Below are 57,671 nucleotides of genomic sequence, written 5' to 3' on the forward strand. Positions count from 1 at the left end.
TTGGGATATCGCCAAGCGGTAAGGCACCAGGTTTTGATCCTGGCATTCCCAGGTTCAAATCCTGGTATCCCAGCCAATTTTCTAACCGTTCTCCTTTGTACCATCTAAAATAAATTCTATTATTCAATAGATCATCTTCTATAAAATCTATCCAACTAATTCAATATTTTAAGATCAGTCGCTAAACACCTCGTGATATAAATGTACTGAAGCTGATTGAAAAAATAATACGTTTAATAATTTAATTCTGTAAATAAAAACACTGCTGATTCATAGTGAAAATTGAGTTACTTAGTCGTTTTATTAAAAATCTCAATACTACTAACATCAAGTTTAGTCTCATAAATTTTATTACGCATTGCTATTACTACATAATACTTTAGCTGCCTTTATTTAAGTATTTCTCTATAAAGCGCTCTAAAGGTAGTGGCTTGCTAAAATAATAGCCTTGAAGGAATTCACAATTCATTGATTTAAGTACTTCTTGTAGCTCCTTCGTTTCGATTCCTTCTGCAACCACATTACAATTGAGCCGATGTGCTAAAAATAACGTCGATTCTACAATTGCATAATCAGCTATCTTAGTAAGCATATTATTAATGAAAGACCGATCTATTTTAATTTGATTTATAGGTAGCTCTCGCAGTAAAGATAAGGAAGAAAACCCGGTACCAAAGTCATCTACACTAAATTCAAATCCACGACTGTTAAGTTTATACATCATTGCTCGAGCAGCCTCCAAATCAGTCATCATTGCACCTTCTGTAATTTCAAAAACAATGTAGTTACTTAACGTAGGGTCCTCTTTAAGGAGCTCTTCTATAAACTCCACAAAACTCTCACTTTCAAGGTCTCGTGTTGATAAGTTTACGTGCATGGTGCCAGTAAAACCTAACGATTTTAGACGCTGTAAATTTTTTATTGTTTCAATTACAACCCATTGAGTGATATTAAGAATCATCCCCGTACGCTCAGCCACTTTGATAAATTGATCAGGAGTAATAAACGAACCGTCCTTCTGCGGCCACCTAATTAATACTTCTGCACCATGTATTTCGTCAAAACGAGTGCAAAATATTGGCTGAAAATAAAGCTCAAACTCATGTTTTATAAGGGCGTTTTTTATTTTTGTAGTCATATCAAGAAAGTTATCAGCCCTTTCACTCAACCCTTCAAAATAATTAACAAATAATTGCTGTGTGCTTTTAGCTTCAAGTAAAGCTAAATCTGCATTTTTAAATAGCTCATTGGCATAAAACGCATCTTGAGGATATGAGCTAACGCCGACTTTTAGCTTTAACCATACTTTTTGCGCACTAATGAAAAAAGGCTCTTCAACAGAGCCCTTTATAACTTCAATACAATCATAAATATCTTGCTCATTTGCTGAATCTAAAATTAACGCAAATTCATCACCGCCAATTCGGTGCAGTTCACCTATGTTTAATAAATTTAGATTTAACGTTTTGGAGAATATGCACAACAATTCATCTCCTAAGCTATTACCGTAGAGCTCATTTACACGTTTAAAATTACTTAAATCAAATAAAAATAAACTAAATGGTTGCTCATTATTAATATGCTGAATCAATAGATTAAAAAAACACTTGCGATTAGGGAGGCTTGTTAAGCTGTCATGCTCTGCTAGGAATCGTTGATGATTTTCAGACTTTTCTATTTCTAAAATACTTTTTAAGCTGAGGCGCATTATTAGAAATACAAAAATACCCCCTCCTAATAAAATGAGTGAGATACTAATTAAGACCAAGTTATCTAAAGTGTTATTTGCAAAATAATGTAATATCCAACAATACCCAAAAATAAATAAAACAACTAAAGCAAGAAGTAAACTCCATGCCATATTTTTAGTCTTTTTGCATATTGTTATTATTGGCTGAATGCTAAAACCTAAAAGCAAAATACCTAATAAGATTACAATTAATAAACTTTCCATAGCCCCTCAAACTAAAGACTTCTTATTGCTTGAGTATGGCAAATATACGTAAAAGGGAAATAAAATTAGGATTAAGAGCTTTAAAATAACTTTTAAGCTCTCATTTTAAGAGCTGAATAGTCAAATGATTACAAATTGGTTTAATGAGTAAAATACATATCTTAAATGTAAACGCATATTCTTAGCTAAATTCACCGCTAATTGCGTACTTTAATACCCAGTTTTTTACCACCCCAGTATTGTTAGCCATTTTTAGAAATTGGCTACGCGCCCATTTTAGTGGGGCTATTTGGTTTGAAAAACCAAAATAGCAGGCATCCATCATACTCATCATTAATAAGTTAGCTTTTCGGCGAGTGCGTTCGTACTCTTGCAGCTTTAACGCGCATCCGACGTCGGTTGCATCATTTAATAGAGTGGCTAAAGCGACCACATCCTGGAAACCCAAGTTAACGCCCTGCCCAGCCAATGGATTAATAGTGTGCGCAGCATCGCCTACTAACACCAAACGACCATAAGAATAATTATTAGCATGTTGACGAGTAATTGGAAACACAGCATGACTTTGCACTTCAAAATCGCCTACAAGGCCAGGGAACTTAGCCAAAATATGACTTTTTAATTGTGCTCCATCTAATCCTTTAAATGTGTTTAATGTGTTGGCATCGTCGTACCAAATTAAATTAGCGTAAGGTGCTTGCATAGGTAAAAAAGCCAATGGGCCTGATGGCGTAAATTGCTGCCATGTCTTTATTTGTTGAGGTGCGTCCAATTTAATAAGTACGCCCATACATTGCTGCTGGTACTGCCAACCGGTTACACCAATATTTGCTTTAGTTCGTAATTGTGATTGTCCGCCATCGGCTGCAACCACTAAGCTGGCGGTATAACGTTGCTCGCCATATATCAAGGTAATCGAGTCGGCATTTTGTTCAATTTTACTAACAACCTGTTTTTGCTCGATGACTTCAATATCGTATTGCTCAAACTGCATCCATAAACTGGCTTGTATTAAACTGTTTTCGATTAAGTGGCCCAAATGCGTGGTATTAATGTCGGCGCAATCAAATAACAATTTATCGTTGCCGCGTTCAAAAGCTTCTAACTGTTGGTATGGCGCAATCCGGCCTTTTCTTAAAATGGGCATAGCCCCTAAACCATCGAGTAACTTTTCAGAAAAACGATTAATAGCCGATACTCTTATATCAACGTTGTCATTACTCAAAACATGAGACGGATCGATTAGGTGTTTTTCGATAATGCGCACTGACTTACCCTGTTGTGCTAATTTTATTGCCATTGCCGCACCAACCATGCCGCCGCCAACCACTATCACATTATTTTGAGTCATGTTTTTCATCATTTTGTTAATACGTTAATCTATTTTAATTGTACCGTAACTCACCGCTATAGTGCGAGAGTATATAACTATCAAGCTATTAAACTCGTCTGAGTTTGATTTGAGATCACAAACATGAAAACTATACTTGGATCTGGGCGGGTATCCAGCTAAAATACGCGTCCTTTAAGTGAGCAAGCTTGCTCCTTAATTCTGTTTCAAGCACATATTTGTGCCATTATCGAATTGAACACGAGGCTAAATTTCAATGAGCAAAAAGCTGCATATCAAAACCTGGGGTTGTCAGATGAACGAATACGACTCTCAGAAAATGGCTGAACTTTTAGATGCCACCAATGGCTACCAGCTAACTGAAGATGCAACAGATGCCGACGTAATCTTACTTAACACCTGTTCAATTCGTGAAAAAGCACAAGAAAAAGTATTTCACCAATTAGGCCGTTGGAAGTTGTTAAAAGACGACAAGCCAGAGCTAATTATTGGTGTAGGCGGTTGTGTTGCCTCTCAAGAAGGTGATTCTATTCGCCAGCGAGCTCCATTTGTAGATGTTATTTTTGGCCCACAAACACTGCACCGTTTACCTGAAATGATTAAACAAGTGCAAGGTAATAAAGGTTCGTCTGTTGTTGATATTTCGTTCCCAGAAATTGAAAAGTTTGACCGCCTACCTGAGCCAAAAGCTGAGGGCCCTTCTGCGTTTGTATCAATAATGGAAGGGTGTTCTAAGTATTGTACCTTTTGTGTTGTACCTTATACTCGTGGCGAAGAAGTTAGCCGCCCAGTTGATGACGTGCTCCTTGAAGTGGCACAACTTGCAGAGCAAGGTGTGCGTGAAGTAAATCTATTGGGGCAAAATGTAAACGCATACCGTGGTGATACTCACGATGGCGACATTTGCTACTTCTCAGATTTAATTCGATTAATTGCTGCAATTGATGGTATTGACCGTATTCGTTATACAACATCGCACCCAGTAGAATTTACACCAGATATTATTGATGCATATGCTGACGTACCAGAGCTGGTAGATCACCTACATTTACCAGTACAAAGTGGCTCTGACCGTATACTAAACCTAATGAAACGCGGCCATACAGCACTTGAATACAAATCAACAATTAGAAAGTTGCGTAAAATTCGCCCTAACTTAAGCATGTCTTCAGATTTCATCATCGGTTTCCCAGGTGAGAGTAAAGCTGATTTTGAAGCCACTATGAACCTTATCAACGATATTGGGTTTGATATGAGCTTTAGCTTTATTTATAGCGCACGCCCTGGTACCCCTGCGGCGGATTTACCAGACGACGTAACTGAGCAAGAGAAAAAAGAACGCTTATACCTGTTACAGAACCGTATTACACAAATGGCACAGCACATTAGCCGCCAAATGTTCGATACAGAACAACGTATTTTGGTTGAAGGTCCATCGAAAAAGAATCCAATGGAATTACGCGGTCGTACCGAAAATAACCGTGTTGTTAACTTTGTTGGTCCACATTCGGTGATCGGCCAGTTCGTTGACGTACGTATTACTGAAGCGCTGCCTAACTCTTTACGTGGTGACTTAATTCGTACAGAATCAGAAATGAACTTACGACGCGATATCGCTCCATCAGCTATTTTAACCAAAGCAGCAAGCAGTGAGCCAAAACCAGAGACTGTTAACGAAATTGGCGTAGCTACTTTCGTTCCTTAGTCAATATACCTAGCGCCAGTAAACACTGGCGCCGTTCTATAGGAAGCAATTTTGAGTAATCAGTTAAAAACATTAGAGATTTATTTAGAACCTGCCGATAACAAACGCCTTTCTTCTTTATGTGGCCCGTTTGACGAAAACATCAAACAAATTGAACGCCGCCTAGCTGTTGAAATTATTCACCGTGACAACTTTTTTAAAGTAACGGGAAAACTACTCAATAGTGCCTCTGCGGTCGAAATCTTAAAAAATCTATATGTTGATACTCAACCTGTGCGCGGTGTTATTGGTGAAATAGAACCTGATAATGTTCACTTGGCAATTACAGAATCTAAAGCCCTAGAGCAAGATGCTTCAAGCAGTGCATACGGCAAAGAAATGGTTATAAAAACGCGCCGTGGTGTTATTAAGCCGCGAAACGACAACCAAGGCCTTTACGTTGCCAACATATTAAATCACGACATTACTTTTGGTATAGGCCCTGCTGGTACAGGTAAAACCTATCTAGCAGTAGCAGCCGCTGTAGATGCCCTTGAGCGACAAGAAATTCGTCGTATTTTGTTAACGCGCCCCGCTGTAGAAGCTGGTGAAAAGCTCGGGTTTTTACCTGGTGATTTAAGCCAAAAAATTGACCCATACTTGCGCCCGCTTTACGATGCGCTATTCGAAATGCTCGGTTTTGAAAAAGTCGAAAAGCTAATAGAAAAAAATATCATTGAAGTTGCACCCCTTGCCTATATGCGTGGTCGTACATTAAACGATGCGTTTATTATTTTAGATGAAAGTCAAAATACCACAGCAGAACAAATGAAAATGTTTTTAACCCGTATAGGGTTTAATTCAAAAGCGGTGATCACTGGTGATATAACCCAAGTTGATTTACCGCGCGGCACACGTTCTGGCCTACGCCATGCTATTGAAGTGCTCGATAGCGTAGATGAAATTAGTTTTAATTACTTCAAAGCACACGATGTAGTGCGCCACCCTGTTGTTGCGCGTATTGTTGAAGCCTACGAGCGTAACGATGAGAGCGAGCGTTTGAAGCGAATTGAAAAGCAAAAAGCAAAAGACGAGCTAGCTGCTCAACTTAACTCTACTACTAAAGAGTAATACTTTGACAACCGAACTTGATTTACAAATAGCCTGTGAGTTTGACAACCTCCCTAGTGAGGCCCAATTTGCATTATGGGCTGATAAAGCATTAAGCCAATATCGTGATGAGTCAGAACTCACCATAGTAATTAGCGACGAAGCGCAATCACAACAGCTTAATAACGACTACCGGGGTAAAAACAAACCCACTAACGTATTGTCGTTTGAATTTGAAGCGCCACCAGGAATAGAGCTTCCCCTTGTTGGTGACTTAGTTATTTGCCCAGCCATTGTATTGGCTGAAGCAGTGGAGCAAGAGAAGTCATTTCATGACCACTTTGCCCACATGGTCATTCATGGGTGCTTGCATTTACTTGGATTTGACCATATAAAGAGTGAAGACGCTTTGCAAATGGAAAGCATAGAAAAGCAATTACTTGCAGAGCTAAATATAGCAGACCCATACCGGGACGAAATTTAAATTAACGGAGCAATTAGACGCAATGAGCGACGGTAACTCGCAATCTAGCCAGGGTTCTTCTGGCAAAACGTGGTTGGGTAGAATAACCCAAATGCTGCAAGGGGAACCCCAGAATAGAGAAGAGCTGGTCGAAGTGATTGCCGATGCGCAAGAACGAGACGTAATCGATCCAGAAACAAAAGAAATGATTGAAGGTGTGCTTAGTGTATCTGAGCTTAAAGTGCGAGACATAATGATCCCGCGCTCACAAATGGTCACTCTTGAGATCGACAGCCCGCTTGAAGAGCTAATACCCATGATGGTTGACTCAACTCACTCACGCTTCCCAGTGGTGATTGAAGACAAAGATCACGTAGAAGGTTTTTTACTTGCTAAAGATTTGCTGCCGCTTATCTTAAATAAAGACGAGCATTTACCTTCAATACGCGATTACTTACGCCCTGCCATGGTCGTACCTGAGAGCAAACGTGTTGACACTCTGCTTAATGAATTTCGTCAGCAACGCTATCATATGGCTGTCGTTATTGATGAATACGGCGGTGTATCGGGACTCGTTACAATTGAAGATATTCTTGAAACCATTGTTGGGGAAATAGAAGACGAGCACGACGAAGAAGAAGAACAACAAGATATTCGTCAACTTGCAAAACACGTTCATGTTGTTCAGGCCTTAACGCCAGTAGATGACTTTAACGAGCACTTCAGTACAGGGTATAGCACAGAAGAAGCCGACACTATTGGTGGCACCGTTTTACATGCATTTGGCCATATGCCTAGCCGTGGTGAAACAATAGACATAGATGGTTACCAATTTAAAGTAACCAATGCCGACAATCGTCGTATCTTGCAACTGCAAGTCACCGTTCCTAAGGCTGATGACACCGACAGTGAAGAAACTGCTAACTAGACTGACCCTATTAGCAAAAGATATAAAATCATGGCTCGCATTTATTGCGGGCCTTATTTTAACTTTTAGCTACTCCCCTTTTGAAATTTGGCCAATTGCATTTATTAGTATTGCAGCTGTCATTTTTTGTATTAATCCAAACAATACCGGAAAAGCCCATGCGAAGAGTGCCGCTAAATATGGTTTTATATTTGGTTTAGGCTGGTTTGGTGCAGGTATTAGTTGGGTACACGTGTCTATAGCTACCTTTGGCGGTATGCCGCTTGTAGCCTCTTTTTCGTTAATGGCACTATTGTGCGGCTACTTAGCGCTTTATCCCGCCTTAGCGCTCTACTTAACAACTCGTTTTGCCACCAGCCCAAATAGCTTTGGTTTGCTGCTTATTAGCTTTTTTGCTCTTAGTGAATACTTACGGGGAGTGGTCCTTACCGGATTTCCGTGGTTAAGCTTTGGGTATACTCAAACCGATGGACCATTAAATATACTGGCCCCATACATTGGTGAATTTGGACTGACCTTAGTATGTATTGCCATTGGCTTTGCACTGTACCGATTAACACAAAAAGACATAAAGACCCCGCTGGTTACGCTCACTGTATTTACTGTTTTATGCATTGGTTCGCGTGCAACAAACACCGTAGAGTACTCAGGTAAGTCAATGTCGACTTTACTAGTACAAGGCAATATAAAGCAGCACCTTCGCTTTGAGCCTAGCGAGTTTTGGACCACCATGAGCAAATACCAAGACATGACTCGCCCACATTGGGATGCTGATTTAATTGTTTGGCCTGAAGCCGCAGTTCCTGAAATAGAAGCCCTTGCCGACAGCTACTTAGCTGGGCTAGATAGCGCAGCCTCATTTAATGAAACCGCCCTTATAACGGGCATTGTCGACTACCAAATCGATACTAAAACCATATTTAATACACTTATAGTGCTGGGTAACAAAGAGCGCGGCGACGAGCACGGCCATTATGAATACCTCGGTAAAAATCGCTATCAAAAACACCAGTTACTACCGATTGGAGAATTTGTACCGTTTCAAGATATTCTGCGCCCAATCGCGCCTTTGTTTGATTTACCTATGTCGTCGTTTACGCGTGGCGACAGAATACAAAACAACTTGCGCGCCAATGGCTTTAATCTGCTCCCTGCTATTTGCTTCGAAATAGTATTTGCCGATTTAGTACGTGGCAATTATAAAACTAACTCAGATATATTATTTACTGTCAGTAACGACGCGTGGTTTGGTCAATCAATTGGGCCATTGCAACACATGCAAATTGCCCGCATGCGTGCGCTTGAGTTACAACGCCCGCTGGTACGTGTTACCAACAACGGTGTAAGCGCCGTATACGACCCGCTAAGCAATACACAACAAACCATGCCACAGTTTGAAGCCGCTGTATTAAAAGCCGATGTAAAACTGATACAAGGTAATAGTGTGTATAGCCAATATGGCAATGTGTTTGTATGGGGAGTTGTGGCGTTATTGGGGATTGGTGGGACTCTAATGCGATTTAAAAACTAAAAGGTACTCAATATTTATGGGTCAAATTAGAGAATAAGCTTGTGTGAACAATTCATATTTAATTTTATTTACATTGAGTTACATATTATAAATTTATGTGTTTCAGTCTTATTTCATATTAGTTAGTATCAATATACTAATAATAATTAAAATATTTATGAAAAAAGTAATAAGCATAGCAACCTTAGTCATATTATTGTTTGGCTGCGCTAATTCAGCTAAAAGTGACCTATCAAGACTAAAAAGTAATCCCGCCTGCTGTGCCAACTTAAGCGATATTGCATTTGCAACACAGCAAATAAACAAGCTGACCTCTTTTGATTTGAAAAACCAGCCTATTAGAATTTTTAATGAAGCCAAAAGCCCATTCATTGCAATTGAAAAACCAAATAATAGCCGCTTCGCTCAAATTTTTAGTTACGCCAATGGCGCATTTGTTCAAACAGCAACGCTTGTTTACCCTGAGTTAATACTGTTAGATAAATCAAAGCAGGTTATAAAACACCTTAAACCTTATGAGGCGTGGGAAAATGGCTTACCAACAACATTAGATTTAGCTGGTAACCTATATTACAAAACTCAATTTACTCTACCAGAGGAAGCCAAATACTTAATTTTTTATACTGATAGCAGTTTGAATAATAAAAAAACAACAATCAATTGGCGCTCACAAGTTGGTGGAAGTGAATATAGGCAACTTACCCTTACATCGTTCGCTAAAATTGGTATCAAATTACTTTAATTTTCAGGAGTTTTTATGAGATATATTTTTACCATTATTATCCTTGTCATATTAAGTGGATGTAAATCCTCACCAAACTACATGAATACGGGACAACTAAAAGCAAATTATCAGGTACTTGGATTTGGCGGTTTTTATGTTGAAGAAGATCTCACTTATTTTGAAAAACAATTAAAAAACCATTATAAAGCGCCAATAAAAAAAGCACTTGAAGCGCGTGGTTTTAAAGTAGTAGACGCCAGCGAAGTTTATACGGTATTTAATCAATTATTAGATAACGCTGAGAACTTATACGACCCGCTTACAGGACAAGCAAATGAAAACCTACGTAATGAACTCTGGAAAGAAGCACTTGCCACTACAAAAACAAACCTCGGTGTAAATGCTTTTGTGTTTGCAGGTGTTGATACTGTTCGCGCACATTTTACAAACAGTATTTTATTAGGCCACGTAGCCAAGTGGTATGGCCAAGAAGAGTCTTACCTTGAAGGTGGTGCCGATGGGGGTGATATATTCGTATCGTTATTTCAAAACGAACAAGGTTATGTGCCAGGAAGCAGAGTGTATATCAGAATTAGAGATGAGAAAGACACACTCTTAACTATGGGCTCTGGAGGTATTGAGTTAGTGGCACAATTTAACAGTGATGAAGAAATTATTGTGAAAGATGCCGATAAATTATTTAAAGACCCTGCAAAATTGGATAGTGCATTACAGTTCGCATTAAAAACAATCGACACTTGGAAGACGAAAAAATGATTAAACACATGGTTGTCATCATCGTTTTACTCAATTTAGTCGGTTGCAAACTATTTCAATACAATAGCGACCCTAAAGTGATAGCGAATGGAATTACAATCGCTAAACCGGCAACACATAGTAACCTAGCCTATATATGGTTACCAACAGCCAATACCGGTAACAAAGCACTCTATAGAGAAGCATTTGATAATAACGTAATTAACTTTTCAAAAAAATATAACTTAACTAACCTAAACCCTAAAGTTCAACCCATGTTTGATAACTTTATTATTGAACAAGGCGGTGCTTTTAACACAAAAACAGGCAAACTCGAATCAGAACGAGTGCAAGCAGCTATACAATTTACGTTTAACAGCATTAAGCAAACGTATCCAAATATTGGCAATTTGCTGGTTATCCACCCAAAAGAAAATTCAATTAAAATAGTAGATGGCACTGCAACTTGGAATGGTGTTGAGCAGCACGTATTGACAAGGTCAAGAGAATCAGTCGAATTCAGGCCTGTAATTAGTATCGCCTTACAATATTATAATGACGTTGAAAAAAATAATTTTCATGAGGTTGGCCTAGATCTACATGCCCCTGACTTAACTGATAACGATAAATATGAGCAAATACTTAAGCATATTTTAACTCCTATTGTCTTGTTAAATACAAAAGTAAAATAGTCTTCGATCGTCCAATAATTAACTAAAACTTTAGCTAGTTATTGGACTTTAATTTATAGTTTTTATTGATTCTCAATTACAACTGATTGTTAAAGTAATTTTCTCAATCCATAATACCAGCTAAGTGCAGCAACGGTACCGTGTGTTTCGTTTTCAAAGTAACGCTGTTTTACTGTTAATTTTTTACTTGGGTGATTCCTTAATTTATCTGCAAACGTCAATCCCCACTGATAATTTGTTTTACCTATATCACCAAATGCTGTTGCGTTATTCGCAAAGGTAAAATACACATCTCCTGACATCTGTTTGTTTTCAAGTTGGTTATTTTTAAAATAACGGTTTAAATAGTTATTATCCCAAATGTAGGTAGCATCAATTATTAAGTAATCTGTAAATAATGTGTGATTAGTCAACAGTACGTAACTTGCAAACAAGCCACCAAAAGACTCACCAATTAATACCCGTTTAGTTGATGTGCGATAATTTTGATTAATCAGTGGAATAAGTTCTTTTTCAAAAAATGCACTGTAGTTTGCGGCATTGCCGATATTTTCAAACCTTTCTAATAATTTTCCGTTAAACGTCCAGTCAACATTGGTTGGGGTAAAGTCGCGCTCTCTTATTGCGTTTTGGCTGTTAGGAATAGCTACAATAATTGCTTGCTGTATTTGCTGCTCTAAACGCTCTGTACTTAACGCTTCCACCAGCCCTGCAACTGCTTTTAAATGTGTGCTATCACCATCAAGTAAGTAAACTACAGGGTATGTTTTATCAGTATTTTGGCTATAACTAGGTGGTAAGTAAACGCTATAAAATCGCCTCTCTTTTAAAATTCGAGACTCAATATGGTTATTCTTTGCTAACACAACCGACTCATTGCAAAAAATAAAGTGATAATCGTCAACATTAAAAACTTCACTAGCGTACCTATTACCTATAACTATTAATTATTTAGCTTTTACGGTTTCTTCTACTGTTTCTATATTCACAATTTGCTTTACGCTACCTTGAATAACCACAGTCGCTGATATTTTATCTTGAATGGCTTGCCTGTTTGGGTCCCAATACACTTGTAAAAAGCCTAGCAACCCAGTGGCAAAACCCGCGCCATAACCACCGTAGCGGCCAAAGCAATCAAGCAAACCAAGTGGTTCGCCATTTAAGGCAACAACACGTATATTACACACCTTCTTACCGGGAGTTTGGCCACGCCAAAGTAATGAAAATAGCGTAAAGTAAACAGCAGCCCACCCAAAACCTAAGCCTAAGTCTTGAATAATACCTTTGCCCCACTGCAAAATACTGTTTGTAGTTGTTTGCGCAGGTTTTTCTTCTATTAACTGTGGAGGCTTTATTTCGTTATTTTCACTGAGCACTAATAATTGTAAAAGTGCTCTAGCAAGCTGTGGGCTTTGAAGGTCGTCCATTTCTGCTAACTTGGGTACTTGTCCTATCAAATTATCAAGCGCATTTTGTTGGCAAGACTGCTCACAGCTCTCGTCTACTACTTCAATTAAATAGGCATTTACACTGTGTTTTTCTAACTCAGTAAGCTGTATTTCGTCTTCTATTTTTACACCTTGAATAACTGAGGCGATTTCACTGTTATCGTCTTCTAAGTAGTCTATGCCAATTGAAAGCACTGCAAGAGCGCTTACAAATAAAATACTCGCCGCCATTATTTTTAATATTCTTCGCCATACACTCGACATTTTAGGAAGATATTGCTGCGCAGTGCCTTTATAAAAAGCCATAGCAGCAACAAACGCAATTAAGGTGGCGCTAAGCTTTGCAGCTACAAATATTAGGGCAACATCTATTACTATTGCTAAAGCTCGTTTAAGAGGTTTTGCTAGAGGTATGCCTAACAGAGCGTTATCAACCTTAAATGCATAAGGGGTAATGACTTCTCTAGTTTCGGTTTTAGATAATTCTAATTGTTCTATTTCTTTTGCTTTCATTTTAATTCTTGTTATTAAAATAGGTAACGCGTTTAACTTACGCGCTTTTTATTTTTTGCTCAAGCTAATTCAAACAAGCGCTATTTACTGTGAGGTGCCTTCATGGTGAAGGTAAAAGGGTGAGCGGGACGCAGAAGCTTTACTCGATTTTTATTTAGTCCACTAGGTTACAAACTTTGCGCAGTGACTAAAAACCCTCGATTTAACAATTTTTTATCCTTAAAAGCCAGCAAGACCTGCGCGTTATTAATAAATTAGTTTAGGTTAAGTGAACAATTTATATATGTGATCGTATTAGTTAATCAAAGCCTTTAGGAGCAACCCCAATGACCACTAAACAATTAGCCTCTCTTTTTATATTTAATACTTTGCTGCTAAGCGCAGAGGTTAACGCCAATCAGCGTTGGTACGTTGTAAACGATTCGGTCATGGGGGGCGTGTCTAATAGCCAAGTAAGCCATACAAAAGAGGCATTGGTATTTGAAGGTAATGTATCGCTTAAAAATAACGGAGGGTTTGCTTCTATCCGCACTGAGCTCAACACACAGGGCCAAAACGCAAATACTATTAATTTACGTGTTAAAGGTGACGGTCAAACGTATCAACTAAGGCTGCGTACATCCAACTACCTTGATGGACCTGCGTATACACACTCATTTAAAACAATAGAAAATGAATGGACTAACATTAATTTTACACCAAGCGATTTTACGCTTACTTTTCGTGGTCGTTCGCTAACCCAGCAACCAGTGATTGATTTTAGTGATATTAGACAACTTGGTTTTATGATTGCAGGAAAACAGGCGGGAAAATTTAAGCTTGAAATAGCACACATTGAATTTGCAGATTAGCAAATTAACACGTTATGCTCACTTCTAATCGGTTAAAAGTGAGCATACACGGTAAGTTTACGACTCTATTGCAAGCAGTTCTACTTCAAAAATAAGCAGTGATGCTGGTGGAATACTCCCTACCCGCTTTTCGCCATAAGCCAACTGATGCGGTATATAAAACTGAAATTTATCACCCGGGCTCATTAACTGCAACCCCTCGGTCCACCCTTTAATAACTTGGTGTAAACCAAAGCTAATAGGTGACTTGCGCTCTACTGAGCTATCAAACACAGTACCGTCGATGAGTGTACCGTGGTAATGCACATTGACCATACTTGTTGGGCTTGGTGTGTTGCTGTTTTCTCCTTTGTGCAATACTTTATATTGCAGGCCAGATGCAGTTTCTAATACACCATCTACTTTAGCGTTTGCCACTAAATAGTCGCTTTCAATTTGCGCATTAGCAATCGCCTGTTGTTTGGCCTTTTTACTGTTTTTAAATATTAAAACGCACAAAATAGCGATCACAACCGCCAAAATAATATTGATCATAATTAGTTTTTCTCGTCTTCTCGTTTTTCGTTTTCTAGCTCGTCATCCGCATCGTCGTCGTTATCGCCATTAACAATATCGGCAATCTCTTTTAAACGCGCAAGTGCGATGCCATTTACTGAACTTTCAGGGTATACATCGTCGATGAGTTCGCCCGCTTCAATATCCATCAGTAAATTTAGCGCCTGATCGACCGTCTCTACTGCGTAAATATTAAATTTGCCTTGCTCTACTGCATTGAGTATTTCGTCGTCTAAAACCAAATTAACTTGGTTTGACTTAGGAATAATGACGCCTTGCTCACCCGTTAAGCCGCGCATTTTACACAGCTTAAAAAAGCCTTCTATCTTCTCGTTTACACCACCAATGGCTTGTACATCACCATGTTGGTTTATAGACCCCGTAAGCGCAATTGATTGGCTTATTGGTAAGCTTGTAATAGCCGAAATTAACGCGCAAAGCTCTGCCAACGAGGCGCTATCGCCGTCTATGTAGCCATAGCTTTGTTCTATTGCAATGTTTGCGCTGAGCGTAAGGCTAAACTGCTGGGCATATTTATTACCTAAATAACCAGTAAGTAACATCACGCCTTTAGAGTGAATAGCTTTACCCAGTTCTGCTTCGCGCTCTACGTCTATTACGCCATCAGCGCCGGCGTATACCGTGGCTGTAATTCGCGCCGGTGTACCAAACGACGTATCACCAATGTGCAGTACCGTTAAGCCATTTACTTTACCAATGGCTTGTCCGGTTGTAGCAATTAACGTGTGGCCTTCTTTGATATCACTGAGCATATTTTCACTAATTTGACCGGTGCGGTATTGCTTACCCTCAATGGCTTCATCAATATGATGCGCATCAATAACCGTTAGCTTATCTTGTTTTGCGTAATAACTTGCCTCAGCCACCAGCTCTAACACATCAGCAAAACGCGCTGAAAGCTTGTTATGATGCTCAGCTTGGCGATAACTAAATTTAAGCAATCTCACCATAGCGGCTTGCGTTGTGGTGCACTTAAGCGTTTTTTCGCAGTACTCTGTCACTTTAGTAATAAACTGGTACTGTAACTTATCACTGCTTGGTAAATAGTAATCAAAGTCTGCTAGTACTCTGAATAGCTCTGCGAATTCTTCATCGTATTCACCTATGGTGTAATACAAATCGCGCGAGCCTAATAAAATAATTTTTACATCAAGTGGGATCAATTGCGGGCGAAGCGTAAAGCTCGTGCCTACTGTACTATCTTGATATGGTAAGTCATTTTTAATTTGGTGCATTTTCAGCGATAACTTTAGCCCATCCCACACTTGCGGGTTAGCCATTACTTTTTCAGCATCCATTATCAAATAACCGCCATTTGCACGGTGTAATGCACCGGGCTGAATTGAGCGGTAGCTGGTGATTAGTGTACCTTGTGAAGTGGCATACTCTATTTTGCCAAATAAATTACCAAAAGTAGGGTTAGGCTCGTACACCACAGGGGCTGCATCGTCTTCTTTAAACTCGACTAAAATATTAGGTGCAAAAAAGTCAGTGAGCATGCCTTTACGATCAAAGTCTTCTTTATTTTCTTCGTTTTCGTCTTCATCGTCTAGCCATTCAAGTACAGCATCTATAATTTCTACACGTATGTCTTTTAAATAGCGAAGCACGCCAATATGTGTGGCGTATTTATGTTCTAAATCTTTTAACAGTGGTTTAGTTGCTTGCTCAGCGGTCGACTTTTTAAGGTTGCGGAGTTTTTCTTTAGATTCACGTTTCCAACGCGGCAACTCTATCAGTGCTTCAATTAACGCATCTTCTAGTTTTTCTATTTTCTCAAAAAACGCTTCGCGAAGTTCATCTTCTAGTTCTGCAAACTCGCTATCACTCAACTGCTTGCCATCTATAAGTGGCGCAAAGCCCACTGAGCTTTTTTCTTCAACAAGTGCAACACTTTGCTCAAGCGCAGCCACTTCAACGGCGGTAATTGCGCTGTCGTAAGCATCATTAAATTCACGATCAATTGATTTTTTCTTTCGCTGATAAGCAGGGTTATCAAATGCGGCTGGAAACGTGTCGAGCACTTCGTCTAAAAATGAGTCTATGTCGTCACTCAATTGCTTGCTTTGCCCTGCCTGCATAAACAATGCTATTGGCTCGCGATGGTCGTCGTAGTTATTAACATACAACCATTCGTTTGGGGTTACTCGGCCTTTGGCATGTTGTTTTAGTTTGTCCTTTACGAGTGTGTAACGCCCATGTGCGGCTTCGCCCATAACGTAAACGTTATAACCAGGTAATTCCATCCCCAGCGAAAAGTCCAGCGCACTTTGTGCACGTTGTTGCCCAATAAAGTTGAGTTGCTCTGGGTAGGGATTATTCATGCACGTCAGTACGTGATTAGCAGAAATACTAGGTGCAAGCGTTGATACAGGTAGTGGCAGCAGTTTTTTCGTCATTCTAACTTCTTTATATACCAGCATAATCGCTGGCTTTTGGGCGTATTAAGTGGCCAGCAGCCACTTAATACATATGCTTAAGGGTGCAGTGCCTTACGACTAAAATAGATTCCATCACACTCAATACACGGTAAAATTTGTGTGGCGTGATAAACATCGTAACTATGATTGCAATTCTTACATACTAATGTGCCCATGGCTATCCATTCACCTGCGTGATACACCCCATTATGTTTAAAATCTTGGTTTAGGGATTGCCATTCAAGCTGAGTTTTGTCTTCTATATGTGAAAGTTCAAACCATAAAGACTCTTTAAGCTCTTGCCATGCAAGCGAATTATAGTGGGAATCGTTCTCGCTAAGGTGCGCTATGTCACGTTTTAAGTAGTTGCGGTAGAGCTGATACTTTTCCTCACCTAAATTTTTAAGTGCTTGCTCTGATTCAACAAAACGAGTTACCGCATCTTTTACCTCATGATCTTTGATGTCTTTTAGCCACGCGCTTAAATCACTAAGCCATGCTTTATAATCTGCCATTATGTACTCCTTCAAAATTGCTAATAAACGAGTTGGATTGACGCAATATTTATGAATCTTTACTCAGGCCACTAAGTGACATTTTATAATGTGATTAGAAAACCCTAAACTGAGCAAATTTCAATCTACACAGGTCAACACGCCTGACGTTTAACATAGATAAGTATAGGTTAACCTGACACGAAGGTTACAATTTAGCAAAACGGTGTTTTTGACGCTGTGAATAGTGCTTTATTTGGGTTATCCTATCGGCAATTTTTTATTAGTTTGCAAGAAGTCTGGAATCGTAGATGCAAGAGCAATATAACCCGCAAGATATAGAGTCAAAAGTACAAAGCTACTGGGAAGAAAACCAAGTATTTAAAGTCACTGAAGATGAGAGCAAAGAAAAATATTACTGTCTTTCTATGTTCCCTTATCCGAGTGGTCGACTGCATATGGGTCATGTGCGTAACTACACCATTGGTGATGTTGTTTCTCGTTTCCAGCGCCTGCAAGGCAAAAACGTAATGCAGCCTATGGGTTGGGATGCGTTTGGTTTACCAGCAGAAAACGCCGCTATTAAAAATAAAACAGCGCCTGCAAAGTGGACTTACGAAAACATTGATTACATGCGTAACCAACTTAAGCAATTAGGTTTTGGTTACGATTGGGATCGTGAAATTGCAACGTGTCACCCAGAGTACTATAAGTGGGAGCAGTGGTTTTTTACTAAGCTTTACGAAAAAGGCTTAGTGTACAAAAAAATGTCGACCGTAAACTGGGATCCGGTTGATCAAACTGTACTTGCTAACGAACAAGTTATTGACGGTCGCGGTTGGCGCTCTGGCGCTGTGGTTGAGCAAAAAGAAATTCCACAGTGGTTTATTAAGATTACCGACTACGCACAAGAGCTTTTAGACGATTTAGACAAATTAGACGACTGGCCTGAGCAAGTTAAAACCATGCAGCGCAATTGGATTGGCCGCTCTGAAGGTTTAGACATTGAGTTTACGCGTACCGATAACAATGAAAAGTTTAGCGTATACACTACACGTCCAGATACATTTATGGGTGTAACTTACCTTGCTGTTGCCGGTGGCCACCCTATTGCACAAGAAGCCGCTAAAAACAGCGATGCTATTGCAATGTTTGTTGAAGAATGCAAAAACACCAAAGTAGCCGAAGCAGATATGGCAACAATGGAGAAAAAAGGCATTGCAACTGGCTTTTACGCAACACACCCATTAACAGGCGAGCAAGTGCCTATTTGGGTGGCTAACTTTGTACTTATGCATTACGGCTCAGGCGCGGTAATGGCAGTACCTGCACACGACCAACGTGACTTTGAGTTTGCAAATGCATACGGCCTAGATATTAAACAAGTTATTGCGCCAGTTGAAGGCTCAGACCTTGAAGTAAACCTAGCGCAAGAAGCATTCACCGAAAAAGGTGTATTAGTAAACTCTGGCGAATTTGACGGATTAGACTTTTCAGCAGCGTTTAATGCGATTGCCGACAAACTAGAAGCACTAGGCGTGGGTGAGCGTAAAGTAAACTTCCGTTTACGTGACTGGGGTGTTAGCCGCCAACGTTATTGGGGCTCTCCAATTCCAATGCTGAGCGACGAAAACGGCAACGAGCTTGCTGCAACAGAAGATATGTTACCCGTTCGCTTACCAGAAGACGTGGTAATGAATGGTGTAACATCACCAATAAAAGCAGACCCTGAGTGGGCTAAAACCACAGTTAACGGCGTACCTGCTACGCACGAAACTGACACCTTCGATACTTTTATGGAATCGTCTTGGTATTACGCACGTTACTGTAGCCCACGTTACGACGAAGGCATGTTAGACCCAGCAGCCGCTAACTATTGGTTACCTGTAAACCAATACATAGGTGGTATTGAACACGCAATTTTACACTTATTGTACTCACGCTTTTTCCATAAACTATTGCGCGACTTTGGTTTAGTAAATTCAGACGAGCCATTTGACCGTTTACTATGTCAAGGCATGGTATTGGCTGAAACGTTCTATCGTAAAGATGAGAAAGGTGGTGATATTTGGATTTCACCAAGCGATGTTGAAACAGAAACTGACGAAAAAGGTCGAGTTACTAAAGCATGGCACAAGGAAGATGGCGAACCAGTATTTTCTTCAGGCATGAGCAAAATGTCTAAGTCTAAAAATAACGGTATAGACCCACAACAAGTAATTGCCCAATACGGTGCTGATACAGTGCGTTTATTCATGATGTTTACTGCACCACCGGAACAAACACTTGAATGGTCAGATTCTGGCGTTGAAGGCGCGCACCGATTCTTAAAACGTGTATGGAAATACGCAGTAGACGTGAAAGCGGCAGGTTACCAAGCACTTGAAAAGTCTGCGCTTACTAACCCACAAAAAGTACTTCGTCGCGAATTACACAAAGCCATTGCAAAGGTAAGTGATGATGTTGAACGTCGTCAAACGTTTAACACGGCGATTGCTGCCATTATGGAGCTGTCTAATAAGTTAATTAAAGCGCCACTTAACGATGCACAAGACATTGCCATTGCAAATGAGGCACTTGAAGCGTTAATTATTATGCTTGCCCCTATTACGCCGCATTTATCTCATGAGTTGTGGGAAGAACTAGGTAAAGACGGTGATATTTTAGATGCAGCATGGCCAACAGTTGACGAGTCAGCCTTGGTTGAAGATGAAAAGCTCATCATCGTTCAAGTAAACGGTAAGCTTCGCGCTAAGCTAACTGTGGCAGCAGATGCAACACAAGAACAAGTAGAAACACTTGCCTTTGCAGAAGCAAACGTAACTAAGTTTACTGATGGTAAAACCATTCGTAAGATAATTTACGTGCCAGGTAAACTACTTAACGTGGTTGCTAACTAATATGGCTGTATTTAAGGCCATTAAAAACGGGCTAGCCTTAGCGCTAGTCTGTTTTTTGTTATCTAGTTGTGGGTTTCACTTAAAGCAAGCGTCAAGCCTGCCTGATAATCTAAAACTCATTACGCTTATTGGTGATGACGAAAAATCAGCTTTATTTGAACAGCTACAAAAAGAGCTGTTAGCAAGTGAAGTTGAACTTACCTCTTCATCTAAAAACGTAGCGCAGCTGTATTTACGTAAAGAAACCATAGAACGCCAAACGTTGTCGTTATTTAAAAATGGCCAGGTTGCTGAATACGAACTTGCCTATGGCGTTTCATATGTTCTAAAACACCCCAATAAAGATGCTATAGAAAAGCGCTTTGAGCTTTATAGAAATTATCAAGACGACCCCGATAACGCACTTGCCAAAGCCAAAGAGCTAGAGCTGCTAATTAACGAAATTCGTAAGCAAGCAAGTCGCCGTATCGTTAGAGAGCTGTCGCAACTGTAATGCGCTGTTACGCTAATCAATTACCTAACGAGTTAAACAAAGGCTTAAAACCTTTTTACCTCGTTTTTGGTGAAGAGCCTTTTCAAGAAGCACAGTGTGTTCAGCTAATACGCGATACCGCCAAAGCACAAGGCTTTGATGAAGTAATTAAATTTACTTTAATGCAAGGATTTGATTGGCAAGAAATAATAGCGCAATATCAAAGCATGTCGTTATTTAGTGCACGCACTATTATTGAATTTGATCTAAACCAGCAAAAGCCCGGTGTAATTGGTAGTAACACCTTCAAGCGTGTCGTTGAGCTTGTTAACCCCGACACGATACTAATTATTAAAGGTGCAAAAGCAAGCCAAGAAGTACAACGCGGTGCCTGGTTTAAAGCGCTCGACAAACAAGGTGTATTTGTACCTTGTTACCCACTGACTGGCTCGCACGTAAAACGATGGCTTGATGAGCAATGTCAACGCTTGGCTCTTAACATGCAAAATGATGCCAAATTAAGCCTTATCAATGCTACAGAAGGTAACCTTTTAGCGTGTTTTCAGGAACTTGAAAAGCTCTCCTTACTGCATGGCAACGCACTTATTACCCAGCAATTGGTTATGCAAGGGCTATTAAATCAAGCCAAATTTGATATTTTTGATTTAAGCGATGCCTTATTAAATGGTCATGCCAAACAAGCCATTAAAGTTTTAAACAAATTAGCCAGTGACAACACTGAAGTTGTGAGTATATTGTGGGCGATTACAAAAGAGCTCAACACCTTGATGAATGTGCAATTGGGATTGTTAAATGGTGAGCCAATCGCCAGCTTATTTAAACAAAATGCCATTTGGAAAAATCAGCAAGGGCCGGTGCAAAATGCCGTTAATCGCCTAAATATTACTGTACTTGAGCAAATTAATAGTGACATTGCTTTATTTGATGCAAGCTATAAACAAGGCAACTTAATTGCTCCTTATCAGGCACTTGCACATATTTGTATTAAGTTTTGTCAACCGCTCGATATTCCTATGCCGTGTCACAGCCTTAATTAGTTGCTTAACCTGTTGGACAAAAAAATGATTGCTATTTTTGGTGGCACCTTCGACCCCGTTCATCTAGGCCATATTAATATGGCTCAGCAATGTGTAAGCGCATTTAATTTAAGCACATTGTATTTTATGCCCTGCGCACTACCTGCCCACAAAGCGGCACCAGGTATAAGCACAGAACATCGTGTTAACATGCTCAATGCGGCGATTAAACCGTACCCTCATTTTGCACTCGATTTAAGAGAGCTAGATCGTTCAGGCCCATCATACTCATTACTTAGCCTGCAAGAACTGCGTAAAGAGTACCCAAGTACACCTATTTTATTTTTGATTGGAATGGATTCATTTAATTCACTAAATAAGTGGTTTGAATGGCAAACAATTACTGAGCTTTGCCATATTGTGGTATATCAACGACCAGCGCAGAGTTGTCAGGTAACAGGTGAGCTTAAACACTACATGCAGCATGCCCTCGTGGATGACCCGGCTCTTATTACAGAGCATTTAGGTGGTAAACTTTACTTTTTACCGGGTAAAATGCTTGATGCAGCTTCTAGTTCTATTCGTGATGATCTTAAAAAAAGTAACAAAAAGAATGAACTATTACCCGATGCCGTGAGTCATTACATACAAATGCATCAGCTATATCAAATTGATGCTTAAAAATGCCTAGCGTGTTAAAATACGCGCCATTAAATTTTTAAATTGAGACAAAACCTTGGATTCAAAACAACTACTCGCCTTTGCAATGGATAAAATTGACGATATGAAAGCGCGTGACATCGTTGACATAGACGTAACTGATAAATCAGACATTACCGATTACATGGTAATTTGTACTGGCACGTCTAAACGCCACGTTCAATCAATCGCCGACCACTTAGCAAAAGAAGCACGTCATGCAGATTCAGAGCCATTAGGCTATGAAGGCGAAAATGACGGCGAATGGGCACTGGTTGATTTAGGCGATGTGGTTGTACACGTGATGCAAACTGAAGCACGTAGCTATTACGATCTAGAAAAACTGTGGGGCTAACCACCGACTTGTTAAAAGCAACGCTTGGAAGTTATTCGTGAAAATACAAATGATTGCTGTTGGTACAAAAATGCCAGCGTGGGTAGAAACGGGATTTGCTGAATACCAGCGCCGTTTCCCCAAGGATATGGCTTTAGAGCTAATTGAAATACCCGCCGGTAAACGTGGCAAAAATGCCGATATAAAGCGTATTTTACACATTGAAGGCGAAAAAACATTAGCCGCTATTCCTAAAGGCAATCGTATTGTTACGCTAGAAGTCACTGGCAAAGCGCTAGATACTCACCAACTTGCTAAAAACATGGAAAAATGGCAACTCGATGGCCGCGATGTAAGTTTACTTATTGGCGGCCCTGAAGGACTTGCTCCAGAATGCATTGCTGCATCGGAGCAAAAGTGGTCGTTATCGAACCTAACACTACCACACCCATTGGTGCGAATTATTGTTGCAGAAAGCCTATATAGAGGCTGGAGCTTAAATAATAATCATCCGTATCATCGCGAGTAACGCCTTGCCATGCTAAAACAAAGACCCACTATTCGCGATCACTCCGCAGAAGCTAATTTGTTTGCACGGCGTGCATTTGTGGGTTTTGTTTTTGTATTAGGGTTAGTAGCTGTTTTAATTACTAATCTTTACAATATTCAAGTAAAAGACCACCAAGATTATCAAACCCGCTCCAACGACAACCGTATTAAAGTTATTCCTATTGCACCTAATCGCGGTTTAATTTACGACCGAAACGGTGTACTGCTTGCTGAGAACAAACCCGTTTATAATCTCGAGGTGATCCCCGAGGAGGTTGATAACCTTGAAAAATCACTTGAACAAGTAAGCCAACTAATCACGATTACAGAACAAGAAAAACAAGATTTTTTAAAAGATATAAAAAACACGCGCCGTTTTAAATCGCAAGTACTTAAAGCGCGCCTTGATGAAGCCGATGTTGCTACATTTTCGGTTAACCAGCATAAACTCCCCGGGTTTAGTATCGAAGCCCGTTTGGCACGTTATTACCCATTCGGCGACACGCTTACTCATGCCCTAGGTTATGTTGCAAAGCTAAACCGAAAAGAGCTAAACAAGCTCGAACAAGAAGGCCAAGCCACAAACTATCGTGCAACCCACGATATTGGCAAACTCGGTATTGAAAAATACTACGAGCAACTCTTGCATGGTCAAGTCGGTTCGCAACGTGTAGAAGTTAATAACCGTGGTCGTGTAATCCGCACCCTGAGTATGCTTCCCCCACAGCCAGGTAGTGATTTAGTTTTAACGCTCGATATCGGCCTGCAACAAATAGCCCAACATGCACTCAAAGACATGCGCGGTGCGGTTGTCGTAATGGATGCAAAAGATGGTGGTATACTTGCACTATATTCGAACCCAAGCTATGACCCCAATTTATTTGTACATGGTATTAGCAGTAAAAATTATAAAGCACTTCTTAACCCAGATCGCCCACTCATTAATAGGGCTACCCAAGGCCGATACGCACCAGCATCCACCATTAAACCGCATATGGCTATTTTAGCACTTGAAGAAAACATGGTGACGGAAGGAACAACCATGTGGGACCCGGGCTTTTTTGAAATACGAAATGTTGAGCACAAATGGCGCGACTGGAAACGTTGGGGGCATGGCCATGTGGATGTATACAAAGCCATTGAAGAGTCGTGCGATACGTACTTTTACGATACCGCGTACCGATTAGGCATTACAAAAATTAGTAATTTTATGGCGCATTTTGGTTTTGGCGATCTATCGGGTATTGATATACACGAAGAAACCACCGCGATATTGCCTTCAAAAGAATGGAAAGAAAACAGATTTAAAGAGTCTTGGTGGCCTGGCGATACAATTTCTGTAGGCATCGGCCAAGGGTATTGGACCGCCACACCCATTCAAATTGCTAATGCAACTAACATACTTGTTAACAAAGGGGTTAACCACCCTCCTCACTTAGCGCAAGTGGCTAAAAAAGAGGACGATGTGACGCAAATAAATAATGAAGAAAAGCCACCTGTAGTACTGAACAATCCTGACAATTGGCGTATAGCCATTGATGCTATGCATAATACCGTAACTAAAGTCACAGGCACCGCCCACAAAGCGTTTAAGGGCGTAAACTACGACCCTGCAGGTAAAACGGGCACGGCACAAGTTGTGAGCATTGCACAAGGTGAAAAGTACGATGCAGAATCACTTAAAGAGCGACAACGCGATAATGCCATTTATGTGGGGTTTGCCCCTTACAATAATCCTCAAATAGTTGTGTCTATTGTTGTTGAAAATAATGGTGGTGGCAGCACGGTTGGCGCACCTATTGCCAGACAGTTAATGGATTATTACTTTGCAGCTAACCCTGTTGAACTGGCAAGGAATAACACCCTATGACCGCCCTGCATGACAAGCGCTCTATTTGGATGCGCATGCATTTAGATTTGCCTTTACTTATTGCCATTTTACTTATGATGGCTGGAAGCATTACGGTTGTGTACAGCGCAAGTGGCCAAGAGTCAGCGATGATGATAAGACACATGACGCGGATGGGTGTGGCCATCATTGCCATGGTAGTACTTGCACAAATTCCTCCCGCGACACTGAAAAGACTCACTATACCGATGTACTGCGTTGGGTTATTAATGCTGGTTGGTGTGTTGTTATTTGGTGTGAGCTCTAAAGGCGCGCAACGTTGGCTTGATTTGGGGTTAACTCGCTTTCAACCTTCAGAATTAATGAAGCTAGCAGTACCTATGATGGTAGCTTGGTATATTGGCCGTAAACATTTACCACCACGACCACTACACTTAATTTTTGGCTTTGCGATAGTAATGCTGCCTACATTATTAATTAAAGAGCAACCAGACTTAGGAACATCAATACTGATTGCAAGCTCTGGCATATTTGTACTTTTTTTATCAGGTTTGAGCTGGCGATTAATTAGCTTTTTAAGTGCAGCGGTTGCCTTAGCAGCATGGCCATTTTGGCAGTACGGTATGCATGCTTATCAACGACAACGCGTACTAACATTTTTAGATCCGGAGAGCGACCCTCTTGGCTCGGGTTATCATATTATTCAATCTAAAATAGCCATTGGTTCTGGCGGTGTCGAAGGTAAAGGCTGGTTGCAAGGTACACAGTCACAACTTGAGTTTTTACCTGAACGGCATACCGATTTTATTTTTTCGGTATTAAGTGAGGAGTTTGGCTTATTTGGTGTCTGCGTTTTACTTAGCTTGTACTTGTTTATAATTGGCCGCAGCTTATATATTGCAGTAAATGCACAAGACGCTTTTGGAAAGCTGTTAGCTGGCGCACTGACTTTAACTTTTTTTGTTTATATATTTGTAAATATTGGCATGGTATCGGGACTACTACCTGTTGTTGGTGTGCCCTTACCCCTGATAAGTTATGGTGGCACATCGATGATTACGCTAATGGCCGGCTTTGGTATTATTATGTCGATTGCGACAGACAAAAGGATGCTTTTAAAATAATGCAACGTTACGCTCAGACTCTAATAATCATCTTAATCGCTATCACTGTCAGTGCCTGTAGCAGTGGTTCGAGTGGGCGTTACCATATGCGCCATGATTCAGCTCCTCTTAGAGCACCCACAGCGCTTGAAATGCAAGATGCTATTGTTACTGAGGTGCAAAAAAGTGCTAGTGCTTCTCGCCCCTACGAGGTGCTAGGTAAACGGTATACCCCAATGCTTGACGAAACGGGTTACAAAGAAGAAGGCATTGCATCGTGGTACGGCAGAAAGTTTCACGGATACCACACTTCAAATGGTGAAATATACGATATGTTTGCCATGACCGCAGCGCATAAAACATTACCTTTACCTAGTTTTGTTCGTGTTACAAACAAGCAAAATGGTAAGTCAGTAATTGTACGCGTAAACGACCGTGGGCCTTTTCATGATGACAGAATTATCGACCTGTCATATGCGGCCGCATACAAGCTAGGCTACTATACACACGGTACAGCAAAGGTTAAGCTTGAAGCGGTTACGCTTTCGAATTCTGCTGCTAATAAAACCTATATTCAAGTAGCTGCAGGCAGTACATTGGCAAATATTGAAGCCCTTGCACAACGCTTACGCCAACAATATAAATTACCAACAAACATTGTAAAAAAAGACACTATTTACAGATTGCATTTGGGGCCAATACAAAACGCCCAACATGCAGAAAAAGTATTAAAAAAATTAAAACAAAATCAATTTCAAAACGCGTTCTTGCTTTACACTCAGTAAGACAAATACCCAAACCAGCCTAACCACACTCGCATCTCGGGGGTGTTTGGGTATAGAATGGCGTAACGCGAATTTTTAACTTTAACCATTAATGAGTATGATGAAATCAATTAAACATAAAATCCTCAAAGGTGTATGTGGCTTAGTTTGTTCAGCCGCCGTATTTTCAGCCAGCGCCCAAATTATTCCGGCACCACCTCAAGTTAATGCAAAGGGTTATTTTTTAGTAGACTTTACAACAGGTAAGGTTATTGCTGAAGGCGAAGCCGATACTAAACTTGCGCCAGCAAGCTTAACTAAAATGATGACCAGTTATGTAATTGGTACAGAAATTAAAGTTGGTAACATAGCCCCTACCGACATGGTTACAATTAGCGAAAAAGCATGGGCAAAAAACTTCCCAGAGTCTTCAAAAATGTTTATCGAAGTGGGTAAGCAAATTAGTGTTGATGAGCTCAATCATGGCATTATTATTCAATCAGGGAATGACGCCTGTGTTGCTATGTCTGAGCACATAGCAGGCAGTGAAAGTGCTTTTGCCGACTTAATGAATGCTCACGCTGCTAAATTAGGTATGACTAACAGCCACTTTATTAATAGCCATGGCCTTGATACTGATGAGCACTATACTACACCACGTGATATGGCCACGCTAAGCGCCGCACTTATCAGAGATGTACCTGAAGAGTATGCTATTTATAAAGAAAAATCATACACCTACAATGGTATTAAGCAATACAACCGTAACTCACTATTATGGGATGAAAGCTTAGACGTAGATGGTATAAAAACAGGCCACACATCTGAAGCTGGCTACAGCTTAGTTACATCAGCCACTAAAAATGGTATGCGTTTAATTGCTGTTGTAATGGGCACCTCAAGCGAGCGTGCACGTAAAGTAGAAAGCAAAAAACTACTTAACTACGGCTTTCGCTTTTTTGAAACAATTACACCTTACAAAGCGGGCGACAGCTTTGCAGAGCAGCGCATTTGGATGGGTAACAAAGAAAATGTATCGTTAGGTATTTTAGAAGACACACCTATCACTATTCCACGTGGTCAGCATAAAAACCTAAAAGCTAACTTTGAGCTAGACAACACCCTTGAAGCGCCATTAGCTAAAGGCACTAAAGTAGGCACTTTATTCTTGCAACTAGAAGGGGAAGACATTGCGCAATACCCACTAGTGACACTTGAAGAAGTGGAAGAAGGCAGCTTCTTTAGTAAAATTTATGACTACTTACGTTTACAGATCATGCAATAAATTGTAAATGACTAAGTATATATAATTTAAGCGCCTCCATTGTGGGGCGTTTTTTTTTGCTTGAAAAATGCTAGAATGCGCCCCATATATGCATCACTGCTAAACGCCTATCTGTATTAAGCTTCGTGCTTTACATAGAGTTCACACTTTTGTATGAGGAGTCACTAACGTGGTTCAACCAGTTAAAAATACTAAATTTGATGAGTACTTAGAGTACCCTTGCCCATTTACATTTAAAATTATGGGTTTAGCCAACGTTAATTTAACAGATCAAATATTAGCAAAATTACAACCTATTGCTCCGGGCGACTACGCACCAAAAGTAAAACCAAGCAGTAAAGGTAATTATGAGTCTGTTACGCTAGTAGCTACGGTTACAAGTGGTAAACACATTGAAGAAATTTACAACGTGATCAGTAATATCGATGACGTACGCCATATGCTTTAAGCCATAGTTGAGATTTGATGTGAGCGAAAACACTTTAATCGTACGCCAATTAGGTCGCCAGCGTTACATGCCTATTTGGCAAAAAATGCAAGACTTTACCGATACACGTGATGAAAACACCCCCGATGAAATTTGGCTTGTAGAGCACGAAAGTGTATTTACTCAAGGCCAAGCAGGAAAAGACGAGCATTTACTTGCCCCTGGCGACATTGAAATAATTAAAGTTGATCGCGGTGGCCAAGTTACCTACCACGGCCCTGGCCAACAAATGATGTACGTATTATTTAACCTACGTCGTTTAAAGATAGGTGTGCGTGAACTTGTTACTTGGCTCGAAGAGTGCATTATAGAGTCGCTTGCTGAATACAATATTGAAGCATACGCTAAAGCCGACGCCCCTGGTGTTTACGTTAACGACAGCAAAATTGCATCATTAGGTTTAAGAGTTCGCCGCGGCTGCTCATTTCATGGCTTAGCATTAAATGTTAACATGGACCTAAGTCCATTTTTACGCATCAACCCGTGTGGTTATGCCGGTATGAATATGGTGCAAACAAAAGAATTAGAGGGTCCTCAAAACCTACAAAGCGCAGGTGAAGGACTCGTAAAACACATGATTAAAAAGCTTAATGCAGCACAGGTTAAGCATACTGAAGGGTTTGAAAACGAATGAATAAACCAGTCAAAATGGAACCAGGTGTAAAACTACGCGACGCAGAAAAAATGGCGTTGATCCCCGTTAAAGTTTTACCAACAGAAAAAACTGAAATGTTGCGTAAGCCAGAGTGGCTTAAAATTCGCTTACCAAAGTCAACAGAGCGTATTGACGGTATTAAACAAGCCATGCGTAAGCACGGCTTACACTCAGTATGTGAAGAGGCATCGTGCCCAAACCTATCAGAGTGCTTTAACCACGGTACAGCAACCTTTATGATTTTAGGTGCTATTTGTACGCGTCGTTGCCCATTTTGTGATGTTGCTCATGGTCGCCCATTAAAACCTGATGCAGCAGAGCCTGAAAAGCTTGCACTAACAATTAAAGACATGAAGCTTAGCTACGTTGTAATTACTTCGGTTGACCGTGATGATCTTCGTGATGGCGGCGCACAGCACTTTGCCGATTGTATCCGTGAAATTCGTAAGCACAACCCAACCATTACCATCGAAATTTTAGTACCCGATTTCCGTGGCCGTATGGACCGTGCTCTTGAAATTTTAATTGAGACACCGCCTGATGTGTTTAACCACAACCTAGAAACAGCACCGCGTTTGTACAAGCTTGCGCGCCCAGGTGCCGATTACAAATGGTCGTTAGAATTACTTCGTCGTTTTAAAGAAGCACACCCAGAGGTAAAAACTAAATCTGGCTTAATGGTTGGTCTGGGTGAAGAGATTAGCGAAATAGAAGAAGTACTTCGTGATCTACGTGCGCATAACGTTGACATGCTAACCGTTGGGCAATATTTACAACCTTCTAAGCATCACTTACCAGTTAAACGTTACGTGCCGCCTGCAGAGTTTGACGCGTTGAAAGAATACGCTGATGAAATTGGCTTTACACATGCAGCCTCTGGCCCATTCGTTCGTTCAAGCTACCACGCTGACCAACAAGCTGCCGGTAAAGAAGTAAAATAATTACTTTTAAAATGCATTAAAAAAGCCCTTGGTAATTAAATTACTAAGGGTTTTTTTGTGGATTTTATAATTGTATTATGTCGATTACTTTATTAAAGAACCTTTCTTAATCACAAAATCAGCAAATCGTACCTGCTCTTCTTCAGCGCGAAGGCTATCGGCCTCTACTATTGAGCGGTAAATCCCCCATTTAGGACGTGCAAAGTCATCATCGCTAACGCCTCGCCACATATCTATGTTTTGCTCGTTTATATTCAATAGTTCTTCATTGTCGCTTAAGCGGGTAAGGGTCATCTCAAATTGTCCCTCCTCGCTAAATGTGGCTTGAACAAAAACCTGTATCCACTCATCGGTTATAAGTGACCAATCTGTTTCTAAAAGGTTTTTATCAAGCCCTGTACTGTTACCGTTTTCATCAAAACCTGCGCTATATCTTACTTGTAACTGGTTCCCTATACTGTTTTTTTGAGCACCAGAGAGCGTAATGATAGGTTGATCGTCGTTGCCATTGGTATTGTCGTTGGTATCGTTACGGGCTTTTATTTGGAAAAAGTGACTGAATTTACTCGTTAACTCAAGCTCACTACTTACTTTAAACTTCCAGTTGTATTGTACGGTTTCATTTTTAAAAGCAAGCGTTGCCGGGGGTGATTTATCATAGGACTTAATTTCGTTACGCTGACGATCACTTGGGCCTTTGTCTTTATCTTGGTCTTCATCGCGATGAGCTAAAAATACAAAGTGATTACCTACAATAGCGTCTGTATCTTCCACTATATGTATAACACCTTCATGATTACCGCTATACATATCAGGCGATTCAATTGAACCTTCACTAAATACATTTTCTATCAAGGTATAAGCGCTGAGCCCTAAATTAACGCCATCAGCATTTAGGGTTGTTTCATCACTTACTACAAAATTACCTGGCTGTACTACGCCAACAACGGTAATGCTTATTGTCGCTTTAGTTCCATCAGCAGAGCTAATGACTATTTCATCAAGTAATGTGTCCCCTATATCTAAAGCGGTAACGTTTGTGTCAGCGAGGTCCAAGGTGTAAGACCAACTACCATTGCTTGAAAGATTAAATATACCATAACGTGTTTGACTGCTCGTCTGAGTAATAAACACCGCCTCACCAGCTTGCTCATCTGTTATAGAAAGCTCACCCACGACTGCACTTTGACGATTGCTTTCTATATTTGCTGATATTTCCCCACTGATAATTGCGGCAGATTGTACCGACAGCTCAGTGCTGACTAACTCATTTTTCGAACTCGAACTCCCACAGCCCAATAATGAAAAACTTAAAAAGCACACTGTATAGATATTTAATACACTCAAACGAAATATCGACATAACAAACCAGCCCAACACATTAATGGTAAGTAAACTTTTAAAAATATAACTTACCAATTATTAATTTTAATAACTAGTTATTTATTACCAATAACTCATTATTCGCTTTCTGGGCTAGTTAAGTGTTTTAAACTAACAGCAATAACAATGCTAAAAATATAATTAGGTTAAAACCAAGTTACTTGAGATAATCTACCCGATACCATTATTTAGGTTAAATATGAAATTATTAGTTCGTAACTTATCTCGCACTACATCAGAGCAAGATCTTCGTACACTGTTTTCAGCGCACGGCAAAGTGACTACCTGTAACTTAGTACTCGATAAAGAAACTGGCCAATCTAAAGGATTTGCCTTTGTAGAAATGCCAAACGATATTGAAAGCAAAAGCGCTATTAAAGCACTTAACCAATTAACCGTTGATAAAAGTAAGATTCGCGTAAAATACGCAGATGAAAAATAGCTGTTAGCTAAACACTTTTTTAAACCAGCTAAATGCTGGTTTTTTATTGTTGGTGTTATTTTTTATCAATCTGATCTTCCCTAAAATTGATGGCTTTAAACTACTTTAACTATATGTTTAAATTTCAATCCATTAATTTATATAAATTTATTAAAGCTACTTCCAACCTTGACGCCATTTTTCTGTGTTTTTGAGATCGCGCCAACTAATGGGGTATTGGTTTTTAGAAAACACAGACTCAGTAACACACGCTATCACGTTAGCATCTTCATCGTACTCTACCTCCACAATTACAAAATGCTTTTCTTTATTAATGGCAGGCGTTGCAGTCCATTTGCTATTGAGTAATTTTTTTGGGTTTATGTTATTCATAAAATTTAAAGTTTCTTGTCAATTTGTAAGGCTTAATACGTGCAATTATGTTCTCAAGCTCAATTAATCACTCTTAAATAAAAGCGTTAACGACTTCTCTAATAACAAAAAACCGAATAAATTTCTTTATTCGGTTTAAGAACGCTCATTGGTATGACACTACCCAGATAGTGTAATAATTAATAAAGCTTAATCATCTTCAATATTGTCTAGGCCTTTGGTTCCCTCTTTTGGCTTAAGTTTGTGATGAATAGCCGACTTAATTAACATATAGCCACTTATTGGCGCGGTAATTAATAGAAATATAGTGATCAATATTTCCTTAACGCTTAAACCCGTTTCAGAGTTTGCAAAAAATACCATCGCGGCAATTAATATACTTGCCATACCTAAAGTGGTGGCCTTTGTTGGGCCATGTAAACGCATAAAAAAATCGGGCAGTTTTAATAAGCCTAACGAACCAATTAAAATAAACGTGCCGCCAAATAACAATAAAATTGATACAACCCACTCGCTAATCATCTTGCCACCCTATTCAATTATATCGCCACGTAGTAAATACTTACACACCGCAACAGTGCTTACAAACCCTAACATGGCTATCAACAATGCAGCCTCAAAATACAAGCCTGTTCCCATACTTATGCTGTATAAAACAATAAGTGCAATAACATTAATATACATAGTATCAAGGGCTAAAACTCTATCAGGAATCGAAGGCCCTATAATAAGGCGCCACAAATTAAGTAATAAAGAGAGCCCTATCATGGCAAAAACGATAAGTAATACGGTATCTAACATTGAAATATCTCCTTTAGTGGAGCTTCGTAACGCTTTTTAATATGCTTGATAAGCTCAGCTTCGTTATCAAGGTCAAGTACATGTATGAGCAAATAACGTTGTGTCATTTCCTCGCCCTGTGCTAACGATTCAGGAATAGGGTACACCTCCGCACTTACAGTACCGGGTGTTAACGACACACTGCTTGCTAAAATTGTAATCGGCATATCATGTGTTAAGTCTAAGGGGACTTTAATAAATGCGGGGCGTAATTTTTTGGAAGGCCCAACAATTAATAACGCAACCTGTAAGTTAGCTACAATAATATCGTAAAGTACAATTAAAAATTGTTTTAGAGCTAGCCCTGGCTTTAATATAAGCGGCTGAGGATCTCTAAACGAGAAGCTTAAAATAGGAATAAAAATAGCAAAAAATGTTGCCAGTACAATATGACCAACCGACACACTATTATTGAGCAACAACCATACTATAAACAAAAATAAGCTACGAAATGGTGTTGGTAACCAACGAAAACGGGCTTGCAGTCTCATTACATGCCTCCTTTTAGTACAGCATTTATGCCACCGCTAATATCATGTAATTGCGTAGCAGCACCTACCATGTATTCGCTAATCGGCCCGCCAAAAATAACTAATAATGGCGAACATGCGAGTAACCCTATAATTACCGTAACTTGTAATGGGTTTGCATCAGCGCAGTCTGGGCTTTCGCTGCGTTTATCTTTTCTTTCCCAAAACAAGCTTGTACCCGCACGAGAAAGTGCAACTAGCAATGCAAAGCTTGTTATTAAATAAACGGGCCAAAATACTAAGGCCTGCTCACTATTTAACGTCGATTTAAGTATCCATATTTTACCAACAAAGCCAGATAACGGCGGCATACCAACCACTGTTAAAGCGGCAACAACAAAACATGCCCCAAGTAAAAGCGGCTGTTTAACTGCACGCCCACCAACAAGCCTGTCGGCAACTTTACCACGTTGCTTAGCAATTAAGTCGGCTAATAAAAATAACGCGGCACTCACTAATGTTGAATGCACTAGGTAATACAATAATGCAGCCGTTGCATTTACATTTTGTAAAGCCACTAGCGCAACTAATGTACCTACCGACACTAAAACTAAATTAGCAGTTAACTTACGCAAGTCTTGCGCGGCTATTGCGCCCATAGCTCCGACGATAATAGTGGCAATTGCTAATCCCCAAAGCCAAGGTTGTACCATGTGCTCAAGTGCACCCGCCTGTTCACCAAATATAACGGTGTAAACACGCAGCATGGCATAAACGCCCACCTTAGTCATAATAGCAAATAAGGCTGCAACAACAGGTTTAGCGCTTGCATAGGTATTTGGAAGCCATAAATGTAGGGGCAATAATGCACCTTTTAAAGCAAATACAATAAGTAGTAATAAACCACCGGCTTTAGCAATAAATACATCGTCACCATTAAGTTGTGATACCTTTTGCGCCATATCAGCTATATTCAATGTACCTAATACGCCATATAAAATACCTAATCCTATTAAAAATACACTTGAGCCCACTAAATTTAAAATGACATATTGTAGCGCTGCACGTGTGTTTTGTTTGTCGCCACCGTGCATAAGTAATGCATACGATGCAATAAGTAAAACTTCAAAAAATACAAACAGGTTAAACAAATCACCCGTTAAAAAAGCGCCGTTAACACCCAATACTAAGAAATGAACAAGTGGGTGATAAAAGCTCCCTTTTTCATCATCGCCTGCACTGCCATATAAAATGGCCCCAAGCCCTAAAAACGAGGTTAGCGCTACGAGTAATGTTGATAAATTGTCGGCCACAAGTACTATCCCAAAAGGGGCTGACCAATCACCAATGGCATAAACACTGATGCCCGTATTGTAAATATGCATTAATAAAAACACACTGACGGAAAACGTAATAAGCGCCATAGCATTTGATGCGTAACGGCGAATCTTTACACTTTTACCACACGGTGGAAGTAACAAAATAACCGCTGCAAGCATAGGTAATAAAATAGGTAAGGATGCTAAATGTTGAATCATTTTTGCTCCTTAACTACAGCAGCTGATTTAACTGGGCTTCCATCAACATGATCGCTCCCTAAATCAGCACGTCCACGAATAGCCAAAATAACCACAAATGCTGTCATTGCAAAACCAATTACAATTGCAGTTAAAACCAAGGCTTGAGGAAGTGGATCGGCGTAATCTGCCCCGGTACCAAGTACCACTGCTTTATTTATAGTTAAACGCCCCGATGAAAATAAAAATAAGTTTACTGCATACGAAATCATGGTAAGACCTAGTACTACAGGAAACGTCCGTGCTCTCAACAGTAAAAATATACCGCAGCTAACTAATACACCAACGCACGATGCGTATAATAGCTCCATTAAATATTCACCTCTTTTTTAGGGGCATCGGAAGTCATATTACCCAAACTAGCTAAAATCATTAATGTTGCACCTACTACGGTGAGGTACACGCCAAGGTCAAACACAATTGCACTAGCAAGTTCTGTTTTACCTACAAACGGAATATCAAAGTAATCAAACCACGTGGTTAAAAATGGCCTACCGAAGAACCAGCTGCCTACACCAGTAAACATGGCGATACCTATCCCCGAGGCAATAATTTTACGGTAGTTGATGTCAAAACGCTCGGTGATCCAGTTAGAGCCATGTGCCATGTACTGCAAGATGAAAGCAATTGACGTAACCAAACCAGCAATAAAACCACCGCCTGGTAAGTTGTGACCACGCAAGAATATATACGCTGATACTAACAACGCCAACGGCAATAAGCTTTGTGAAATACTTGCAAGTAATATTGGGTAACGCTCACGCGCCCATGGACGTCCTTCGCTATCACTGGCAGGCATAAATAATGGGATACGTGAAAGCACTTTAAATATACCTAATGCGGCTATACCCAGTACCGTTATTTCACCTAGGGTGTCAAATCCCCTAAAGTCGACCAAAATAACGTTAACCACGTTTGTACCGCCACCACCTGTTTTGGCATTAGCGATAAAGTAGTCAGAAATAGAATTTAACGGACGCGTTAATATCGCATAACAAATACTCGCAACCACTACACCAATAGTAGAGGCAATTCCTAAGTCGCGCAGTACTCGCAACGAGCTAGACTCTTTAGGCGTATGTTGAGGTAAAAAGAACAACGCAAGCATAAGCAATATAATAGTGGCCACCTCAACAGTAAGCTGAGTTAACGCTAAATCTGGCGCAGAAAAACGAGTGAATAAAACCGACACCATTAAGCCTACAATAGACAGCATCAACAGTGCGACCATTCTCGACCTGTGCCAAATAACGGTGGCTATTGCGCCAATTATTAATAAACCAGCACCAATCGCATTATGCACATCAACAGGTGTGCGCGGCATACTGCCAGCTAATTGTTGCATTTCAAATAATGGCCAACCGGCACAAAGTAATACGACACCCAGCATAATAACCAAATAGCGCTGTAAAGAACCATTTTCAGTGCTGTTAATCTTGCTCTGACACCATGCAACTACACTCAGCACTGCACGTTCAAAGGTTTTTTTAGCATTAAGTGTGGGAAGTGATGCCTGAAATTGAAATAAATATTTGCGATTCACGTAAATAAACAAACCACCTACAACGGCCATTGCACTCATCAGTAACGGTAGATTAAAACCATGCCAAATTGTTAACTTGTACTCTGGCATCGCCTCCCCTAACACCGCTAATGACGCCGCAGATAAAATACTATCAACAGTAAAGCTTGGGAAAATACCCACCAAAATACATAGCACAACCAGTATTTCTATTGGCACACGCATATAACGTGGTGGTTCATGCGGTGTTCTAGGCAAGTCGATTGGGTCGCCGTTAAAAAATACATCGTGAATAAAACGTGCTGAATAAGCTACTGCAAATGCGCCTGCCACCGTTGCAAGTACCGGTATTAACCATGACATAGATCCAAGTACTTGTTGATGTAGTGTTTCGGCAAAAAACATTTCTTTAGATAAGAAACCATTGAGTAGAGGTACGCCCGCCATAGCAGCAGCAGCAACCATTGCAAGAGTCGCGGTATAAGGCATAAATCGCCACATACCATTAAGTTTACGCATATCACGCGTGCCTGTTTCATGGTCAATAATACCAGTAGCCATAAATAACGACGCTTTAAATGTTGCGTGGTTAATTATATGGAATATGGCTGCAACCGTTGCAAGCTCGGTATCAAGGCCAAGCAATAGCGTGATCAAACCTAAATGGCTGATTGTCGAATACGCAAGTAACCCCTTTAAATCGTGCTTAAATAACGCTATGTAAGCACCAAATAACAATGTAGCTAAACCAGTTAAACCAACTAATAAAAACCACATTTCGGTTCCAGCTAAAGCTGGATAAAAGCGCGCAAGTAAAAAGATACCGGCTTTAACCATCGTTGCTGAGTGCAAGTAAGCGCTAACGGGCGTAGGTGCTGCCATTGCATGAGGTAACCAAAAATGAAACGGAAACTGAGCTGATTTAGTAAATGCACCCAGCAATACTAAAACAAGTGCTAACTCGTATAAATCATGGGATTGAATAATGGCTTTACTTGCCAAAATAACATCCAAGTCATAACTGCCAACAATATCACCTAGCAACATTAACCCGCCAAGTAGTGCTAAACCACCCGCACCCGTTACGGCTAAAGCCATTCGCGCGCCCTTACGCGCTTCAGATTTATGCCACCAATAACTTATCAATAAAAAAGAACTGATACTGGTTAATTCCCAAAATAGCCATAGCTGTATAACGTTATTAGACATAACAATGCCTAGCATTGCAGTCATAAATAACATTAAGTAGCTATAAAGCTTAGCCATTGAGTCATTGGCGCTGAGGTAATAACGTGTATATACAATAACAAGCAAACCAATGCCTAATATCATAAACATAAACAAAAGGCTTAAACCGTCTATACGAAGCGATAAATCTAGACCAATAGAGGGGATCCACGCTAAGGAATAGCGGATAGTTTCACCGGCAAGAACCGCAGGTGCATGGTATAAAGTAATACCCAAAGCGGTTAACGGTGCAAGCACAGTAGCAAATGTACTTTGATTGCGAGAAAGTTTGCCTGTGAATGCAGAAATAACACTGCCAATCAAGGATAACAAGGGTATCCAGAGCAAAGTCATAATGTAGGGCCTTTTATAATCATAAGTTTATCAGGGCGCCACTTTTATACATTAAGTGATGCTTTTACTGCCTGTTTTTAAACGACATTAATGGTAATAGTTATACTCAATAACAGATATTTTGTCTATAAAAAGCGAAGTATGTTGAGTTAATTTTAAGTGAGAAAATAGGGACTTAAAAACCAATGGTTATAGACATATTAACGCTTAATTTTATCTATATGTGCTAACCAAAGGGCCCTGTATTGATCAGAGAGCTTTATCTGTTGATATTCTAGAATTGACCAGTCTTTACTTGGTTTGTAGGCTACACCGCCACTCTGGCAGCTTTTACTTCTATGCCAACCTTTTGGTGATTTTTCATCTTTTTGTGCAATATATAAGTTAGGAGCAACTAAGCCTCTCATTTTACACAACCAAGCCTGCTTAGCTTTGGGTAAAACATACTCATCTTCAAAGCCATTAAAGTGCATTAGCTCATGCAAAAAAATTCCATAATTAGCATCTGAATTTAATTGCATAATGCCTCGGCTAACATTAGCACTTCCATATTTGGGCATCATTACAACAAAATCAAATTTTCTTAAAAATTGTTTATTTATTAAAGTAGATTGCCAATCACAATTAGCCGCTTCGCTCATGCTATTATTGCACTTTAAAGCACCACCCACATACACTGGCTTACTAAAGCAAAAAGTGTCCTGTCTTGGCTCTGGATTTTTATTATAAGTTTTGATTAATGCCGATAACTTATAAAGTCCACTTCGATGATCGCTCATCGTTAAAACGTTAAACTGACATTTTCTGTTTACCGCAATAATAGAGTTTAACGATAAAAAGCCCAATGAGTGCAAAAATGGTTCGGGGATCTGTGTGTGAATAACACCATTGTGTAAGTTAAGGTGATTTAATACAAAACCAGGCTCTAGGTAGCCTAACGTGTTTAATAATTTAAGATCGTCCCACTGCTTATTAACAAGTAATTGCTGGGCTAACTTGGCAAGCTGAAAATTACTTATTTTTGGTAAACTCTGTCGCCAAAATAATTTCGCTGCTTCAGCTTGGTCTTTTTTGATCAGGTGTAAAGAATACTCGTATTGAGCAGAAGGTATGTGATGCCTAGCAAGTAGGCCAAGAGTCTTTTTAGGCAGTTTATTTATATTTGCTAAAAAGTAGCGAGGAAACTGCCAATATAATTGTAGCGGTTCGGCTTTGGCATTTAATACCTGCCAAAAGCCAATACCACCATAGCTGTTGCTCGACCCTGCAACCAACAAGCTAAAAAGTAATGCTAATGTTGTTTTTAACACACTAACTGGCGTCTGCTTCCATTAAAAGTTCAAGCTCTAAGCGAGCATATTTATATTCTATGAACTCATGTACATTAGTAGATAGTGCCAATCTAAAATAATCAGCGGCAACATAGGTATCACCCGCTGCTTGGTGAAGTTTTGCTAAGTAAAAATAAGCTTCGCACAAACGCTGGGCATATTCTTGTTCTGACTTAACGCCATCGCTTACACCAGATAAAAATGTATGCTCACTCATATCACCCGCAAAAAGTGAGATTAACTGATATGCCCATTGCGAATCATCAAGCGCTTTAGAGTTAGTTTTTAGTTCAGCAACTGCTGAATCTTTGTCTAATTTAGCTTGTGCTAAATACACCCACAATACGCGATAAGGGTCATTAGGAGAACGCGCTAAAAATTGACTGAAGTCTGTTTTTGCAATACTGGGCCTATCGCCATAATAAAGTGCAATACCGCGGTTCAAGTAAGCGTATTCGTGTTCTTCATCTAGCTCTAACGCAGAATCAAAAAGCTCGTACGCTTTTTCATATTGCTGCATTAATGTGTGTTGAATACCTAAAAAATTATATACCTCAGCTAAGTCAGGCTTAAGTTTTACCGCACGGTTAAAGTCAATGCGCGATAAAGTGGTCATGCCTAAACTATCAAACAGCACTCCGCGATCGTAATATAACTTTGCTTGTTGCTCTGGCGTTAAATCAGCTCTATTAAGTAATTCTGAATAACGTGCGATAGCTATTTCACTGCGAAAATCAGACGCTAAGGGCGCAGTGAAAGGCACGTTTACTACAGGTGCTGATTCTGATTGGGTTGTTGTTTGGCAAGCGCTTAAAGACAAAATAGCAAAAGACGCCAAAGCAATGTGTTTGAAAATCATTAAAATCCTTAATACCAAGGTTGGTAGCATTATGACTGACGACAAGTGATTTGGTTCATAGTTGCACATACACTATGTATCATCGCAAGTAATTTAGCTTCCTTGAATAATCTTTGTTTAAATTCAAGTCCCTCATTAAAGCATAAAAAAAGGGGCTAAACAGCCCCCTTTTATATTATCCAGAAAATATCTAGATTGAGTATTAGCAATTAAGCGTCAGTTGACGTATCTGCCGCTGGCGCAGCTGATTCCATTGCTTCTTTAATACTAAGACGTACACGGCCTTGACGGTCTACTTCTAGTACTTTAACTTTAACTTCTTGACCTTCGCTAAGGTGATCAGCAACGTTATTAACGCGCTCTGTGCTAATTTGAGAAATATGCACTAAACCATCTTTACCAGGAAGAATATTTACAAACGCACCGAAATCTACAATACGTACAACTTTACCTTCGTAGATAGTACCTACTTCAAGTTCTGCTGTTAATTGCTCAATACGGCTGATTGCATTTGCAGCACTTTCACCGTCAGTAGCGGCAATTTTAATTGTGCCGTCATCACCGATTTCAATTGTTGTGCCTGTTTCTTCAGTAAGTTGACGAATAGTAGCGCCACCTTTACCAATAACTTCAGCAATTTTCTTCTGTGGAATTTTCATTGTGTAAATGCGCGGAGCAAACATTGAAAGCTCTTCAGAAGGAGCAGAAATCGCTTCGTCCATCACTTCTAATATGTGTAAACGTGCTGCTTTTGCTTGTTTAAGCGCAATTTGCATGATTTCTTGTGTGATACCTTCAATCTTGATATCCATTTGCAATGCAGTGATACCGTTAGTAGTACCCGCTACTTTAAAGTCCATGTCACCTAAGTGATCTTCATCACCTAAGATGTCAGAAAGAACAACGAATTTCTCGTCTTCTTTAACTAGACCCATAGCAATACCTGCAACAGATGCTTTAATTGGAACACCCGCGTTCATAAGTGCTAGTGATGTACCACACACAGATGCCATTGAAGATGAACCGTTTGATTCAGTGATTTCTGATACAACACGGATTGAATATGGGAAGTCAGTCAATGTTGGCATTACTGCTTGGATACCACGCTTAGCTAGGTTACCGTGGCCAATTTCACGACGCTTAGGAGAACCAACAAAACCAGTTTCACCTACACAGAATGGAGGGAAGTTGTAGTTAAGCATAAAGTGGTTTTTGTGCGTGCCCGTTAAATCGTCGATTAACTGTGAATCACGTTCTGTACCAAGCGTTGCTGTTACTAATGCTTGTGTTTCACCACGTGTGAAGATAGCAGAACCGTGAGTACGCGGTAATACGCCAGTCATTACGTCTAGTGCACGGATCATATCTGGTTCACGACCATCGATACGTTTTTCGCCTGCAGCGATACGGCCACGAACAATTTTCTTCTCAAGTGAACCGAATACTTTACCCACTTCTTGCTTATCAAGCGTTTCGCCTTCAGCAAGCTCGCTTGAAAGTGCTTCGATAACTGCATCTTTAGCTACGCCAAGTGCTTCCTTACGCGCTACTTTATCAGTAATACGGTAAGCTTCGCCTACTTTATCAGCAGCAAGTTCAGCTACTTTCTCTTCAAGAGATACGTTTTTCTCAGGTGCAGTCCAATCCCAAGTAGGCTTGCCTGCTTCTGCTTTAAATTCGTTAATAGCATTGATGATAGACTGTGATTGCTCATGGCCGTATACAACCGCGCCTAGCATTACGTCTTCAGCAAGTACGTCTGCTTCTGATTCAACCATAAGTACTGCGTTATCAGTACCAGCAACAACTAAATCAAGTTGGCTCTCTTCAAGTTCTTTTAACGTTGGGTTAAGAACGTATTCACCACCAATGTAACCAACACGAGCTGCACCAATTGGACCACTGAACGGGATACCAGAGATAGCAAGTGCTGCTGATGTACCAATCATCGCAACCATATCAGGTTGGATTTCAGGGTTTACAGATACAACAGTTGCAATAACTTGTACTTCGTTTACAAAACCATTTGGGAAAAGTGGACGAATTGGACGGTCAATAAGACGTGCAATTAGTGTTTCGCCATCGTTAGGACGACCTTCACGCTTAAGGAAACCACCTGGGATACGACCTGCAGCGTACATACGCTCTTGGTAGTTAACTGTTAGTGGGAAGAAGTCTTGACCTGGCTGTGCTTCACGCTTACCAACAACCGTTACTAGTACTGACGTATCGCCAATGCTTGCTAGTACTGCGCCGTCTGCTTGACGTGCGATTGCACCTGTTTCTAGGGTTACAGTGTGTTGACCTAGTTGAAATTCTTTTATAATTGCTTGCACTTAAAATATCCTTTAAATCTAAATAAGTGTTCCATCAAAGTACCAATTACAGTACATAATTGTATTCAGTTGGAAATCAATTAAGTACTACAATTGGCAATGATGTTAATAACCGTAGATAAACCTTTTTATCTACGCGCACAGTATATACCAAAGCCACGTAAAAATGCGAGTCCAGCAAACAGTTTTAGTTTGTGTGTTTGGCATCTAATTGGCTCGAATTAATGAGAGCGACTACAGATAGCTTTAAAGGTGACATTGCGATGTAATTTGTTAAATTTCAGGCACAAAAAAAGGAGCTAAAAAGCTCCTTTTCTCGTAATCAAGTTCTTAGCGACGTAGGCCAAGTTCTTTGATTAGTGCAGTATAACGCGAGATATCTTTACCTTTAAGGTAATCAAGCAGTTTACGGCGAGTGCTTACTTTACGAAGCAGACCACGACGTGAGTGGAAGTCATGCTTGTGATCAGCAAAGTGACCTTGAAGCTTGTTGATATCAAAAGTAAGTAATGCTACTTGTACTTCAGGTGAACCAGTGTCGCCTTCAGCACGTGCGAATTTAGCAATGATATCGATTTTTTCTTGATTGCTTAGTGACATAGTAACTCCAAAAATTAAATTTAAAAGGTGTCTCAGCCGATCACTAATTCAGCCAAAACGATTAAGCGGGCGTATTCTACCAAGTATAATAATAACTACAAGTTAAACTTTACTCTGCCTGCTGGTTTGATAGACCGCGTTTTGATTTTAAATGGCCATCAGGGTTTTTCTCGCCTGTGCCTATAAACACACCATCGGCTAATACCTTTATTGCACCATCAGGTAATTCTTTACCAATAACTACAGCTTGCCCATGGCTAAATGAAACACCCTGCTCTTTAGTGATTTCCACAACCGGTAAATCAACTAGAGCGGTGTCCATTGGCAAAAGCAGTTCGTCAAGGTAGGTTGACGGAACGGTTTCTTCGTCTTTGGCTTTAGCTAGTAACGATTCTAACTGCTCTATCGATACCATTTTATCTGCGGGGTAATGGCCAACAGCCGAGCGATGAAGCATAATTACATGAGCACCACAGCCTAAGTTTTCACCTAAGTCATCAACAATAGTACGAATGTAAGTCCCTTTAGAAACGTGAGCTGTCATTTGTACTTCATTATTCGCTTCATCAAACTCATCAAGCGTTAGGCTAAATACATTTATTTTTCTGCATTTTCGAGGAACTTCAATCCCTTCACGCGCATATTTATACAAAGGTTTCCCTTCATACTTAAGCGCAGAATACATCGATGGATACTGATCAGATTCACCTAAAAACGCTGAAATTTCTTGCTTTAGTTGATCAACAGTTACGTTTACATCTCGCGTCTGAACTATTTCACCATCAGAGTCTGATGTTGTTGTTCTTTCACCTAACTTAGCTCGCACAACATAGGTTTTATCGGTATCAAGTAAAAACTGAGTAAACTTAGTCGCTTCACCAAAACAGATTGGCAGCATACCGGTAGCAAGCGGGTCGAGTGCACCTGTGTGCCCCGCCTTTTGGGCAAAATAGATACCTTTTGCTTGCTGTAATGCCTTGTTTGACGAAATACCTTTGGGTTTATCTAACAACAAAATCCCGTCTATTGGACGGCCTTTACTGCGTCTTGCCATCGCTATATGCCTTCTTAGCTATCTTTATCATCTGCTTGTTTAATGTTGTCATCTGAGTTCGACGCATCATCAACACTGCTATCGTCTTCATTGACGTGTTTTGCGTTATCTTCTCTGATGATTGTGTCCACTAAGTTAGAGATACGCATCCCTTCCATTAATGAATTATCAACCACAAACTTTAGCTCTGGCATAATACGAGCACGAATCCGCTTGCCTAAAAGCGAACGAATATAGCCCGTAGCTTCGTTAAGTACTTTTGCGCTTTGCTTTGCTGCATCTTCATCTTTTGTGTTAAACACAGTGATGAAAATTTTTGCATAAGATAAATCGCGCGATACTTCTACCGCAGACACTGTCACCATGCCTAAGCGCGGATCTTTAATTTCGCGTTGTAAAATCACAGCAATTTCTTTTTGGATTTGCTGGCCAACACGATCAGTGCGAGAAAATTCTCTCATGAAACTTGTCCTAAAAATGTAACTTATTGAAATTTAATAATAAGCTAATTAAGTAATAGATACACAAATGGGGGCTAAGCCCCCATTTATTTGTTTAGTGAGCTAACAATTATAGAGTACGTTGTACTTCAACTGTTTCAAATACTTCGATTTGGTCACCAACACGTACGTCATTGTAGTTCTTAACACCGATACCACATTCCATACCATTACGCACTTCTTGCACATCGTCTTTAAAGCGACGAAGTGATTCAAGTTCGCCTTCGTATATAACCACGTTATCACGTAGTACACGGATAGGCGCGCTGCGCTTAATAACACCTTCAGTCACCATACAACCAGCAATTGCGCCAATTTTTGGTGATTTGAACACGTCACGAACCTGAGCAAGACCAATAATTTCTTGCTTAAATTCTGGTGCAAGCATACCTGACATCGCTTGCTTAACTTCTTCGATTAAGGCGTAAATAACGCTGTAGTAGCGTAAGTCGAGGTTCTCAGAATCAATCACTTTACGTGCAGATGCATCAGCACGAACGTTAAAGCCAACAACAATCGCGTTAGACGCCGCAGCAAGCGTTGCATCTGTTTCTGTGATTCCACCAACGCCAGACCCCACAATCTTCACTTTTACTTCGTCAGTAGAAAGCTTAGTTAGTGAATCAGAAATCGCTTCGATAGAACCTTGAACGTCTGCTTTAAGTACCACGTTAACTTCAGAAACGTCACCTTCAGCCATGTTAGTAAACATGTTTTCAAGTTTCGCTTTTTGCTGGCGTGCTAATTTAACATCACGGAATTTACCTTGACGGTATAATGCAACTTCACGCGCTTTACGCTCGTCTTTAACTACCGTTGCTTCATCACCGGCTGCAGGGATACCAGATAGACCTAAAATCTCTACTGGAATAGAAGGACCTGCAGACTTGATATCTTTACCGTTTTCATCACGCATAGCACGAACACGGCCATACTCAAGACCACATAATACAATGTCACCTTGGTTAAGTGTACCTGACTGAACAAGGATAGACGCTACTGGACCACGGCCTTTATCAAGACGCGATTCAATTACAACACCTGCAGCCATACCTTGACTTGGTGCAGTTAGTTCTAATAGCTCAGATTGCATAAGTACGGCTTCAAGTAGTTCATCAATACCTAAGCCTGTTTTAGCTGAGATATGAACGTACTGCGTGTCGCCGCCCCATTCTTCTGGGATAACGTCAAGCTGTGCTAGCTCGTTCTTAACGCGATCTGGATCTGCGCCTTCTTTATCCATTTTGTTCACAGCAATGATTAAAGGAACACCCGCTGCGCGAGCATGCTGTACCGCTTCTTTAGTCTGTGGCATTACACCATCATCGGCTGCAACTACTAGGATTACAATATCTGTTGCTTTAGCACCACGAGCACGCATTGATGTAAACGCGGCGTGACCCGGAGTATCTAAAAATGTGATCATGTTGCCATTTGTTTCAACATGGTATGCACCAATATGCTGCGTAATACCACCGGCTTCGCCTGAAGCAACTTTTGCTGAACGAATGTAATCAAGCGTTGATGTTTTACCATGGTCAACGTGACCCATTACAGTAACAACTGGAGCACGAGGCTCTGACTTACCATCTTCATGGCGGTCGTTAAGTACTGTTTGCTCTAATTCGTTTTCTTTAACGATAATAACTTTATGGCCCATTTCTTCTGCTACAAGTTGCGCAGTTTCTTGGTCAATAACTTGGTTAATTGTAACCATGTCACCCATTTTCATCATTGTTTTTACAACTTCAGCGCCTTTAACTGCCATGCGTGATGCAAGCTCAGCCACTGTAATTGTTTCGCTAATGCGTACTTCATTTTTTACATCAGCTGTTGGTTTTTGGAAACCATGCTGTAATGATGCAGGTGCTTTCAGCTTACCTTTTTTACCCTTAGACGCTGCAAACTTATCTTTTGCTGGCGCTTTTTTCTTTTTCTTAGCACGGCGAGAGCCTTGCTCTTCACGAGCATCAGCTACATCTTCTGCTTCACGTGCGTAAGTTGAAGTCGTAAGGTGGTGATCTGCTGTTTCTTCACGCTTCTTACGCTCTTCCTCTTCTTTCTTCCAACGAGCCGAGTTTTCTTCAGCTAGTTTTCTTGCTTCTTCTGCCTGACGTTTCGCTTCTTCTTCAGCTTTCTTCAATGCGGCCTCTTCTGCTTCTTTTTGCAGACGCTCAGCTTCGATGCGATCTTTCTCAGACTTAGCACTTTGCTCTGGGGTCATCTGCTTTTGTTTCGCTTTACGTTCAGCGTCTGCTTTACGTTTAGCTTCTTCTTTGGCTTTACGATCAGCGTCTTCTTTCGCTTTACGTTCTGCCTCTTGTTTTGCCTTTAACTCAGCTGCAGCTTGTTCAGCTTTTTGCTGCTCTTCAAGACGGGCTTTTTCTTCAGCGGCTAAGCGTTGTTGCTCTTGCTCTTGTTCCATCGCGCTTTTCTTCACGTATGTACGTGTTTTGCGAACTTCAACCTGAACCGCCTTCGCTTTACCTGTAGAGCCAGTCACATTTAATGTGCTTTTGCTCTTACGCTGTAAAGTCATGCGTGCAGGACCTTCAGAGCCCGTGCCGCCATGTGATTTGCTTAAATGATCAAGTAACGTTGCTTTTTCAGCTTCAGTTACATTATCAGTTGCCTGCTTAGTGATACCCGCTTGCGAAAATTGCTGTAGCAATTTATCAACAGTTGTACCTATATCGCCGGCTAGTTTTTCAACATTTACTTCTGCCATAGTGTGTAATACCTCCGTTAATAAATTACTCGTCTGCAAACCAACAAATGTTTCGTGCAGCCATAATCAGCTCACCTGCTTGTTCAGATGAAAGCTCTGTGATATCGACTAGCTCGTCAATACCTTGCTCAGCCAAGTCTTCAAGTGTTACAACACCTTTACTTGCCATTACAAATGCTAGATGACGCTCTAAGCCTTCAAGCGCAAGTAAGTCTTCAGCTGGCTCTGCGCCTTCTAAGCTTTCTTCCGTTTTAAGTGCTTTAGTTGTTAATGCATCTTTAGCGCGTGAACGTAAAACATCCACCGTTTCTTCGTCAAGACCGTCAATTTCTAAAAACTCAGAGGCTGGCACGTACGCCACTTCTTCAAGTGTTGAGAAACCTTCGTTGATAAGTAAGGTTGCAAACTCATCATCGATATCTAAATTTTCAGTAAATAAGTTAAGTAACTTATCTGATTCCGCTTCATTTTTAGTACGCATTTCGTCAACAGTCATAACGTTTAGTTCCCAACCAGTTAACTGGCTTGCTAAACGAACATTTTGACCATTACGACCAATCGCTTGTGCTAGATTATCGGCTTCTACAGCGATATCCATCGAATGAGTGTCTTCATCTAATACTATTGAAGCAACCTCAGCTGGCGACATTGCATTGATAACAAATTGTGCAGGGTTGTCATCGTAAAGAACGATATCAACACGCTCACCACCAAGTTCAGACGAAACAGCTTGAACACGAGCTCCACGCATACCAACACATGCACCAATTGGATCAATGCGCTTGTCGTTTGACTTAACAGCAATTTTAGCGCGCGAACCTGGATCACGTGCAGCAGCGCGAAGTTCAATCATTTCTTCGCCAATTTCTGGCACCTCAATGCGGAATAATTCCATCAGCATTTCTGGCTTAGAACGCGTTACAAATAACTGTGCGCCGCGTGCTTCTGGCTTAACTTCGTATAAAAGACCACGGATACGGTCGCCTGGACGGAAGTTTTCGCGTGGTAGCATGTCATCACGGTAAATAACTGCTTCAGCGTTGTTGCCTAAATCAAGTACGATTGAATCACGCGTTGCTTTTTTAACAACACCTGTTACTAACTCACCCACTTGGTCTTTATATGCGTCAACAACTAAAGCGCGCTCAGCTTCACGTACTTTTTGTACGATTACTTGTTTAGCCATTTGTGTTGTGATGCGGTCAAATTTGATTGAATCAATTTGCTCTTCAACAAAATCACCTAGCTGTAAGTCAGGCTCTTCAACCTGCGCAGCTTCTAATGTTATTTCGCTGTAAGGATTTTCTAATGAACCATCCTCTAATACTTCAGCAATCTGCCAGCGGCGGAACGTATCGTAATCACCTGTTTTACGGTCAATTGATACACGTACTTCAATTTCACCATCGTGTTTTTTCTTTGTCGCAGTCGCTAATGCGAACTCTAATGCTTCAAAAATCTTTTCTTTTGGAACCGCTTTCTCATTGGAAACGGCTTCAGCAACCAATAATATCTCTTTTGCCATGGGTAATGCCTCGCTTGCCCTATTCCTTCGCACTCGAATTTAAAACTTTGCGATTAAATTCGCACGTTCTATATTACTAAGCATGATCAAATGCTCTACACCATCACTAGATAGTGTGATCATATCGCTGCTAACTGCTATTAAGTCGCCTTTAAAATTTCGACGACCGTCTTGTGGAAGTTTAGTACGCACTCGTACTTCCTCTCCTTGCGCCTGCTCGTAGTGATCTTGTTTGAATAATGGACGATCAACACCAGGAGACGACACTTCCAAATCATATTCATTTGTAATTGGGTCTTCGACATCTAAAATCGCACTAATTTGGCGACTAGCGTCCGCACAGTTATCAACTGAGATCCCATCCTCATGAGCAATATATACTCTTAAGGTAGAATGGCGACCCGCTTGTACAAATTCAAGACCATGTAACTCAAAGCCTAACATTTCTACCGCAGGCGTTAACATGGTTACTAAATCTTGTTCAAGTTTTGTCACGAAAATCCTCCATACAAACAAAAAAAGGGCTTATAGCCCTAAAATACTGAGTTTAAATTTTAATTTAATGACAACCGCCATAAATTAAGAAAGGTGCAGATACAACAACGCCCCGAACCAAGCGGGGCGTCACACCAATAAAGCATAAAACTGTGTGGCCTAGGGCCGAGCTTGGTTGCGAGTCAGTAACTGACCAAATTAAACTACATTAGCTTAAACGCAAAACGCGCATTACATAGAATGCGCGATATAAAATAATAAGTTCTCACTTATTAGTAGAATTGGTTGCGGGAGCCGGATTTGAACCGACGACCTTCGGGTTATGAGCCCGACGAGCTACCAGGCTGCTCCATCCCGCGCCAATAGATATCAAACCTTGATTTAACATCGCTGTTAGCTGTTTTAAAACAGACTAAACAATGGCCGCTATTATAGGGATGTTGGGGATAATTAGCAACCATAATAACCAATAACTTTGGAAATACAGTTCAAATCAGATGTAAGGAAATAAAACATTATACCTATTATAGGTATAAACCTATTTTAAACGGCTAATCATTTGCTGGCTAAGCCCAGTGAAATCACAATAATGGAATTAATAACTACTCTCACTTTTATTTAAAAAACAATAGAACTCAAAAAGTTATCAACAAATTAATACTTTTATATCAAAAAACGTGTAATTTTTGTTACGCGAGCTATAATGATAAAAAATAAAAAATAAGTTTTTAATCTTCTGTGAGGCTCTGATGAATTCACATAAATCTGTTTTATTAAAAAGTATTGGCATCATAAAACCAAACTTTCATGCATTTACCGCGCGTTTTCATAGAAAGCTTGTAGAGTCAGATATTTCGATGAACACGCTAACAGCTGAACAGTTTAACGAAAAAAGTTATATTTTATATTGTACCTTAGAGCGCATAATCAAAAATATTGATAATCCATCATCGGTTGCGCCATTTCTGAGCCATCACTTACAGTTTTTAAAAAAATTAAATATTCAGCAGAGTGATATTAAACCTCTGACTGATATATTTTATGTAACATTAGTTGAACATTTAGGTCGGTTTTTTAATGAAGAAAGTCATTTAGCATGGCGCAAAGTGCTTACTTACTTTGAACGCTATACGAATGATACGCTGTTTAACGTTTCTAACGTAGTGTGCTTAACCCAACTTTCGAAGCAAAAGCAAAGCAATAATAACTAAGGCGATTTTAATTGAGTCTATTCATATCAAATTTGATGCTTGATGAGTGTTTATACACTCATTAACGAATATTTAAATAAAGCTCAAATTATACAATTTGTTATTAATATTACAGCGATCGATTAAGCAGACATCCTCGTACAAATTCAATTTTGGTTTAATCATGGCGACTTACAAAACCTTAAGACTCATTTTAGGCGATCAACTCAATCCTTCTCATTCTTGGTTTAAAGGTAAAGAAGACGATGTTCTCTACCTTATCGCAGAATTAAAACAAGAAACCAATTACGTTAAACACCATGTGCAAAAGCTTTGTGCTTTTTTTAATGCGATGGAAAACTTTGCAACTGCGTTAAAATCTGCAGGTTTCAATGTATTGCACTTAACCCTAGACGACACACACGAAGATAAACACCTACCCGCACTACTAAATCGTGTTGCTAAGGAATATAACTGCTCCTGCATAGAATACTTATACCCAGACGAATTTAGGTTAAAATCGCAATTAGCTGATTTTGAAAAATCATCCGAAATAAATGTATCAGCATATGACTCAGAGCATTTTTTACTACCCTTTAACGAAATTAAAGATCGATTCAAAAAAGATAAGCACGTGACCATGGAGCACTTTTATCGTGCTATGCGTAAACGATATGATTTATTAATGGAGGACGATAAGCCAGCTGGCGGTAAATGGAACTACGACAGTAATAACCGCAATAAATTTTCTAAGCAAGACTTAAAATCTATCCCAGAGCCTAAATTATTTAAAAACGATGTAAGTCATATCCTCGCTCGTTTAAAAAAACACAACATCGCTTACTTTGGAGAAATTAAAGAAGGAAAACTCGAATGGTCTACGTCACGTAAGCAAGCCAAAGAATCTCTTGAATACTTTTGTGAGCATTTACTTGCCAATTTTGGTAAGTTTCAGGATGCAATGACAGATCAAAGTAAAGACAATACCAGTCTTTACCATAGCAGGCTCTCTTTTGCCCTAAACACAAAACTTCTTCACCCCTTGTATGTAATCAAACGTGTAATATCTGAATTCGAGCAACGGCCTGACGAGATATCTCTTTCACAAGTTGAAGGGTTTACCAGGCAAATACTCGGTTGGCGAGAATACGTTCGTGCTGTTTATTGGGTAAACATGCCCGACTACGCGACTAAAAATCAACTAAAAGCCAATAATAAGCTCCCTCAATATTTTTGGGATGGTAATACAAAAATGAACTGTTTGAACCACTCATTAAAGCAAAGCTTAGATACTGCCTATGCTCATCATATACAGCGCTTGATGATCATTGGTAACTTTTGTTTACTCAGCGGAATAAACCCTGACGAAGTTGATAACTGGTACTTAGGTGTCTATATAGATGCCATTGAGTGGGTAGAAATGCCCAACACACGTGGAATGAGCCAATTTGCAGACGATGGAATTATTGCTACCAAACCCTATGCTGCAAGTGGTAATTACGTTAATAAAATGAGCGACTACTGCAAAAATTGTCAATACGACGTGAAACAAAAAGTGGGGGATAAAGCTTGCCCACTGAACAGTTTATATTGGCGTTTTATGCAAACACACCGCGAAAAACTAGAGAAAAATCCACGCATAGGCATGGTTTATAGAAATTGGGATAAGCAAAGCGATGAATTACGCGAAGACACACTTAATCAAGCTACACACTACATAAATAACATTGAGTCTTTATGACACAAAAAAGCCGCCTCAGGAGAGGCGGCCAAATAATCAGGGAAAAAATGTTGTTAAAACCAGATTAGCTATCTTCTAATAAACGTCCTTGGCCAATCTCAATTTTGCGCGGTTTTAATGCTTCAGGTATTTCGCGCTTAAGCTCTATAGTAAGTAGGCCGTTTGCTAAGTCGGCGCCAAGTACTTTAACATGGTCTCCTAGCTGGAACTTTCGCTCGAAATTGCGCTCTGCAATTCCTTGATGAATAAACTTACGTTCTTTGTTTTCATCTTTATTAGCTTTTATACCCGCTACTTTTAATGTGTTATTTTCTGACTCAATGCTTAGCTCGTTGTCGCTAAATCCGGCAACAGCCATAGTGATTTGGTATCTGTCTTGATCGAGTGCTTCAATGTTGTAAGGAGGAAAGCTCGGCTGTTTGTCTGTGTTCGCCGCAGCATCCATTAAAGACGCTAAATGATCAAACCCAATGAATGAACGATAAAGTGGTGATAAGTCTACTGTACGCATAATAATATCCTCATATTTAAGCGATATTTTGTTTGCACTTTTCATTTGAACAAGCGCTAACAAATATAAATTAATAATATAAATTTCAATTGTTTAAGTTTAGTTTAGGACCCATCAGGCGTCCTACTAAACTATATATGGACGGTAAAAATGTTTTCAAGTAAATAAATTAAAATATTTAAAAAATTCCTCATTTTATAAACTAGTGAAATTAGTAACCCATTTTGAGGCATTAAAAAGTCAAATGCTTTTAATGCCTCAAAATGGTTGTTCAGTATTGTAGATTAGCGCTAAGTATTCATCGCTAATTAGTGTGTTAATGTGCCACGAATTGGATAATCGTTTTCGCGAATAAATTCAATGCCAGCCAACAAATCATTTAAATCAGGGCGTGAAAAAGGTGCATTTGATTTATCTAGTATCTGAATTTGATCATGCTCGTTAATTACAAAAATAGCAGGTTCAGCAAATGGGTGATCGGTTTCTTTTTCACTGCGTGGTTCACTAATATACAGGCCTAAATCAGTCATTTGAGCTAGTGATAAACCACTATAAAGAGGAAAATTAACATGTAAATCATTTAGATGCTCTGTTAACTGTGCGTGGCTGTCACCACTAACAGCGGCAATCTCTACCCCTGCATCTTTAAATTTATCATTCATTTTAGCAAGTGCATTAAGTTGTTTAGTACATAATGGACAATGCTTTCCGCGATAGATTACTATCATTTTCCAGGGTAAATCTGTCTGTCGAGCTGACACGTCAGCAAGGTTGTTCTCATTATCTTTAACTTTAAGTGAAGGCATTTTCATTGCTGGTTGTAAATAATTGCTCATGATCTTGATCTCCTTTGCAGTTAAAAAACATATTCTATATGTTCGTCTCAAATATAGAGCTTAGGGTTAAAGTTATAAATTCAACCATTAAAATGTAATCAGGAAATTTCTAACGTAATCAGCAGACCTTATTAGCTAAAGGCCTGATTTGTGTAAAGCAGTGAAACTTTAACATAGGCTTTATTAGCAACTGGGCTTGATACACAAGCAAACGCTAAAGCTCTGCCTATCAAATAACAGTGGCTGCTTAGCATTTATGTTAGGGTTGGTTTTTAATTATAAATAGGTCAGATAAAATCAATGGCATTAATACGTAGCACGTTAATGAATTTAAGTTTAGCAATACTCGTGTTTTACTTAGCAAGTGCCTACCAAACGCGTAATTTACTTGAAACAAACCATACTCCTGCCCCTTATTTTAACTTGCCTATTTTAAATAAAAATAACGAAAGATTTAGTATTGCAGAGCTTGAAGGGAGAACAACCATTGTGTATTTCTTTGCTCCTTGGTGCACAATATGCCGCTACAGCATGCCCAACTTACAAAGCACCTTAATAAACTCAGACATTAATGTAATTGGTATTGCCCTTGATTATAAAAATGAGCAACAAGTTACTCAATTTATTGATGACTTAAACCTAAGTATGCCCATACTTCTTGGTAATCAATATACCCAATCAAATTATAAAGTAAGCGCTTTTCCAACTTACTACGTAATAAATGCAAATTTACAGATAACAGCACACGCAATGGGCTATTCAACCCAATTAGGAATAGCGGCAAGAACGTGGTGAATTATGCCGTTCATGACTCGGTCAAATTAATGTTCATCGCAATAATAGAATGGCACAATCACTTTTTTGCGCTTTATTATATTTTTTAATCATTTAAACTAAATTCAATCAAATAAAGGAGAGCACTATGCTTACAGTAATTTTTGGCCGTGAAGGCTGCCCATTTTGTGTTCGTGCCAAAGATGTTGCAGAGCAACTTGCCAACGAGCGCGATGATTTTAAATTTCGTTACATCGACATCATAAAAGAAGGCATAAGCAAAGCCGATTTAGAGAAGTCAGCAGGTAAACCTTGTCCTACTGTCCCGCAAATTTTTGTTGATCAAAGTCACATTGGCGGTTTTACCGAATTTGAAGCTTATGCAAAAGAAAACCTAGGCTTGTACAAGTAGTCGTATATTAAATTTGTTAACCAGTTCAATAATCCCACAACTGGACTGGTTAAATTTCAACCAACATCAAGCACATACAAATTAGTTTTAATTTATACAAGCATTTGCCTCGCTAATCCTATATAATGCGCGCCTCTTTAAATTCGTTGAGGCGTATTAATGTCAGAACCAGTCACGTTTGAATCTCTAAATCTTTCTCCTGCAATTTTGAAGGCAGTTGAAGAGTTGGGTTACAAGACACCATCTGAAATCCAAGCTCAATGTATACCGTTATTGCTAGAAAGAAAGGACGTACTGGGACTAGCACAAACGGGTACAGGTAAAACCGCAGCATTTGCACTGCCGTTACTAAACAATATTGACCCGTCTGTGAAACAGCCACAGATCCTTGTACTCACACCTACACGTGAGCTTGCGATCCAAGTTGCTGAGGCATTTGAACAATATGCAAAAGGTACTCGTGGTGTTGAAGTATTAGCACTATACGGTGGCCAAAGCTACAGCATTCAATTAAGCGCACTTCGTCGTGGCGCTCAAATCATTGTTGCTACTCCGGGTCGATTAATCGATCATATTAACCGTGGCACTATCAAGTTTGATGCTCTTCAAGCACTTGTACTTGATGAAGCCGATGAAATGTTACGTATGGGCTTTATCGATGATGTTGAAAACATCATGGAAAAAACACCGCGCGAAAAGCAAACATGTCTTTTCTCTGCGACCATGCCTAAGCAAATTCAAAACATCAGCAGCAAATATATGAATAACCCTGAACAGGTTCATATTTCTGCGCGTAACTCGACAGTATCGTCTGTTGAGCAAGTGTTTTGGAACGCAAGCGTACATAAAAACAAAGCGATTGTTCGCTTTTTAGAAGCTGAGCAATACGAAGGTGCTATTGTTTTCGTACGTACACGTAACGATACCGTTCAACTTGCTGAATTATTAGAGCGCGAAGGTTTCTCTGCAGCTCCGCTTAATGGTGACATGAACCAGCAAGCACGTGAACGCACTGTTGACCGCTTAAAAAGTGGCATGCTGAACGTTGTTATTGCAACAGACGTAGCAGCTCGTGGTCTTGATGTAGACCGTTTAAGCTTAGTTATCAACTACGACATTCCACAAGATTCTGAAGCCTACGTTCACCGTATTGGTCGTACAGGTCGTGCAGGTCGTACTGGTAAAGCAATTTTATTTGTTAAGCATAACGAACGTTACTTACTTAAAAATATCATTCGTCATACTAAGTCTGAAATTGCACAGGTTGAATTACCAACAGCTAAAGTTGTTGAAGAAAAACGTATCGCTGCGTTACAAGCAAAATTAAGTATTGCGCTTGAAAACAAAGACATTACGTTCTTTAACGAAGTGGCTACTAACATGGCTGAAAAGCTTGACCTTCCTCTTGAAAACTTAGCGGGTGCTTTACTGTGTTTGGCACAGCAACAGTCGCCAATTAAAGTTGAAGAAGTTAAGATTCAACCACGTGAGCGTAATGAACGCAATTCACGTAATGACCGTGGTGATCGCGGACGTCGTAACGAACGTGGTGGTGAACGTTCTGAACGTAAACCGCGCGAGCGTAACAGCCGTGATGCAGGCCCTATGGATACTTACCGTATCGAAGTAGGTCGTGAGCATGGTGTTCAGGTTAAGAATATTGTTGGCGCAATTGCTAATGAAGCTGATATCTCAAGTAAGTTTATTGGTGACATTCGTTTACACGATCAACACAGCACTGTTCAGTTACCACAAAACATGCCTAAAGATGTACTGGATCATTTCCAAAAAGTGTTTATTTGTAAACGCCCAATGGGTATGACAATTACACAAGATCAAGGCCCAGCTGAACCACGTGGCGAACGCCCATCTGGTGATAGAAAACGTAACGATGGCCCACGCGGTGATAAGCGTAGCGGACCTCGTAAAGAACGTCGCCCAGTTAGCTTTACCGCTAAGTAAGCAACAGTTCTTTAATAAAAAAACCTTGGTATGAAAGTGCCAAGGTTTTTTTGTGTCTAA

At 40.0% G+C, this 57,671-nt stretch carries 54 protein-coding genes and 2 tRNA genes; 29 read left to right on the plus strand and 27 right to left on the minus strand.

Going from position 1 to position 57,671, the window contains the following annotated elements:
• Position 1 precedes the first annotated feature (1 nt).
• Positions 2-76, plus strand: a tRNA-Gln gene (locus MTF67_RS00005).
• A gap of 303 nt (positions 77-379) precedes the next feature.
• Here the strand turns inward: MTF67_RS00005 and MTF67_RS00010 are convergent.
• Together MTF67_RS00010 and MTF67_RS00015 are read right to left on the minus strand one after the other, a co-directional pair.
• On the minus strand, positions 380-1,954 hold the full coding sequence (locus tag MTF67_RS00010) for a bifunctional diguanylate cyclase/phosphodiesterase (RefSeq protein ID WP_248518426.1): 1,575 nt from the start codon (positions 1,952-1,954) through the stop codon (positions 380-382).
• Between the two features lie 181 nt (positions 1,955-2,135).
• The gene (locus MTF67_RS00015; protein ID WP_248518427.1) at positions 2,136-3,317 is read right to left on the minus strand and encodes an FAD-dependent monooxygenase; all 1,182 of its coding nucleotides are present in this window, start codon (positions 3,315-3,317) and stop codon (positions 2,136-2,138) included.
• A 244-nt stretch (positions 3,318-3,561) separates the two neighbouring features.
• Here MTF67_RS00015 and miaB point away from each other — a divergent pair, with 244 nt between their 5' ends.
• From miaB to MTF67_RS00055, 8 genes are all read left to right on the plus strand, one after another.
• Positions 3,562-5,010: a tRNA (N6-isopentenyl adenosine(37)-C2)-methylthiotransferase MiaB gene (gene miaB, locus MTF67_RS00020; protein WP_010556002.1), complete on the plus strand. Its 1,449-nt coding sequence runs from the start codon at positions 3,562-3,564 to the stop codon at positions 5,008-5,010.
• A 51-nt stretch (positions 5,011-5,061) separates the two neighbouring features.
• Entirely contained in the window at positions 5,062-6,120 is a 1,059-nt protein-coding gene (locus MTF67_RS00025) for a PhoH family protein (RefSeq protein WP_006793414.1), read from the plus strand.
• A 4-nt stretch (positions 6,121-6,124) separates the two neighbouring features.
• Positions 6,125-6,583 (plus strand): rRNA maturation RNase YbeY, encoded by a 459-nt coding sequence (gene ybeY / locus MTF67_RS00030; RefSeq protein WP_006793413.1) that lies wholly within the window; start codon positions 6,125-6,127, stop codon positions 6,581-6,583.
• Between the two features lie 22 nt (positions 6,584-6,605).
• Positions 6,606-7,490, plus strand: coding sequence for a CNNM family magnesium/cobalt transport protein CorC (gene corC, locus MTF67_RS00035; RefSeq protein ID WP_006793412.1), 885 nt, complete (start codon positions 6,606-6,608; stop codon positions 7,488-7,490).
• Complete coding sequence (lnt, locus tag MTF67_RS00040; RefSeq protein ID WP_248518428.1) at positions 7,471-9,021, plus strand: apolipoprotein N-acyltransferase; 1,551 nt, start codon at positions 7,471-7,473, stop codon at positions 9,019-9,021. The genes corC and lnt overlap by 20 nt, the downstream gene beginning before the upstream one ends.
• Before the next feature lie 157 nt (positions 9,022-9,178).
• On the plus strand, positions 9,179-9,763 hold the full coding sequence (locus tag MTF67_RS00045; RefSeq protein ID WP_248518429.1) for a MalM family protein: 585 nt from the start codon (positions 9,179-9,181) through the stop codon (positions 9,761-9,763).
• Positions 9,764-9,778: 15 nt separating this feature from the next.
• A complete protein-coding gene (locus MTF67_RS00050; RefSeq protein WP_235420593.1) occupies positions 9,779-10,522 on the plus strand; it encodes a hypothetical protein in 744 nt (247 codons plus the stop codon).
• Complete coding sequence (locus MTF67_RS00055; protein WP_248518430.1) at positions 10,519-11,193, plus strand: hypothetical protein; 675 nt, start codon at positions 10,519-10,521, stop codon at positions 11,191-11,193. The genes MTF67_RS00050 and MTF67_RS00055 overlap by 4 nt, the downstream gene beginning before the upstream one ends.
• A gap of 89 nt (positions 11,194-11,282) precedes the next feature.
• On the opposite strand, the gene MTF67_RS00060 is transcribed toward MTF67_RS00055, so the two are convergent.
• Both MTF67_RS00060 and MTF67_RS00065 read right to left on the minus strand, forming a co-directional pair.
• Positions 11,283-12,059 (minus strand): alpha/beta hydrolase-fold protein, encoded by a 777-nt coding sequence (locus MTF67_RS00060; protein ID WP_248518431.1) that lies wholly within the window; start codon positions 12,057-12,059, stop codon positions 11,283-11,285.
• An 81-nt stretch (positions 12,060-12,140) separates the two neighbouring features.
• Positions 12,141-13,154, minus strand: coding sequence for an RDD family protein (locus MTF67_RS00065; protein ID WP_248518432.1), 1,014 nt, complete (start codon positions 13,152-13,154; stop codon positions 12,141-12,143).
• A gap of 326 nt (positions 13,155-13,480) precedes the next feature.
• On the opposite strand from MTF67_RS00065, the gene MTF67_RS00070 reads away from it, so the two are divergent.
• Positions 13,481-14,005 carry a CIA30 family protein gene (locus MTF67_RS00070; protein WP_248518433.1) on the plus strand — a complete coding sequence of 175 codons (525 nt, stop codon included), beginning with the start codon at positions 13,481-13,483 and terminating at the stop codon, positions 14,003-14,005.
• A gap of 57 nt (positions 14,006-14,062) precedes the next feature.
• Here MTF67_RS00070 and MTF67_RS00075 read toward each other — a convergent pair whose 3' ends face one another.
• From MTF67_RS00075 to MTF67_RS00085, 3 genes are all read right to left on the minus strand, one after another.
• Entirely contained in the window at positions 14,063-14,539 is a 477-nt protein-coding gene (locus tag MTF67_RS00075) for an FKBP-type peptidyl-prolyl cis-trans isomerase (RefSeq protein WP_010555997.1), read from the minus strand.
• 2 nt (positions 14,540-14,541) lie between these two features.
• Positions 14,542-16,980, minus strand: coding sequence for an ATP-binding protein (locus MTF67_RS00080; RefSeq protein WP_248518434.1), 2,439 nt, complete (start codon positions 16,978-16,980; stop codon positions 14,542-14,544).
• Between the two features lie 77 nt (positions 16,981-17,057).
• The gene (locus MTF67_RS00085) at positions 17,058-17,516 is read right to left on the minus strand and encodes a zinc ribbon-containing protein (protein ID WP_248518435.1); all 459 of its coding nucleotides are present in this window, start codon (positions 17,514-17,516) and stop codon (positions 17,058-17,060) included.
• Between the two features lie 290 nt (positions 17,517-17,806).
• Between MTF67_RS00085 and leuS the strand changes: the two genes are divergently transcribed.
• The 13 genes from leuS to lipA all read left to right on the plus strand — a co-directional run bounded on the left by leuS (position 17,807) and on the right by lipA (position 30,570).
• Complete coding sequence (leuS, locus tag MTF67_RS00090) at positions 17,807-20,395, plus strand: leucine--tRNA ligase (RefSeq protein ID WP_248518436.1); 2,589 nt, start codon at positions 17,807-17,809, stop codon at positions 20,393-20,395.
• Position 20,396: 1 nt separating this feature from the next.
• Complete coding sequence (gene lptE / locus MTF67_RS00095; RefSeq protein ID WP_006793400.1) at positions 20,397-20,888, plus strand: LPS assembly lipoprotein LptE; 492 nt, start codon at positions 20,397-20,399, stop codon at positions 20,886-20,888.
• Positions 20,888-21,925 (plus strand): DNA polymerase III subunit delta, encoded by a 1,038-nt coding sequence (gene holA / locus MTF67_RS00100; protein ID WP_008128152.1) that lies wholly within the window; start codon positions 20,888-20,890, stop codon positions 21,923-21,925. The genes lptE and holA overlap by 1 nt, the downstream gene beginning before the upstream one ends.
• Positions 21,926-21,949: 24 nt before the next feature.
• Entirely contained in the window at positions 21,950-22,585 is a 636-nt protein-coding gene (nadD, locus tag MTF67_RS00105) for a nicotinate-nucleotide adenylyltransferase (protein ID WP_010555992.1), read from the plus strand.
• Between the two features lie 55 nt (positions 22,586-22,640).
• Positions 22,641-22,958: a ribosome silencing factor gene (gene rsfS / locus MTF67_RS00110; RefSeq protein ID WP_006793397.1), complete on the plus strand. Its 318-nt coding sequence runs from the start codon at positions 22,641-22,643 to the stop codon at positions 22,956-22,958.
• A gap of 37 nt (positions 22,959-22,995) precedes the next feature.
• Entirely contained in the window at positions 22,996-23,466 is a 471-nt protein-coding gene (gene rlmH / locus MTF67_RS00115) for a 23S rRNA (pseudouridine(1915)-N(3))-methyltransferase RlmH (protein WP_002958522.1), read from the plus strand.
• Positions 23,467-23,475: 9 nt separating this feature from the next.
• Positions 23,476-25,356, plus strand: coding sequence for a penicillin-binding protein 2 (gene mrdA, locus MTF67_RS00120; RefSeq protein ID WP_248518437.1), 1,881 nt, complete (start codon positions 23,476-23,478; stop codon positions 25,354-25,356).
• Positions 25,353-26,459: a rod shape-determining protein RodA gene (rodA, locus tag MTF67_RS00125; protein ID WP_006793395.1), complete on the plus strand. Its 1,107-nt coding sequence runs from the start codon at positions 25,353-25,355 to the stop codon at positions 26,457-26,459. The genes mrdA and rodA overlap by 4 nt, the downstream gene beginning before the upstream one ends.
• Positions 26,459-27,223, plus strand: coding sequence for a septal ring lytic transglycosylase RlpA family protein (locus MTF67_RS00130; RefSeq protein ID WP_248518438.1), 765 nt, complete (start codon positions 26,459-26,461; stop codon positions 27,221-27,223). The genes rodA and MTF67_RS00130 overlap by 1 nt, the downstream gene beginning before the upstream one ends.
• A gap of 100 nt (positions 27,224-27,323) precedes the next feature.
• Positions 27,324-28,487, plus strand: a complete 1,164-nt coding sequence (locus tag MTF67_RS00135; RefSeq protein WP_008128128.1) for a serine hydrolase — start codon at positions 27,324-27,326, stop codon at positions 28,485-28,487.
• Between the two features lie 169 nt (positions 28,488-28,656).
• Positions 28,657-28,935 (plus strand): DUF493 family protein YbeD, encoded by a 279-nt coding sequence (gene ybeD / locus MTF67_RS00140; RefSeq protein WP_006793392.1) that lies wholly within the window; start codon positions 28,657-28,659, stop codon positions 28,933-28,935.
• Between the two features lie 19 nt (positions 28,936-28,954).
• Positions 28,955-29,608, plus strand: a complete 654-nt coding sequence (lipB, locus tag MTF67_RS00145; RefSeq protein WP_248518439.1) for a lipoyl(octanoyl) transferase LipB — start codon at positions 28,955-28,957, stop codon at positions 29,606-29,608.
• Positions 29,605-30,570: a lipoyl synthase gene (lipA, locus tag MTF67_RS00150; protein ID WP_004585911.1), complete on the plus strand. Its 966-nt coding sequence runs from the start codon at positions 29,605-29,607 to the stop codon at positions 30,568-30,570. The genes lipB and lipA overlap by 4 nt, the downstream gene beginning before the upstream one ends.
• Before the next feature lie 84 nt (positions 30,571-30,654).
• Here lipA and MTF67_RS00155 read toward each other — a convergent pair whose 3' ends face one another.
• Positions 30,655-31,932: a VCBS domain-containing protein gene (locus MTF67_RS00155; RefSeq protein WP_248518440.1), complete on the minus strand. Its 1,278-nt coding sequence runs from the start codon at positions 31,930-31,932 to the stop codon at positions 30,655-30,657.
• A 220-nt stretch (positions 31,933-32,152) separates the two neighbouring features.
• Here MTF67_RS00155 and MTF67_RS00160 point away from each other — a divergent pair, with 220 nt between their 5' ends.
• On the plus strand, positions 32,153-32,395 hold the full coding sequence (locus MTF67_RS00160; protein WP_006793389.1) for a hypothetical protein: 243 nt from the start codon (positions 32,153-32,155) through the stop codon (positions 32,393-32,395).
• Between the two features lie 156 nt (positions 32,396-32,551).
• Here MTF67_RS00160 and MTF67_RS00165 read toward each other — a convergent pair whose 3' ends face one another.
• The 17 genes from MTF67_RS00165 to MTF67_RS00245 form a co-directional block, all read right to left on the minus strand.
• Positions 32,552-32,767 (minus strand): TIGR02450 family Trp-rich protein, encoded by a 216-nt coding sequence (locus MTF67_RS00165; protein WP_008128120.1) that lies wholly within the window; start codon positions 32,765-32,767, stop codon positions 32,552-32,554.
• A gap of 189 nt (positions 32,768-32,956) precedes the next feature.
• Positions 32,957-33,289: a Na+/H+ antiporter subunit G gene (locus MTF67_RS00170; RefSeq protein WP_006793387.1), complete on the minus strand. Its 333-nt coding sequence runs from the start codon at positions 33,287-33,289 to the stop codon at positions 32,957-32,959.
• Positions 33,290-33,298: 9 nt separating this feature from the next.
• On the minus strand, positions 33,299-33,568 hold the full coding sequence (locus tag MTF67_RS00175; protein WP_006793386.1) for a K+/H+ antiporter subunit F: 270 nt from the start codon (positions 33,566-33,568) through the stop codon (positions 33,299-33,301).
• Positions 33,562-34,098 (minus strand): Na+/H+ antiporter subunit E, encoded by a 537-nt coding sequence (locus MTF67_RS00180; RefSeq protein ID WP_006793385.1) that lies wholly within the window; start codon positions 34,096-34,098, stop codon positions 33,562-33,564. The genes MTF67_RS00175 and MTF67_RS00180 overlap by 7 nt, the downstream gene beginning before the upstream one ends.
• Positions 34,098-35,615, minus strand: a complete 1,518-nt coding sequence (locus MTF67_RS00185) for a monovalent cation/H+ antiporter subunit D (RefSeq protein ID WP_248518441.1) — start codon at positions 35,613-35,615, stop codon at positions 34,098-34,100. The genes MTF67_RS00180 and MTF67_RS00185 overlap by 1 nt, the downstream gene beginning before the upstream one ends.
• Positions 35,612-35,965, minus strand: coding sequence for a Na+/H+ antiporter subunit C (locus tag MTF67_RS00190; RefSeq protein WP_006793383.1), 354 nt, complete (start codon positions 35,963-35,965; stop codon positions 35,612-35,614). Before MTF67_RS00190 ends, MTF67_RS00185 begins: the two co-directional genes overlap by 4 nt.
• Positions 35,965-38,757, minus strand: coding sequence for a monovalent cation/H+ antiporter subunit A (locus MTF67_RS00195; RefSeq protein WP_248518442.1), 2,793 nt, complete (start codon positions 38,755-38,757; stop codon positions 35,965-35,967). Before MTF67_RS00195 ends, MTF67_RS00190 begins: the two co-directional genes overlap by 1 nt.
• A 200-nt stretch (positions 38,758-38,957) precedes the next feature.
• Positions 38,958-40,067 carry a hypothetical protein gene (locus MTF67_RS00200; protein WP_248518443.1) on the minus strand — a complete coding sequence of 370 codons (1,110 nt, stop codon included), beginning with the start codon at positions 40,065-40,067 and terminating at the stop codon, positions 38,958-38,960.
• A 1-nt stretch (position 40,068) separates the two neighbouring features.
• Positions 40,069-40,947 (minus strand): lipoprotein NlpI, encoded by an 879-nt coding sequence (gene nlpI, locus MTF67_RS00205; protein ID WP_010555983.1) that lies wholly within the window; start codon positions 40,945-40,947, stop codon positions 40,069-40,071.
• 209 nt (positions 40,948-41,156) lie between these two features.
• Positions 41,157-43,283, minus strand: a complete 2,127-nt coding sequence (gene pnp / locus MTF67_RS00210; RefSeq protein WP_006793378.1) for a polyribonucleotide nucleotidyltransferase — start codon at positions 43,281-43,283, stop codon at positions 41,157-41,159.
• Between the two features lie 330 nt (positions 43,284-43,613).
• The gene (rpsO, locus tag MTF67_RS00215) at positions 43,614-43,883 is read right to left on the minus strand and encodes a 30S ribosomal protein S15 (protein ID WP_006793376.1); all 270 of its coding nucleotides are present in this window, start codon (positions 43,881-43,883) and stop codon (positions 43,614-43,616) included.
• A gap of 109 nt (positions 43,884-43,992) precedes the next feature.
• Positions 43,993-44,937, minus strand: coding sequence for a tRNA pseudouridine(55) synthase TruB (truB, locus tag MTF67_RS00220; RefSeq protein WP_039036642.1), 945 nt, complete (start codon positions 44,935-44,937; stop codon positions 43,993-43,995).
• A gap of 14 nt (positions 44,938-44,951) precedes the next feature.
• Positions 44,952-45,398, minus strand: coding sequence for a 30S ribosome-binding factor RbfA (gene rbfA, locus MTF67_RS00225; protein WP_008128093.1), 447 nt, complete (start codon positions 45,396-45,398; stop codon positions 44,952-44,954).
• A gap of 109 nt (positions 45,399-45,507) precedes the next feature.
• Positions 45,508-48,165 (minus strand): translation initiation factor IF-2, encoded by a 2,658-nt coding sequence (gene infB, locus MTF67_RS00230; RefSeq protein WP_006793373.1) that lies wholly within the window; start codon positions 48,163-48,165, stop codon positions 45,508-45,510.
• A gap of 25 nt (positions 48,166-48,190) precedes the next feature.
• On the minus strand, positions 48,191-49,690 hold the full coding sequence (gene nusA, locus MTF67_RS00235; protein ID WP_006793372.1) for a transcription termination factor NusA: 1,500 nt from the start codon (positions 49,688-49,690) through the stop codon (positions 48,191-48,193).
• Positions 49,691-49,729: 39 nt separating this feature from the next.
• Positions 49,730-50,185 (minus strand): ribosome maturation factor RimP, encoded by a 456-nt coding sequence (gene rimP / locus MTF67_RS00240; protein WP_006793371.1) that lies wholly within the window; start codon positions 50,183-50,185, stop codon positions 49,730-49,732.
• Positions 50,186-50,467: 282 nt separating this feature from the next.
• Positions 50,468-50,544, minus strand: a tRNA-Met gene (locus tag MTF67_RS00245).
• Positions 50,545-50,934: 390 nt separating this feature from the next.
• On the opposite strand from MTF67_RS00245, the gene MTF67_RS00250 reads away from it, so the two are divergent.
• Both MTF67_RS00250 and MTF67_RS00255 read left to right on the plus strand, forming a co-directional pair.
• Positions 50,935-51,396 carry a globin gene (locus tag MTF67_RS00250; RefSeq protein ID WP_008128088.1) on the plus strand — a complete coding sequence of 154 codons (462 nt, stop codon included), beginning with the start codon at positions 50,935-50,937 and terminating at the stop codon, positions 51,394-51,396.
• Between the two features lie 163 nt (positions 51,397-51,559).
• On the plus strand, positions 51,560-53,116 hold the full coding sequence (locus MTF67_RS00255) for a cryptochrome/photolyase family protein (protein ID WP_039036641.1): 1,557 nt from the start codon (positions 51,560-51,562) through the stop codon (positions 53,114-53,116).
• 64 nt (positions 53,117-53,180) lie between these two features.
• On the opposite strand, the gene MTF67_RS00260 is transcribed toward MTF67_RS00255, so the two are convergent.
• Positions 53,181-53,627: an Hsp20 family protein gene (locus MTF67_RS00260; protein WP_010555978.1), complete on the minus strand. Its 447-nt coding sequence runs from the start codon at positions 53,625-53,627 to the stop codon at positions 53,181-53,183.
• Between the two features lie 308 nt (positions 53,628-53,935).
• The gene (locus MTF67_RS00265; RefSeq protein ID WP_039036640.1) at positions 53,936-54,463 is read right to left on the minus strand and encodes a redoxin family protein; all 528 of its coding nucleotides are present in this window, start codon (positions 54,461-54,463) and stop codon (positions 53,936-53,938) included.
• A gap of 300 nt (positions 54,464-54,763) precedes the next feature.
• Here MTF67_RS00265 and MTF67_RS00270 point away from each other — a divergent pair, with 300 nt between their 5' ends.
• The 3 genes from MTF67_RS00270 to MTF67_RS00280 all read left to right on the plus strand — a co-directional run bounded on the left by MTF67_RS00270 (position 54,764) and on the right by MTF67_RS00280 (position 57,611).
• Positions 54,764-55,258: a TlpA disulfide reductase family protein gene (locus tag MTF67_RS00270; RefSeq protein ID WP_052242857.1), complete on the plus strand. Its 495-nt coding sequence runs from the start codon at positions 54,764-54,766 to the stop codon at positions 55,256-55,258.
• Positions 55,259-55,385: 127 nt separating this feature from the next.
• Entirely contained in the window at positions 55,386-55,649 is a 264-nt protein-coding gene (locus MTF67_RS00275) for a GrxA family glutaredoxin (protein ID WP_010555975.1), read from the plus strand.
• 159 nt (positions 55,650-55,808) lie between these two features.
• Positions 55,809-57,611, plus strand: coding sequence for a DEAD/DEAH box helicase (locus MTF67_RS00280; RefSeq protein WP_006793364.1), 1,803 nt, complete (start codon positions 55,809-55,811; stop codon positions 57,609-57,611).
• Positions 57,612-57,671 lie beyond the last annotated feature (60 nt).

The organism is Pseudoalteromonas sp. 2CM32C (assembly GCF_023161925.1).
In the GTDB taxonomy this organism is placed as follows: domain Bacteria; phylum Pseudomonadota; class Gammaproteobacteria; order Enterobacterales; family Alteromonadaceae; genus Pseudoalteromonas; species Pseudoalteromonas marina.

Coding starts and splice junctions, on each gene's coding strand:
- MTF67_RS00010 (WP_248518426.1), bottom strand. CDS start 1,954: ATGGAAAGTTTATTAATTGTAATCTTATTAGGTATTTTGCTTTTAGGT.
- MTF67_RS00015 (WP_248518427.1), bottom strand. CDS start 3,317: ATGATGAAAAACATGACTCAAAATAATGTGATAGTGGTTGGCGGCGGC.
- miaB (WP_010556002.1), top strand. CDS start 3,562: ATGAGCAAAAAGCTGCATATCAAAACCTGGGGTTGTCAGATGAACGAA.
- corC (WP_006793412.1), top strand. CDS start 6,606: ATGAGCGACGGTAACTCGCAATCTAGCCAGGGTTCTTCTGGCAAAACG.
- MTF67_RS00045 (WP_248518429.1), top strand. CDS start 9,179: ATGAAAAAAGTAATAAGCATAGCAACCTTAGTCATATTATTGTTTGGC.
- MTF67_RS00050 (WP_235420593.1), top strand. CDS start 9,779: ATGAGATATATTTTTACCATTATTATCCTTGTCATATTAAGTGGATGT.
- MTF67_RS00055 (WP_248518430.1), top strand. CDS start 10,519: ATGATTAAACACATGGTTGTCATCATCGTTTTACTCAATTTAGTCGGT.
- MTF67_RS00065 (WP_248518432.1), bottom strand. CDS start 13,154: ATGAAAGCAAAAGAAATAGAACAATTAGAATTATCTAAAACCGAAACT.
- MTF67_RS00070 (WP_248518433.1), top strand. CDS start 13,481: ATGACCACTAAACAATTAGCCTCTCTTTTTATATTTAATACTTTGCTG.
- MTF67_RS00075 (WP_010555997.1), bottom strand. CDS start 14,539: ATGATCAATATTATTTTGGCGGTTGTGATCGCTATTTTGTGCGTTTTA.
- MTF67_RS00080 (WP_248518434.1), bottom strand. CDS start 16,980: ATGACGAAAAAACTGCTGCCACTACCTGTATCAACGCTTGCACCTAGT.
- MTF67_RS00085 (WP_248518435.1), bottom strand. CDS start 17,516: ATGGCAGATTATAAAGCATGGCTTAGTGATTTAAGCGCGTGGCTAAAA.
- leuS (WP_248518436.1), top strand. CDS start 17,807: ATGCAAGAGCAATATAACCCGCAAGATATAGAGTCAAAAGTACAAAGC.
- lptE (WP_006793400.1), top strand. CDS start 20,397: ATGGCTGTATTTAAGGCCATTAAAAACGGGCTAGCCTTAGCGCTAGTC.
- holA (WP_008128152.1), top strand. CDS start 20,888: ATGCGCTGTTACGCTAATCAATTACCTAACGAGTTAAACAAAGGCTTA.
- nadD (WP_010555992.1), top strand. CDS start 21,950: ATGATTGCTATTTTTGGTGGCACCTTCGACCCCGTTCATCTAGGCCAT.
- mrdA (WP_248518437.1), top strand. CDS start 23,476: ATGCTAAAACAAAGACCCACTATTCGCGATCACTCCGCAGAAGCTAAT.
- rodA (WP_006793395.1), top strand. CDS start 25,353: ATGACCGCCCTGCATGACAAGCGCTCTATTTGGATGCGCATGCATTTA.
- MTF67_RS00130 (WP_248518438.1), top strand. CDS start 26,459: ATGCAACGTTACGCTCAGACTCTAATAATCATCTTAATCGCTATCACT.
- MTF67_RS00135 (WP_008128128.1), top strand. CDS start 27,324: ATGAAATCAATTAAACATAAAATCCTCAAAGGTGTATGTGGCTTAGTT.
- lipA (WP_004585911.1), top strand. CDS start 29,605: ATGAATAAACCAGTCAAAATGGAACCAGGTGTAAAACTACGCGACGCA.
- MTF67_RS00155 (WP_248518440.1), bottom strand. CDS start 31,932: ATGTCGATATTTCGTTTGAGTGTATTAAATATCTATACAGTGTGCTTT.
- MTF67_RS00160 (WP_006793389.1), top strand. CDS start 32,153: ATGAAATTATTAGTTCGTAACTTATCTCGCACTACATCAGAGCAAGAT.
- MTF67_RS00165 (WP_008128120.1), bottom strand. CDS start 32,767: ATGAATAACATAAACCCAAAAAAATTACTCAATAGCAAATGGACTGCA.
- MTF67_RS00170 (WP_006793387.1), bottom strand. CDS start 33,289: ATGATTAGCGAGTGGGTTGTATCAATTTTATTGTTATTTGGCGGCACG.
- MTF67_RS00175 (WP_006793386.1), bottom strand. CDS start 33,568: ATGTTAGATACCGTATTACTTATCGTTTTTGCCATGATAGGGCTCTCT.
- MTF67_RS00180 (WP_006793385.1), bottom strand. CDS start 34,098: ATGAGACTGCAAGCCCGTTTTCGTTGGTTACCAACACCATTTCGTAGC.
- MTF67_RS00185 (WP_248518441.1), bottom strand. CDS start 35,615: ATGATTCAACATTTAGCATCCTTACCTATTTTATTACCTATGCTTGCA.
- MTF67_RS00190 (WP_006793383.1), bottom strand. CDS start 35,965: ATGGAGCTATTATACGCATCGTGCGTTGGTGTATTAGTTAGCTGCGGT.
- MTF67_RS00195 (WP_248518442.1), bottom strand. CDS start 38,757: ATGACTTTGCTCTGGATACCCTTGTTATCCTTGATTGGCAGTGTTATT.
- nlpI (WP_010555983.1), bottom strand. CDS start 40,947: ATGATTTTCAAACACATTGCTTTGGCGTCTTTTGCTATTTTGTCTTTA.
- rpsO (WP_006793376.1), bottom strand. CDS start 43,883: ATGTCACTAAGCAATCAAGAAAAAATCGATATCATTGCTAAATTCGCA.
- truB (WP_039036642.1), bottom strand. CDS start 44,937: ATGGCAAGACGCAGTAAAGGCCGTCCAATAGACGGGATTTTGTTGTTA.
- rbfA (WP_008128093.1), bottom strand. CDS start 45,398: ATGAGAGAATTTTCTCGCACTGATCGTGTTGGCCAGCAAATCCAAAAA.
- infB (WP_006793373.1), bottom strand. CDS start 48,165: ATGGCAGAAGTAAATGTTGAAAAACTAGCCGGCGATATAGGTACAACT.
- nusA (WP_006793372.1), bottom strand. CDS start 49,690: ATGGCAAAAGAGATATTATTGGTTGCTGAAGCCGTTTCCAATGAGAAA.
- MTF67_RS00250 (WP_008128088.1), top strand. CDS start 50,935: ATGAATTCACATAAATCTGTTTTATTAAAAAGTATTGGCATCATAAAA.
- MTF67_RS00255 (WP_039036641.1), top strand. CDS start 51,560: ATGGCGACTTACAAAACCTTAAGACTCATTTTAGGCGATCAACTCAAT.
- MTF67_RS00260 (WP_010555978.1), bottom strand. CDS start 53,627: ATGCGTACAGTAGACTTATCACCACTTTATCGTTCATTCATTGGGTTT.
- MTF67_RS00265 (WP_039036640.1), bottom strand. CDS start 54,463: ATGAGCAATTATTTACAACCAGCAATGAAAATGCCTTCACTTAAAGTT.
- MTF67_RS00270 (WP_052242857.1), top strand. CDS start 54,764: ATGGCATTAATACGTAGCACGTTAATGAATTTAAGTTTAGCAATACTC.
- MTF67_RS00275 (WP_010555975.1), top strand. CDS start 55,386: ATGCTTACAGTAATTTTTGGCCGTGAAGGCTGCCCATTTTGTGTTCGT.
- MTF67_RS00280 (WP_006793364.1), top strand. CDS start 55,809: ATGTCAGAACCAGTCACGTTTGAATCTCTAAATCTTTCTCCTGCAATT.